The 56,336-nt window shown below is 66.2% G+C and carries 55 protein-coding genes (2 of these 55 cut by a window edge); 8 read left to right on the top strand and 47 right to left on the bottom strand.

Annotation, left to right across the window (positions count from 1 at the left end; all coding sequences use genetic code 11):
• Positions 1–500, bottom strand: partial view of an exonuclease SbcCD subunit D gene (locus J2X98_RS12915; RefSeq protein ID WP_307308713.1) — the 5' portion only. It extends 679 nt beyond the left edge of the window; only the first 500 of its 1,179 coding nucleotides appear in the window; it begins with the start codon at positions 498–500; its stop codon lies beyond the left edge, outside the window.
• A gap of 56 nt (positions 501–556) precedes the next feature.
• Positions 557–1,555, bottom strand: a complete 999-nt coding sequence (locus J2X98_RS12910; protein WP_307308711.1) for an MIP/aquaporin family protein — start codon at positions 1,553–1,555, stop codon at positions 557–559.
• A 171-nt stretch (positions 1,556–1,726) separates the two neighbouring features.
• Between J2X98_RS12910 and J2X98_RS12905 the strand changes: the two genes are divergently transcribed.
• Complete coding sequence (locus J2X98_RS12905) at positions 1,727–2,812, top strand: ADP-ribosylglycohydrolase family protein (protein WP_307308709.1); 1,086 nt, start codon at positions 1,727–1,729, stop codon at positions 2,810–2,812.
• On the opposite strand, the gene J2X98_RS12900 is transcribed toward J2X98_RS12905, so the two are convergent.
• Together J2X98_RS12900 and J2X98_RS12895 are read right to left on the bottom strand one after the other, a co-directional pair.
• Positions 2,793–3,272, bottom strand: coding sequence for a DUF4395 domain-containing protein (locus J2X98_RS12900; RefSeq protein ID WP_141942030.1), 480 nt, complete (start codon positions 3,270–3,272; stop codon positions 2,793–2,795). The genes J2X98_RS12905 and J2X98_RS12900 overlap by 20 nt on opposite strands.
• An 81-nt stretch (positions 3,273–3,353) precedes the next feature.
• Positions 3,354–4,415 carry an exonuclease domain-containing protein gene (locus J2X98_RS12895; protein WP_307308706.1) on the bottom strand — a complete coding sequence of 354 codons (1,062 nt, stop codon included), beginning with the start codon at positions 4,413–4,415 and terminating at the stop codon, positions 3,354–3,356.
• Positions 4,416–4,497: 82 nt separating this feature from the next.
• On the opposite strand from J2X98_RS12895, the gene J2X98_RS12890 reads away from it, so the two are divergent.
• The gene (locus tag J2X98_RS12890; protein ID WP_141946406.1) at positions 4,498–5,286 is read left to right on the top strand and encodes a VTT domain-containing protein; all 789 of its coding nucleotides are present in this window, start codon (positions 4,498–4,500) and stop codon (positions 5,284–5,286) included.
• 88 nt (positions 5,287–5,374) lie between these two features.
• Here J2X98_RS12890 and rdgB read toward each other — a convergent pair whose 3' ends face one another.
• From rdgB to clpS, 6 genes are all read right to left on the bottom strand, one after another.
• Positions 5,375–6,022 (bottom strand): RdgB/HAM1 family non-canonical purine NTP pyrophosphatase, encoded by a 648-nt coding sequence (gene rdgB / locus J2X98_RS12885; protein WP_307308702.1) that lies wholly within the window; start codon positions 6,020–6,022, stop codon positions 5,375–5,377.
• Positions 6,019–6,777, bottom strand: coding sequence for a ribonuclease PH (rph, locus tag J2X98_RS12880; RefSeq protein ID WP_141942034.1), 759 nt, complete (start codon positions 6,775–6,777; stop codon positions 6,019–6,021). The genes rdgB and rph overlap by 4 nt, the downstream gene beginning before the upstream one ends.
• A gap of 91 nt (positions 6,778–6,868) precedes the next feature.
• Positions 6,869–7,666 (bottom strand): MBL fold metallo-hydrolase, encoded by a 798-nt coding sequence (locus J2X98_RS12875; protein ID WP_141942036.1) that lies wholly within the window; start codon positions 7,664–7,666, stop codon positions 6,869–6,871.
• Entirely contained in the window at positions 7,663–8,694 is a 1,032-nt protein-coding gene (murI, locus tag J2X98_RS12870) for a glutamate racemase (protein ID WP_373460883.1), read from the bottom strand. The genes J2X98_RS12875 and murI overlap by 4 nt, the downstream gene beginning before the upstream one ends.
• A gap of 105 nt (positions 8,695–8,799) precedes the next feature.
• Positions 8,800–9,366 (bottom strand): DUF2017 domain-containing protein, encoded by a 567-nt coding sequence (locus tag J2X98_RS12865; protein ID WP_307308697.1) that lies wholly within the window; start codon positions 9,364–9,366, stop codon positions 8,800–8,802.
• The gene (gene clpS, locus J2X98_RS12860) at positions 9,359–9,742 is read right to left on the bottom strand and encodes an ATP-dependent Clp protease adapter ClpS (RefSeq protein WP_141942039.1); all 384 of its coding nucleotides are present in this window, start codon (positions 9,740–9,742) and stop codon (positions 9,359–9,361) included. The genes J2X98_RS12865 and clpS overlap by 8 nt, the downstream gene beginning before the upstream one ends.
• A 96-nt stretch (positions 9,743–9,838) precedes the next feature.
• Here clpS and J2X98_RS12855 point away from each other — a divergent pair, with 96 nt between their 5' ends.
• Positions 9,839–11,167, top strand: a complete 1,329-nt coding sequence (locus J2X98_RS12855; RefSeq protein ID WP_141942041.1) for a nicotinate phosphoribosyltransferase — start codon at positions 9,839–9,841, stop codon at positions 11,165–11,167.
• Positions 11,167–11,796 carry an isochorismatase family protein gene (locus tag J2X98_RS12850; protein ID WP_307308692.1) on the top strand — a complete coding sequence of 210 codons (630 nt, stop codon included), beginning with the start codon at positions 11,167–11,169 and terminating at the stop codon, positions 11,794–11,796. The genes J2X98_RS12855 and J2X98_RS12850 overlap by 1 nt, the downstream gene beginning before the upstream one ends.
• A gap of 4 nt (positions 11,797–11,800) precedes the next feature.
• Here the strand turns inward: J2X98_RS12850 and J2X98_RS12845 are convergent, their stop codons facing one another.
• From J2X98_RS12845 to J2X98_RS12825, 5 genes are all read right to left on the bottom strand, one after another.
• On the bottom strand, positions 11,801–13,582 hold the full coding sequence (locus J2X98_RS12845; protein WP_141942045.1) for a DEAD/DEAH box helicase: 1,782 nt from the start codon (positions 13,580–13,582) through the stop codon (positions 11,801–11,803).
• The gene (locus J2X98_RS12840) at positions 13,582–13,920 is read right to left on the bottom strand and encodes a DUF3039 domain-containing protein (RefSeq protein WP_141942047.1); all 339 of its coding nucleotides are present in this window, start codon (positions 13,918–13,920) and stop codon (positions 13,582–13,584) included. The genes J2X98_RS12845 and J2X98_RS12840 overlap by 1 nt, the downstream gene beginning before the upstream one ends.
• Positions 13,921–14,029: 109 nt before the next feature.
• Entirely contained in the window at positions 14,030–14,809 is a 780-nt protein-coding gene (nagB, locus tag J2X98_RS12835; protein WP_307308683.1) for a glucosamine-6-phosphate deaminase, read from the bottom strand.
• Positions 14,810–14,830: 21 nt separating this feature from the next.
• Positions 14,831–16,402, bottom strand: coding sequence for a transporter (locus J2X98_RS12830; RefSeq protein WP_307308680.1), 1,572 nt, complete (start codon positions 16,400–16,402; stop codon positions 14,831–14,833).
• On the bottom strand, positions 16,384–17,178 hold the full coding sequence (locus J2X98_RS12825) for an ABC transporter ATP-binding protein (RefSeq protein WP_307308677.1): 795 nt from the start codon (positions 17,176–17,178) through the stop codon (positions 16,384–16,386). Before J2X98_RS12825 ends, J2X98_RS12830 begins: the two co-directional genes overlap by 19 nt.
• 51 nt (positions 17,179–17,229) lie before the next feature.
• On the opposite strand from J2X98_RS12825, the gene J2X98_RS12820 reads away from it, so the two are divergent.
• Positions 17,230–19,104: a Na+/H+ antiporter gene (locus J2X98_RS12820; RefSeq protein WP_141942055.1), complete on the top strand. Its 1,875-nt coding sequence runs from the start codon at positions 17,230–17,232 to the stop codon at positions 19,102–19,104.
• Positions 19,105–19,116: 12 nt separating this feature from the next.
• On the opposite strand, the gene J2X98_RS12815 is transcribed toward J2X98_RS12820, so the two are convergent.
• From J2X98_RS12815 to J2X98_RS12800, 4 genes are read right to left on the bottom strand one after another with little or no spacing between them, the layout of a single operon-like run.
• Positions 19,117–19,395 carry a DUF3253 domain-containing protein gene (locus J2X98_RS12815; RefSeq protein WP_307308672.1) on the bottom strand — a complete coding sequence of 93 codons (279 nt, stop codon included), beginning with the start codon at positions 19,393–19,395 and terminating at the stop codon, positions 19,117–19,119.
• Positions 19,396–19,409: 14 nt separating this feature from the next.
• Positions 19,410–20,507, bottom strand: coding sequence for an NADH:flavin oxidoreductase/NADH oxidase (locus tag J2X98_RS12810; RefSeq protein WP_307308669.1), 1,098 nt, complete (start codon positions 20,505–20,507; stop codon positions 19,410–19,412).
• On the bottom strand, positions 20,507–21,499 hold the full coding sequence (locus tag J2X98_RS12805) for a tetratricopeptide repeat protein (protein ID WP_307308666.1): 993 nt from the start codon (positions 21,497–21,499) through the stop codon (positions 20,507–20,509). Before J2X98_RS12805 ends, J2X98_RS12810 begins: the two co-directional genes overlap by 1 nt.
• Before the next feature lie 52 nt (positions 21,500–21,551).
• The gene (locus J2X98_RS12800; protein WP_373460882.1) at positions 21,552–23,297 is read right to left on the bottom strand and encodes a hypothetical protein; all 1,746 of its coding nucleotides are present in this window, start codon (positions 23,295–23,297) and stop codon (positions 21,552–21,554) included.
• A gap of 207 nt (positions 23,298–23,504) precedes the next feature.
• Between J2X98_RS12800 and J2X98_RS12795 the strand changes: the two genes are divergently transcribed.
• Positions 23,505–24,821, top strand: a complete 1,317-nt coding sequence (locus tag J2X98_RS12795) for an AI-2E family transporter (RefSeq protein WP_141942063.1) — start codon at positions 23,505–23,507, stop codon at positions 24,819–24,821.
• A gap of 65 nt (positions 24,822–24,886) precedes the next feature.
• Here J2X98_RS12795 and J2X98_RS12790 read toward each other — a convergent pair whose 3' ends face one another.
• Positions 24,887–25,684, bottom strand: a complete 798-nt coding sequence (locus tag J2X98_RS12790) for an alpha/beta hydrolase (RefSeq protein WP_307308662.1) — start codon at positions 25,682–25,684, stop codon at positions 24,887–24,889.
• A gap of 44 nt (positions 25,685–25,728) precedes the next feature.
• Entirely contained in the window at positions 25,729–26,082 is a 354-nt protein-coding gene (locus J2X98_RS12785) for an ATP/GTP-binding protein (RefSeq protein WP_141942067.1), read from the bottom strand.
• A 117-nt stretch (positions 26,083–26,199) separates the two neighbouring features.
• Here J2X98_RS12785 and nucS point away from each other — a divergent pair, with 117 nt between their 5' ends.
• The gene (gene nucS, locus J2X98_RS12780; protein WP_141942069.1) at positions 26,200–26,895 is read left to right on the top strand and encodes an endonuclease NucS; all 696 of its coding nucleotides are present in this window, start codon (positions 26,200–26,202) and stop codon (positions 26,893–26,895) included.
• A 302-nt stretch (positions 26,896–27,197) separates the two neighbouring features.
• A complete protein-coding gene (locus J2X98_RS12775) occupies positions 27,198–27,401 on the top strand; it encodes a cold-shock protein (RefSeq protein WP_011692441.1) in 204 nt (67 codons plus the stop codon).
• 153 nt (positions 27,402–27,554) lie between these two features.
• On the opposite strand, the gene J2X98_RS12770 is transcribed toward J2X98_RS12775, so the two are convergent.
• The 26 genes from J2X98_RS12770 to argS form a co-directional block, all read right to left on the bottom strand.
• Positions 27,555–30,200, bottom strand: coding sequence for a bifunctional lysylphosphatidylglycerol flippase/synthetase MprF (locus tag J2X98_RS12770; protein ID WP_444964470.1), 2,646 nt, complete (start codon positions 30,198–30,200; stop codon positions 27,555–27,557).
• Positions 30,182–31,510 carry an alpha/beta hydrolase gene (locus J2X98_RS12765; protein ID WP_307308656.1) on the bottom strand — a complete coding sequence of 443 codons (1,329 nt, stop codon included), beginning with the start codon at positions 31,508–31,510 and terminating at the stop codon, positions 30,182–30,184. The genes J2X98_RS12770 and J2X98_RS12765 overlap by 19 nt, the downstream gene beginning before the upstream one ends.
• 4 nt (positions 31,511–31,514) lie before the next feature.
• Complete coding sequence (locus J2X98_RS12760) at positions 31,515–31,946, bottom strand: DUF2550 domain-containing protein (RefSeq protein ID WP_141942076.1); 432 nt, start codon at positions 31,944–31,946, stop codon at positions 31,515–31,517.
• Between the two features lie 10 nt (positions 31,947–31,956).
• A complete protein-coding gene (locus tag J2X98_RS12755) occupies positions 31,957–32,241 on the bottom strand; it encodes a F0F1 ATP synthase subunit epsilon (protein WP_018760117.1) in 285 nt (94 codons plus the stop codon).
• Between the two features lies 1 nt (position 32,242).
• A complete protein-coding gene (atpD, locus tag J2X98_RS12750; RefSeq protein ID WP_141942078.1) occupies positions 32,243–33,697 on the bottom strand; it encodes a F0F1 ATP synthase subunit beta in 1,455 nt (484 codons plus the stop codon).
• Positions 33,698–33,782: 85 nt separating this feature from the next.
• Positions 33,783–34,673 carry a F0F1 ATP synthase subunit gamma gene (locus J2X98_RS12745; RefSeq protein ID WP_141942080.1) on the bottom strand — a complete coding sequence of 297 codons (891 nt, stop codon included), beginning with the start codon at positions 34,671–34,673 and terminating at the stop codon, positions 33,783–33,785.
• 73 nt (positions 34,674–34,746) lie between these two features.
• Positions 34,747–36,384, bottom strand: coding sequence for a F0F1 ATP synthase subunit alpha (gene atpA / locus J2X98_RS12740; protein WP_141942082.1), 1,638 nt, complete (start codon positions 36,382–36,384; stop codon positions 34,747–34,749).
• Between the two features lie 78 nt (positions 36,385–36,462).
• The gene (locus J2X98_RS12735) at positions 36,463–37,290 is read right to left on the bottom strand and encodes a F0F1 ATP synthase subunit delta (RefSeq protein ID WP_141942084.1); all 828 of its coding nucleotides are present in this window, start codon (positions 37,288–37,290) and stop codon (positions 36,463–36,465) included.
• Positions 37,290–37,841, bottom strand: coding sequence for a F0F1 ATP synthase subunit B (locus J2X98_RS12730; RefSeq protein ID WP_141160057.1), 552 nt, complete (start codon positions 37,839–37,841; stop codon positions 37,290–37,292). The genes J2X98_RS12735 and J2X98_RS12730 overlap by 1 nt, the downstream gene beginning before the upstream one ends.
• Positions 37,842–37,895: 54 nt before the next feature.
• Positions 37,896–38,114: an ATP synthase F0 subunit C gene (gene atpE / locus J2X98_RS12725; RefSeq protein WP_003804776.1), complete on the bottom strand. Its 219-nt coding sequence runs from the start codon at positions 38,112–38,114 to the stop codon at positions 37,896–37,898.
• 110 nt (positions 38,115–38,224) lie between these two features.
• A complete protein-coding gene (gene atpB, locus J2X98_RS12720) occupies positions 38,225–39,025 on the bottom strand; it encodes a F0F1 ATP synthase subunit A (RefSeq protein ID WP_110541036.1) in 801 nt (266 codons plus the stop codon).
• A gap of 81 nt (positions 39,026–39,106) precedes the next feature.
• Positions 39,107–39,445, bottom strand: coding sequence for an AtpZ/AtpI family protein (locus J2X98_RS12715; protein ID WP_307308646.1), 339 nt, complete (start codon positions 39,443–39,445; stop codon positions 39,107–39,109).
• Entirely contained in the window at positions 39,438–39,920 is a 483-nt protein-coding gene (locus tag J2X98_RS12710) for a hypothetical protein (protein ID WP_307308644.1), read from the bottom strand. The genes J2X98_RS12715 and J2X98_RS12710 overlap by 8 nt, the downstream gene beginning before the upstream one ends.
• A 99-nt stretch (positions 39,921–40,019) precedes the next feature.
• Positions 40,020–41,045, bottom strand: coding sequence for an MraY family glycosyltransferase (locus J2X98_RS12705; protein ID WP_141942090.1), 1,026 nt, complete (start codon positions 41,043–41,045; stop codon positions 40,020–40,022).
• A complete protein-coding gene (locus tag J2X98_RS12700) occupies positions 41,042–42,910 on the bottom strand; it encodes a polysaccharide biosynthesis protein (RefSeq protein ID WP_141942092.1) in 1,869 nt (622 codons plus the stop codon). Before J2X98_RS12700 ends, J2X98_RS12705 begins: the two co-directional genes overlap by 4 nt.
• A 99-nt stretch (positions 42,911–43,009) precedes the next feature.
• Complete coding sequence (locus tag J2X98_RS12695) at positions 43,010–43,972, bottom strand: glycosyltransferase (protein ID WP_307308639.1); 963 nt, start codon at positions 43,970–43,972, stop codon at positions 43,010–43,012.
• 6 nt (positions 43,973–43,978) lie between these two features.
• Positions 43,979–44,890, bottom strand: coding sequence for a glycosyltransferase (locus J2X98_RS12690; RefSeq protein ID WP_307308636.1), 912 nt, complete (start codon positions 44,888–44,890; stop codon positions 43,979–43,981).
• A 1-nt stretch (position 44,891) separates the two neighbouring features.
• A complete protein-coding gene (locus J2X98_RS12685) occupies positions 44,892–45,653 on the bottom strand; it encodes an L-threonylcarbamoyladenylate synthase (protein ID WP_307308632.1) in 762 nt (253 codons plus the stop codon).
• Complete coding sequence (gene prmC, locus J2X98_RS12680) at positions 45,650–46,549, bottom strand: peptide chain release factor N(5)-glutamine methyltransferase (RefSeq protein WP_307308629.1); 900 nt, start codon at positions 46,547–46,549, stop codon at positions 45,650–45,652. Before prmC ends, J2X98_RS12685 begins: the two co-directional genes overlap by 4 nt.
• Positions 46,550–46,563: 14 nt before the next feature.
• Positions 46,564–47,637, bottom strand: a complete 1,074-nt coding sequence (prfA, locus tag J2X98_RS12675) for a peptide chain release factor 1 (RefSeq protein ID WP_141942101.1) — start codon at positions 47,635–47,637, stop codon at positions 46,564–46,566.
• 230 nt (positions 47,638–47,867) lie between these two features.
• Positions 47,868–50,000, bottom strand: a complete 2,133-nt coding sequence (gene rho, locus J2X98_RS12670) for a transcription termination factor Rho (RefSeq protein WP_307308625.1) — start codon at positions 49,998–50,000, stop codon at positions 47,868–47,870.
• Positions 50,001–50,296: 296 nt separating this feature from the next.
• Positions 50,297–51,271: a homoserine kinase gene (gene thrB / locus J2X98_RS12665; RefSeq protein WP_307308624.1), complete on the bottom strand. Its 975-nt coding sequence runs from the start codon at positions 51,269–51,271 to the stop codon at positions 50,297–50,299.
• Between the two features lie 2 nt (positions 51,272–51,273).
• Positions 51,274–52,380, bottom strand: a complete 1,107-nt coding sequence (thrC, locus tag J2X98_RS12660) for a threonine synthase (protein WP_141942107.1) — start codon at positions 52,378–52,380, stop codon at positions 51,274–51,276.
• Complete coding sequence (locus J2X98_RS12655; protein ID WP_141942109.1) at positions 52,381–53,697, bottom strand: homoserine dehydrogenase; 1,317 nt, start codon at positions 53,695–53,697, stop codon at positions 52,381–52,383.
• Positions 53,698–55,167: a diaminopimelate decarboxylase gene (lysA, locus tag J2X98_RS12650; protein WP_307308617.1), complete on the bottom strand. Its 1,470-nt coding sequence runs from the start codon at positions 55,165–55,167 to the stop codon at positions 53,698–53,700.
• A gap of 5 nt (positions 55,168–55,172) precedes the next feature.
• Positions 55,173–56,336, bottom strand: partial view of an arginine--tRNA ligase gene (gene argS, locus J2X98_RS12645; protein ID WP_307308614.1) — the 3' portion only. Its footprint extends 501 nt past the window's final position; 1,164 of the gene's 1,665 nt are visible here — the last part of the coding sequence; the start codon falls outside the window, past its right edge — the gene reads right to left on this strand; the stop codon is at positions 55,173–55,175.

Genomic DNA, 56,336 nt, shown 5'->3' with positions numbered 1-56,336 from the left:
TCCCGGATCAGGCCGGTGGCCGCACGGGTGACCTCAAAATGGCTGGCTGATTCCGTCCCCAGCTGTTCAGCCACGAGCCTCGGCTCCAGCCACGGAATACCGTAAAGCGCCAGCACGGCGTCCGTTCCGTCGGAGTCAGTTCCGAGCGGCAGCAGAAGCGGTTTGTCCAGGTCCTCGAGCCGGGTGCGCAGGTGCACTCCCCCGCGCTCCAGCAACCGGGACGCAAATCCGAGCCTGATGGCGGAGTCGTGGTTTCCGCTGGTGAGGACCACTTTTGCCCCCGCAGCAGTGAGCCTGACAAGCGCGTCATCAAGGAGGTGGACAACGTCCACGCCGGGCAGCGCACGGTCATAGACGTCACCGGCGATCAGGACAACGTCGATGCCGTCCCGCTCAACCGCTGCCACCAGCTGGTCAATGAAAGCACGCTGGGCGTCCAGCATGCCGACGCCGTGGAAGGAACGGCCCAGGTGCCAGTCGGAGGTGTGAAGTAACCGCATATCCCTAAGCTATCGGCAGGCACTGACACTGCGGAAAACGGCCGCGGCCTGGGCCGTCAGGATCGTTTGCGGTCGAAGAATTCCTGGGCCTCGCTGACGCCGCGGGACTTCTCCTGCTTGGCTGCCACAACCGGCACAACCCCGTCCGGACCGGCAGCAACCGCGCCACTGCCGTCCATTTCCCTGGTGACGTGGCCGTTGGCGCCGTCCGCCACCCCGCCGTCAGCGTCAATGTCATCCCCGGCCGCTTCGTCGCTGGTGGATTCTTCCCCGTCGGACGCCTGGCCCGTGACGGGCGCAGGGGATTCAGCCACGGCTGGAATCCTGAACACCAGCCCCGCAATGGCTCCGCCGGCCAGCGGCGCCACCAGGAAAACCCACAGCTGCTCCACGGCCCAGCCGGAGCTGAAGATGGCGGAGGCCACGGCCCGGGCGGGGTTGAACGGCAGGTTCCCCACCGACTGGCCCACCTGCAGCAGCGCCGCGAAGGACAGGCCGACCGCCACGGGCGCCACAGTACGGCTGTCACCTCCGCGGCCACCGGCGCCCAGGAAGACTGCCACGATGATCGCGGCCCCCAGCAGTTCCAGCAGAACGACGGCGGCAACGGGCGCCTGGATGAGGGAATGCTCCCCAAATCCCGCGGCCACGGTATCAAAGGCAGTGCGGCTGTCCGTGATGCCGGGCAGGGTGCGCAGGATCCCGAACAGGGCAAGGGCCCCCACCAGCGCACCCACCACCTGGGCGGCGGCGTATGCTGCCGCTGCGCCTGCGCGGATCCGTCCGGCCAGGAGGTGCCCGAGGGTGATGGCCGGATTGAAGTGGCCACCGGAAATGTGCCCGAAGGCGAGCATTGCCGCGGTGATGGCCAGCCCCGCAGCGAGGGCCGCGGGAACAGGGCTGGACTGCGGAATGCTGAACAGCGGCACGCCCAATCCGGCAACCGCCAGGAAAAGGCTGCCGAAGGCCTCGGCCACGAGTCGGGGCATGAGGGCGGGGGCAGGAGCTGTGCCGCCGGGCTGCAGTGTGTCGCGTTCGGAGACAGGGGTGCTCATGTTCAAACCTTTACATGTGGGAAGCAGGTGGCCGCCGGTATACCGGCCAGGGCAACCCGGACAGTATCCCAGCCCAGGCTGTGCGTTTGCTGGAGGGCACCCGGCCACCGCTCCTCCCCGTCCAAGCGAGGCCCCGCGCGGCTGCTGTGCGCCGGACGGTAAATTTACCCCATGAGCATTGACCACGGCATACCTGCGCCCGCCCTCAAATCCCGGATTCACGGCTGCCTGCTGGGCGGCGCGCTGGGAGATGCACTGGGTTACGCCGTGGAGTTCGACTCAATCGACGACATCCGCCAGCGTTTCGGGCCTCAGGGCCTGACCGGACTTGAACAGCTTTCCGGCCCGCGCCACTTTTCGGACGATACGCAGCTGACCCTCTACACGGTCGACGGACTGGTGGAGGCACTGGAGTGGGCCAACGCTGGAGTGGGGGCGGACGTCAACGCCTGCCTTTGGCTGGCCTACCTGCGGTGGCTGGCAACCCAGGGTGAAGACGCCGGGGCCTCAGCGCCCGTACCCCAGCCACGCTGGATCGACGGAAACGAGGTCCTCCGGCAGCGGCGGCATCCGGAAAAGGACTGCATCAGCGGGCTGGCCACCGGCGAAATGGGAACATCCGCGCGTCCCGTCAACCCCGCGGCAAAAGGCCCCGGGACAGTGATGCGCTCCGCACCGTTCGGGCTGGTTCCACACATCGCGCCCGACGCCGTCTACAAGCTGAGTGCCGATGCCGCCGCGCTGACCCACGGGCATCCGGCCGCGCACCAAAGTGCCGGGATCTTCAGCCTGCTGATCCACCGGTTGGTCTCCGGCGACGGACTGCGGGACGCCGCCGCCGCGGTCTGCGCGCACGCCGCGGCCCTTCCGGCCGTGGCCCCCGAGCTGCCCGGACGGCTGGGGGCCGCCCTCAGCCTCGCGGAGAAGGGCGTTGTTGCCCCAGGGGAACTGGTCCAGGTGCTGGGCGGAGGCTGGTTGGCGGAGGAGGCTCTCGCCGTCGCCCTCTATGCCGTCCTTGCCACTCTTCCCGCCGACGATGCCGGGACCCGGCCGGAATGGCATTTCCGGAACGCCCTGGCGGCGGCGGTGAACCACAGCGGCGGCAGCGACACGGCGGCCTCCCTGGCAGGAAACATTCTTGGCGCCCTGTACGGGGAGGACTGCCTGCCCGCGCCGTGGCTCGATGTGCTGGAAGCACCGGAGGTGATCCGCGGCATGGCGGATCAATTGGTAAAGGTTACGACCGGCGAAGGCTGATGTTGTTGCAGGCCTCGCAGACGTCCTCGGGGATCACCCCGCGGCGCTGCAGGAACCCGAAAATCGTGCAGCCGAGGCAGAACCCGGCGAAAGCCTCCAGCGACGCCGCGATGACCAGGACGCCCAGGAGCGCCCAGGCCGCCGGAGCCGCACCGGCAGTGAACAGGAGAAGGGCTGCCGTGGAGACCGCAGCGCCGATGCCCTGGGCGAAGCGCTTGGGCGGACCGGCCACCAGCTTGGCCTTCCCCAGCCGCGGCGTGATCACTTTGACCGAGAGCAGGGCCAGGGGCGAGATACGCGGGCCGAAGAGGAGCCGCAGCCAGAACCCGGCGGCGATGGCCAGCAGTCCCCACCCTGAACCTGCAATGGCGGTGACGACGGCGAGCAGCACCACGAGCGCTGCGGTGACGCGGGCAGCGTATTCATTGACGGGATTGGGGAACGCGAAAACGGAGGACATGACGCAAGGCTAGGAGCGCGGCGCCCGGGAGCCAAGCTTTGTTGCGCCGCATGACTGTATGCACGCCCAGCGCGGGACGGCTCAAGCGCTGACGGGAGGCGCCAGGACGCCGTTCCAGGGTGCGCCGGCATCGGCCGTCGGAGCCTGCGGAACATCCCCGCCCACCATCTGCAGGAACTCACCCTCGGAGAGTACCTCGATGGCCTGTCCCCGCTCATGGAGTTCCAGGACGCGGCGCGCCTTGCCGGTGAGCCTTCCCGAGCGCAGGTCGGAGGCTACGAACCCGTCCCCCACCACAAGGACGGTGGTACGGCCAGTAACCCGGCTTTCCGTCCGCGCGCCGCACCGGGCGGACCGCAGCTTCGCCTCGGGGCGGGCAATGGACAGTTGCCCCGTGAACACCACCGTCTGCGCGTACAGGGGGTGGCTGGGCTCGGCATCCATGTTGGGCTCCGGGTTCAGCCCTTCCTCAGGCCAGCCGGACTGGAACCGGCGGACCAGCTCAGCTCCGTTGCCGGACCCGCCTGACATGGCAGCCAGGCTGGGCTTGGACAGGTCCCCCGTGGCCGGGTCGAAGGCCGGCTGGCGCGGGATGGCAAGACCCAGCGAAAGATAGAGCTCTGCAATGCTGTTGGCACCGTTGCGGGCGGCGATATCGATGAGGATGCCGGCGCACGCACGCGCATCTTCGGCGGCATCATGGTGGTTGACCAGCGGCACGCCGGCTTCCTCGGCCGCGAACGGAAGCGAGTTGGAGACCAGCGAGTAGCAGCGCCTCGACAGCATGACCGTGCAGACGTAATCGTAGGCCGGACCGGGGAGGCCGGACACTTCAAGTGCGGAGCGGATCACGCCCAGGTCGAAGGCGGCATTGTGGGCCACCAGGACGTCCTCTCCAATGAAGGCACCGATTTCCGGAAACAGATCGCCGAACCTCGGCTGCCCTGCAACGTCGTCCGGGGTAATCCGGTGGATCCGCACATTGTGGTGGTCGAAGTGGTCGTAGTTGGCCGGCGGGCGCATCAGCCAGGAGGCTTCCGCCACTATTTTCCCGTTCCTCACCTTCGTCAGTCCCACGGAGCAGGGGGAGCCGCGGAAGCCGTTGGCTGTTTCAAAGTCGATCGCCGTAAAGTCCAAACCCACGGCCCCTACCTTACCGCCGCCACCGCCCCAACCCGGGAGGCACAGGCCCGTCAAGTACCCTTGAGGGGTGAACTTTCCTGTGATGAATGACCTCGCTGTGTCCATGCTCGGCGCGGGACCGGTCCAGCCGAAAATGGCTTCGTTCCTGCCCGACTGGCTGAACCCCCAGGTCTTCCTGGCTGATCCCGCGCTCGCCCCGTGGGTGGTCCTGCTGGTGTGCGGGATCATCTTCGCCGAAACCGGCCTGCTGGTGGGGTTCTTCCTGCCGGGCGACTCCATGCTGTTCACCGCAGGCCTGCTGGTGGCCACTGACACCATCAAGTTCAACATCTGGCTCCTGGCACTGCTGGTTGCGGTCTCCGCCATCATCGGCAACCAGGCCGGCTACCTCATCGGATCCAAGGCGGGGCCGGCGATCTTCAACAGACCCAACTCAAAGCTGTTCAAGCGGGAGAACGTTGAAAATGCCCACGCCTTCTTCGAGAAGCACGGCGGCAAGGCCCTGATTCTGGCCCGCTTCGTACCCATCATCCGCACCTTTGTGCCCGTGATCGTCGGCGTCGCGCAGATGAGCAAGCGGAAGTTCTTCATCTACAACGTCATCGGCGCGCTGCTGTGGGGTGCCGGCGTGACCCTCCTCGGCTACCTGCTCGGCGACAAGGTTCCCTGGGTCCGCGACAACCTTGACATCATTTTCATCGCCATCGTGCTGCTCTCCGTGATCCCCATCGGCATCGAACTCCTGCGCGGCCTGTCCGCCCGGCGCCAGGCACAAACCTTCGGCACCGATACCGTTGATGAGTTCATCGAGGAACACGAGCCGGAAGAGGAGCAGAAGACGCACCGCAACCTGCACGGCCGCCCGGAGTAGCGCTTCCCCCCGGGCACACCGCCAAAGAAGGTGCGCACCCCGCTGGATGTTTCCAGCCGGGTGCGCACCTTTTTTGCGGCACCTGTGCCTAGCCTGCAGCCTCCAGGGCTGCCACGATGGAGGGCAGGAGCGCCCGGAAAGCCTTGCCCCGGTGGCTGATGGCGTTCTTTTCCTCGGCGGACAGTTCGGCGCAGCTTCGGTCCTCGCCCGAAGGCTGCAGGACCGGATCGTAGCCAAAGCCCCCTGCGCCCCGCGGTTCGCGGAGGAGGATGCCTTCCAGCTGCCCGTACTCCACAACCCCGCGTCCCGGGCCCTCCGCGTCCGCCGGCATGGCCAGGGCCGCGGCGCACACGAACGCCGCACCCCGGTGCTCATCCGGGACGTCGGACAGCTGGTTCAGCAGGAGTTCGAGATTGGCAGCATCATCACCGTGCCGCCCCGCCCACCGCGCCGAGAAGATCCCGGGAGCGCCGCCCATGACATCCACGGCCAGCCCTGAGTCGTCCGCGATTGCCACCAGGCCCGTAGCGCCGGCCACTGCCCGCGCCTTCAGCAGGGAATTCTCGGCGAAGGTGACGCCGGTCTCCAGGACGTCCGGCGCACCCGCCGCAGCTGCGTCCACCACCTGGGTGTCGACGTCGAGCCCTGGTACCTGTCCGCGCAGCAGTTCACGGAGCTCGCGAAGTTTGCCCTTGTTGTGGGTGGCGAGCACCAGGCGGGGACCAGCACTGCTCACAGCGTGTCCGCCAGGGTCTCGCGCTGGATGGCGGCGAGCTGGGCGGTGCCCAGCAGTGCCAGGTCCAGGAGTTGGTTCAGCTCATCCCGGTCGAACGGTGCGCCCTCGGCGGTACCCTGCACCTCCACGAACTTCCCGGCCCCCGTGACCACCACGTTCATGTCGGTTTCGGCCCGGACGTCCTCGACGTAGGGCAGGTCGAGCATGGGAACGCCGTCGATGATGCCCACGGATACCGCGGCGATGGTGTCCAGCAGAGGCTGGGCGTTCCTGGCGATGAGCTTGTTGTCGCGGGCGAACCGGATGGAGTCCGCCAGCGCCACGTAGGCGCCGGTGATGGCCGCGGTCCGCGTACCGCCGTCGGCCTGGAGGACGTCGCAGTCCAGCACGATGGTGTTTTCGCCCAGGGCCTTGGTGTCAATGATGGAACGCAGGGAGCGTCCGATCAGCCGCGAGATCTCGTGGGTGCGGCCGCCGATCTTCCCCTTGACGGACTCCCGGTCGGACCTGGTGTTGGTAGCGCGGGGCAGCATGGCGTACTCCGCCGTGACCCAGCCGCGGCCCTCACCCTTGAGCCAGCGCGGGACGCCGGCGGTCAGCGAGGCCGTGCACAGCACCCTGGTGTTGCCGAACTCGATCAGTGCCGACCCCTCAGCCTGGTTGGACCATCCGCGGGTGATGCTGATGGGCCGGAGCTGGTCGGGGGCACGGCCGTCGGCGCGCACAATGGGCACTGCTGTTGCTTCAGATGTCATGCCTTTAGCTTATCCAGTGCCAATGCCGCGGGTGCCCGCCACGGGATTCAGCGGCACAGCCGGGAGCAGCCGGGCCCGGATCCGGATCCGGCTAGATGGTGTAGTGCACCCCCGCCACGGCAACGGCGACGTCACCCGGGAACACCGGCCGCGCTTCGGCCATGACGGTGGTCTGGGACGTCCACACCGGGATGTGGGTCAGCAGGAGCCGCCGGGCATTGGCTGCGGCCGCGGCCTCCCCCGCCCGCTTGCCGGTCAGGTGGACGTCGTTGATGCCGTCGTCGCGGCCTTCCTCGAAGGCAGCCTCGCACAGGAACAGGTCGGCATCCCTGGCTGCTTCCTCAAGCCCGGCGCAGGAATCGGTATCGCCCGAATAGGTGAGGACCCGGGACACGGGGACACCATCCTTGTCCGGCTCCACCACCTCCACCCGCAGGGCGTAGGCCTCCTCGATGGGGTGGTTGACAGCGAACGGGGTGATGGTGAACGGGCCCACGGTCACGGGTTTGCGCTCGGCCCAGTTGGTGAAGTCGAACTCTTCGTGCATCCCGGGGTCCAGGTCCAGGCCGTACGCCGTGGCCATGCGGTCAGCTGTGGCAGCGGGGCCCCAGACGGGAATCCGGCCGCGGCCCCAGCCGCCGGGCTTCCAGCGGATGGCAACATGAAGCCCGCACAAATCCATGCAGTGGTCCGGGTGCAGGTGGGTCAGGAAGATGGCGTCGATGTCTTCCAGGTCCGTATACCGCTGGATGGCTCCGAGGGCACCGCTGCCGAGGTCCATCACCACCTTCCAGGTCCGCTCGCCATCGTTGGCGGTCAGGAGGTAGCACGACGCCGGGGAGCCGGGCCCGGGAAACGAGCCCGTGCATCCCACGATGGTCAGCTTCACCGGGTGGGCCCTCCGCCGCGTCCCGCCTCGGCGAATCCGCCTCCGACGAAGTTGGAGATGCGCGGGCGGTTGCGGGCGCTCTGGGCTGCCGCGATCATTTCGGGGGTGATCCGGGCGAGGCTGCCGGTGGGGTATTGCGCGGCCACATGGTCCACGTGGCGGACGGACAATACTTCCGGACCCAGGAACCGCCGGGCCAGTGCCTCGAATTGTGCGGCGTCGCCGGTGGCCACGAAGTGGTGCTCCGGCGGCGCCTCTGAGGTCCGCTGCAGGTTGTGGGTGGCCAGGGCGCGGTACACGTCCTTGGCGGTTTCCTCCGCGCTGGAGACCAGGGTGACATCAGCGCCCATGACATAGGAGATCACGCCGGTCAGCAACGGGTAGTGGGTGCAGCCCAGGACCACGGTGTCCACGGCGGCGGCCTTCAGCGGGGCAAGGTATTCCTCCGCGATGGCCAGCAACTCCGGCCCCGTAGTGATGCCGGCTTCCACGTAGCTGACGAATTCCGGGCACGCCACCGAAGTGATGTCCAGGTCCGGAGCGGCCGCGAACGTGTCTTCGTACGCACGTGATCCCACCGTTGCCGAGGTTCCGATGACGCCGACTTTCCCGCTGCGGGTTGCTGCGACGGCGCGCCGGACGGCGGGCTGGATGACCTCGATGACCGGGATGCCGTACTTGGCGGTGTAGCGCTCACGGGCGTCCCGCAGGACAGCGGCCGACGCCGAGTTGCAGGCGATGGTGAGCAGCTTGACGCCGGAATCCACGAGTTCGTCCATCACGCCCAGCGCGTTGGCCCGCACCTCCGCAATGGGCAGCGGCCCGTAGGGGCCGTGGGCGGTGTCCCCCACATAGAGAATGGACTCGTTGGGAAGCTGGTCGATGATGGACCTGGCCACGGTGAGCCCGCCAACGCCGGAGTCGAAGACGCCGATGGGCCGGGCTTCCGGGGCTGCGGCAGGAAGGTCGCTTGCGGCAGGCCCGGGCTGTGTTTCCGCCGGCAGTTCCGCGCTCGAGGCTGTTCTCATGATTATTCGAGGATAGGTGGTCCCGGAAGCCTCAGCCATCATCTTGTGTCCGGGAACTCGTGTCTGCTGCGTCACAGCGGACGGCCTCCCCCTGGCCGCCGCAGCTCACCGGCGGGATTCCATGGACTGCAGCATGGCCTGTACCAGGGATTCCTGCAACCAGGTGGTGAAGTTGTAGACGAGCGCCAGGTAGCTCTCAACATCCTCCGCCTGGGACCAGTCCTGCATGCGGTGCACGTGCTCGGCGTCCGCTTCATCCCTGATGTCCAGCCGCTCCGCCAGCACCAGGCGCACATCGTTCAGTGCCATGGACCAGTGCTTTGCCCCATCGGCCGTCAGCACGATTTCGTCCTTGTCGAGGTCCAGTGCGGCCGCGCGCAGGGCGCCGATCTTTGTTTCCCTGAGCGAGCGTTCGGTGAGCTGGCGGAACTCAAGGGAGGCTTCGCCGTCGTTCTTCACCACGTTGGGCAGCAGTCTCTTGACCGCACGGTCGGTTGGCTCGGCCACATCCATGTCCAGGCCGATCAGGGCGGCCAACGGGTCCTGCCCCGTGCGGTCCTCGGGCTGGAGCATGGAGATGACGTCATTGATCAGGCTGCGGAGCAGATCGCGTTCAGCCGGTTCGAGGAAACCGGTAATGCCTTTGAGTCCGTACTTGAATGCCTTAGCCACGCTTCCCCTTACCCTGGCCCGGACCGCCGGACTTTCCTGACTTGCCGCCGGGGCCCCCGCTGGCCTTTTCCACAGTGGCCCAGAGTCCAAACCCGTGCATGGCCACCGCGTGGCGCTCCACCTGTTCCTTGCTGCCCGAGGCGACGATGGAGCGGCCCTTCTTATGGACTTCCATCATCAGCTTGTTCGCCTTGGTCTCGGAGTAGCCGAAGTAGCTTTGGAACACATAGCTGACGTAGCTCATGAGATTGACGGGATCGTTCCAGATCACCAGGTTCCAGGGGATGTCCGGAGCGGTCAGGGAGTCGGTGGACTCTGCCGTGCCGGTCCGGACGCCCTCCTGTGTATCAGGGCCGGGCGCAACGCTTATGGTCATCTGTACATTCTATGAGGATGAAGGGCCCACGCCGGCGAGGGCCCCGCGGCGAAGCGAAGCGAGACGTGGGAGCCGGTGGGGACTAGAGTGATTTTCGTGAGCACCTCCGCCGGCTGGGACCATCCCCGCACGTCCTTTTACACAGACCACTACGAGCTGACCATGCTGCAGGCGTCCCTCCACTCGGGGGCGGCGCACCGCAGATCTGTGTTTGAGGCTTTCGCACGGCGCCTTCCCGACGGCCGGCGCTACGGGATCGTGGCCGGCACGGGGCGTCTCCTGGAGGGGATTGCAAACTTCCGCTTCGGCGAGGCGGAACTGGAGTTCCTGGAACGTACCAAGGTGGTCAACCGCGAAACCCTGGAGTACCTGGCCAGCTACCGGTTCGCAGGCGACATCTGGGGCTATGCCGAGGGCGAGGCCTACTTCCCCAACTCCCCGATCCTGGTCGTGGAGGGCACCTTCGCCGAAGCCTGCATGCTGGAGACCTACCTGCTGTCCGTGCTTAACCACGACACCGCCATTGCCTCCGCTGCGTCCCGCATGGTCAGCGCTGCCGGCGGCCGGCCCTGCATCGAGATGGGCTCGCGGCGCACCCATGAGGAAGCCGCCACAGCCTCGGCCAGGGCGGCCATCATTGCCGGCTTTGACAGCACCTCGAACCTGGAGGCGGGCATCCGCTACGGCGTGAAGACCGTAGGAACAGCTGCCCACTCCTTCACGCTGCTGCACGACACCGAGCGGGAGGCCTTCGAGGCCCAGATTGCTTCACTGGGTGAGGGCACGTCCCTGCTGGTGGATACGTACGACGTCGAGAAGGCCGTCCGGACGGCCGTTGAGCTGGCAGGGCCCCGGCTTGGCGCCGTCCGGCTGGACTCAGGCGACCTGGTGGCCCAGGCGCAGTGGGTGCGCCGGCTCTTGGACGACCTGGGGAACGAGCACACCAGGATCGTGGTCACCTCCGACCTGGATGAATATGCAATCGCGGCCCTGCAGTCAGCCCCGGTGGACTCCTACGGCGTGGGCACGTCGCTGGTGACAGGCTCCGGTGCGCCCACGGCCAGCATGGTCTACAAGCTGGTCAGCCGGGCGGACAACGACGGCAACTTCGTTCCCGTGGCCAAGGCGGCCAAGAACAAGGTCAGCGTGGGCGGCCGGAAGTATGCGCTGCGGAAACTGGACGAACGCGGCACCGCCACTGCGGAGGTGGTAGGCGTGGGCCACCGGCCGGAGGACGACGGCAACGACCGTCCGCTGCTGCAGCAGTTCATGAAGAACGGCGAGCTGCTGCCCGGCTGGACCGGGCACGAGGGCGTGCTCCGCGCGCGGCAGCGCCATGCGGACTCCATGGCGGAACTGCCGCCCGTGGTTAACCGCCTGCAGCGAGGGGACGCCGCAATCCCTACGATCTACGAGGAGCACTGATGGCCCGCGCATTGATCATCGTGGACGTCCAGAACGATTTCTGCGAGGGCGGCTCGCTCGCCGTTCCCGGCGGGGCGGCCGTGGCCGGCGTCATCAGCGAGTACCTGGACGCCCACCACAACGACTTCGACCACGTGGTAGCGACCCAGGACTGGCACATCGATCCCGGCAGCCACTTCTCCGACACGCCCGATTACAGGGACAGCTGGCCGCGGCACTGCGTGGCCGGCACCCGCGGAGCCGAGCTCCACCCGGACCTGGACACCGAATACATCGACGCGTACTTCCGGAAGGGCCAGTTCGCGGCCGCATACTCAGGCTTCGAAGGCCTGCTGGCCCCCGAAGACGCCGTGCCCACCGGGGAGCGCCAGCCCGGACTGCCCGGCGGTGCCGGCGCGCCTGAGTCCGACGAGGATGCCATCGGCCTTGACGACTGGCTCCAAAGCCACGACGTGGAGGACGTGGTGGTGGTCGGCATCGCCACCGACTACTGCGTGAAGGCAACCGCCCTCGATGCCGTCCAGGCCGGCTACGGGGTGACCGTGGTCCGCTCGTTGACCGCGGGAATCGCCGAGGACCTGGAAGACACCGTCGCCGAGCTGGAACTCGGCGGGGCGGACGTCGCCTGAGCCGCTACTTGCGGCCCACGAACCAGTCCTGAAGCTTGCGCAGCCGTGACTTCAGCTGCTCCTCGTTGGCCTGTGCCACGGGAGGGCCGCCGCAAACTGTGCGGAGCTTGGTGTGCACCACGCCGTGCGGCGTGCCGGTCCTGGCAGCCCAGGCGGCCACATTCTTGGCCAGCTCATTGCGAAGGTCCATCAGCATCCGGTGGTCCGGAACGGCGGGGACCTGGCTTTCTGCAGCCGCGGGCGCCTTCCGGTTCTTGCGGTTCAGCTGTTCGTGCTGACGCTGGCGCAGCAGCGTGCCCACCTGCTCGGCATCCAGCAGGCCCGGGATGCCCAGGAAGTCCATTTCGTCGTCGGACCCAACTTCACCGCCGGTGCCGAACTCGCCGCCGTCGAACAGGACCCTGTCAAAGGAAGCCTGCGAATCCAATGCCTCGAATTTGCCCTTGGTGAGGCTGTCCGAGGCTTTGTCCTCGCGGTTGGCCTCCTCCATCAGTGAATCTTCCGGGTTAAAAAGGCCGTCGCCGTCCTCTTTTTCCGGCCGGTCCAGAGCATGGTCCCGCTCCATTTCCATGGAGTTGGCCAGCGCCATCAACTGGGGCACGGAGGGCAGGAAGACCGACGCCGTCTCGCCCCTTTTGCGGGCACGCACAAAGCGTCCCACGGCCTGGGCGAAAAAGAGCGGGGTGGAGGTGGAGGTGGCGTAGACGCCCACGGACAGCCGGGGCACGTCCACGCCCTCGGACACCATGCGGACAGCCACCATCCAGCGCTTGTCGCCGGCGGAAAATTCCTCGATCTTGCTCGACGCCTTGGCGTCATCGGACAGGATGACCGTGGGTGACTCGCCCGTAATCCTCTTCAACTGCCCCGCGTAGGCCCGCGCATCCTCGTGGTCGGTGGCGATCACCAGGCCGCCCGCGTCCGGAACCGTGCGGCGGACCTCGCTGAGCCGTTTGTCGGCACCGGCCAGGACCGCGGGGATCCACTCCCCCGCCGGGTTCAGCGCAGTCCGCCAGGCGTGGCTGGTGATGTCCTTGGTGACAGCGGCTTCGCCCAGGGAGGCGGCCATTTCCTCGCCGGCGCTGGTGCGCCAGCGCATCTGGCCGGAGTAGGCCATGAACATTACGGGCCGCACCACATGGTCGCGGAGGGCGTTGCCGTAGCCGTAGGTGTAGTCGGCCTTGGAACGCCGGATGCCGTCGCGGTCCTCGGCGTACTCCACGAACGGGATGGGTGAGGTGTCTGAACGGAACGGGGTACCGGTGAGGGACAGCCGTCGCACCGCGGGATCGAACGCCTCGCGCAGGCCGTCGCCCCAGGACAGGGCTTCGCCGCCGTGGTGGATCTCGTCCAGGATCACCAGGGTGCGGGCTGCCTCGGTCTTGGCCCGGTGCAGCAGCGGCTTGCTGGCCACCTGGGCGTAGGTGACCGCGACGCCGATGAAACCGCGGCCGTGCTGGCCGTCGGAGTTCTTGAAGTTGGGGTCGATGGCGATTCCCACCTTGGCGGCCGCGTCCGCCCACTGCCGTTTCAGGTGGTCCGTTGGTGCCACGATGGTCACCCGGTTGACGGCACCGGAGTCGATCAGCGTGGACGCGATCCGGAGCGCGAAGGTAGTTTTACCGGCGCCGGGGGTGGCCACCGCGAGGAAGTCGCGGGGGCTGTTCTTCAGGTAGAGGTCAAGGGCTTCCTGCTGCCAGGCACGCAGTTTCGGGGCGGTTCCCCAGGCTGCGCGTTCCGGGTACGCCGGAGGCAGGGTGGGGCCGCCAAAGAGCGTCTCCGTCACTATTTGCTGTTGCCCGAGTCCCCCGGACCCTTCCCGCCGTCGTTGCCCGGCCGGAGGCCTTCATAGACTTCCTTGCATTCGGGGCACACCGGGAACTTCTGGGGATCCCGGCCCGGGGTCCAGACCTTGCCGCACAGGGCAATGACGGGTTCCCCGGTCATCGCGGACTCCATGATCTTTTCCTTGCGCACATAGTGGGCAAAGCGCTCCCGGTCGCCCGGTTCCACCTCCTGGCGCAGTTCCTCGCGCTCAATGGTGGCCGTGGACGTTCCAGCTCCGGAAAGCTCGCGCATCGGGTCGTTTTCGAGAGGGTCCGTCATGCTAGTCATGGCATCCATCTTAGCCGTTCCCCCGGCGGCGCGTCCGACGGCGGCGCGCCCGTTGCCGGAGTACGCCACCGGCCGCCGTCGTACCATTTTGCCCCGGTGGGGCACGTCCGGAAGGCTGCTACAACCCCTGCCATGCGGGCTTGTTCTCATAGGTATGACGGTAGAAATCGGCCAGTTTCAGGCCTGATGCGGCAGCCTCGTCCAGCAGGACGGTGGCGTGCGGATGGAACTGCAGCACAGACGCCGGGCAGATCGCAGCCACCGGACCCTCCACGAAATCGCGGACTGCCTGCGCTTTCTGCGCCCCCGTGGCGAGCAGGATCACGTGGCGGGCTCCCATGATGGTGCCCAGGCCCTGGGTAATGACGTGGTGCGGCACCTCGGACAGGCTGTTGAAGAACCTGGCATTGTCCCGGCGTGTCTGTTCCACCAGGCTCTTGATCCGCGTCCGCGAAGCGAAGGACGAGCCCGGTTCATTGAACCCGATGTGCCCGTCAGTGCCCAAGCCCAGCAGTTGCAGGTCAACGCCCCCGGCAGCGGCAATTGCCTGCTCATAGGCTTCGCAGGCAGCGGGGATGTCGTCCACCCTTCCGTCCGGACCGTGGACGTTCTCCGGTGCAATGTTCACCCGGTTGGTGAACTCCCGGCGGACCACCTCACGGTAGGACTCAGGATGGCCCGCAGGCAGGCCCACGTATTCATCCAGCGCGAATGCCGAGGCCCTGCTGAAATCAAGGCCTTGTTCGTGCCGGGCCGCAAGCTCGTCATAGACGGGAAGCGGTGAGGACCCCGTGGCCAGGCCAAGGACAGCCTCCGGCTTGCGCCGGAGGAGTTGTTCGATGGCGTCGGCCGCGAGTCTTCCAATCTGCCTTCTGCCGCCGAGGATCACGATTTCCATGTTGTCCCTTCCGTGGAGCCGTCAGCGGTTGACGTTTACCTGTGCCAGGAGCTCCGGCCCCCGCGCGTCAAGCCATTTGCCGCCCAGCCGGACACCGGCCAGGAAGAGGGCCAGGCCCAGGACGATGCCCGCGGCAAGGTTGAGCCAGCCGAACAGTACGTTTCCCTTGATGGCGTGTGCCGCCAGCAGCACGCCTTCGGGCAGCACCAGGACCATCAGGACCATCATTCCCACGAACTGCACGGCCATGGTTTGCCCCACGTTGCCCGGCGGCTTCTTGAAGGGGCTGTCACCCGGCAGCGGGACCGTGACCGTGTACCGGGCCGACACCACCGAGGACAATCCCAGCCCGGTGAAGAGAATCCCCAGGCTCAGCCCCAGTTGTCCGGGCAGCGCGGCCCAGTTCCGGGTGAAGGCCGCATAACCGATGGAGAACACCAGGACCACCGGCAGGGCGAAGGCCGTGCATGCCAGCGCCCTGCCCAGCCTGTCGGCCACGCCGCGGACCCCGGTGGCCAAATGCAGCGCAAACGCGGTGTTGTCGTAGGAGACGTCGGCTGAGATGGACCAGGCCAGGATGAAAGCGGACACGGGGGCCAGGAAGGCCAGGCTGCCGTAGCTTCCGGTCTGCGTCCCCTGGAACCCCAGCACCACCGGGAGCAAGGGGATGACCACCAGGGACCCGGAGTAGCGGGGGTCCCGGATCCAGTATGTGAGCGACCTCGCCATTACGGCACCGGCCGGGGTGGCTGGAAGCACGCCGAACAGTCCCAGCCTGCCGCCGCGGCGCTTCCCGGCTCCGGCGTACGGCGGAGTGACCAGCGCCCGCTCAAGCAGCAGTTTCCAGCACCACGCCAGGAGTCCCAGGACCGCCACCGACACCAGCAGCTTCACCGCTGCCTCCGCGGGCCGGCCGGATGCGACGTCGCCGCCGAGTGCCCAGGGCGCCCCCAGCGGCGTCCACGCAAGGGTACGGGCGAACTCCGGCAGGAATCCCGCGGACGCGGAAACGCTGCGGCCAACCCCTGCAACGATGGGCCCCAGCAGGACCAGGGGCACCATGAAGGCAATGGCGCTGATGTCCTTGAAACGCCGGGAGGCAGCCAGGCTTGCCGTCGCGGTGGTAACCACCTTGGCCAGCACGACGCAGGTCATCACCCCAAGGCAGGCGCCCACCAGGGCGGCGAGCGCCGGAAGCACATCACGGGACCAGGTCACCACGGTGGCCAGGGCAACGAGCGTGGTGGCCACCCCGGGGATTCCGATCAGGCCGCCCAGGGCAAGGCCGGTGAGCATTTGCCTCATGGGGATGGCAAAGGTGCTGAAGCGGGACGGGTCCAGCGTCATGTCCGTGGCGGAGGCCACCACCGGAATCACGCCCCATCCGATCAGCGCGGCGGAACCGCCCAGGACCACAGCTGTATGGGCGGTTTCGGCCCCTGCGTTCCTGAGCAGGACAAGGACGATGATGAGGGTTGACACCACCCCCAGTGCGTACAGCCCGGCGATGGCCATGCCTACCAGCTGCCATGGGCTGCGCCGCAGGCCATTGCGCAGCAGCGCGAGCTTGAGCCTCAGAAGGTGCGCAACCATTCCAGCCCCTCCGTGTGGCTGTGGCCGCCGACAAGCTGCACGAACAGCTCTTCCAGGGAGGCCCCGGCCCGGACCTGGTCCACTGTTCCCGCAGCCAGGAGCCGGCCGCGGGCCACCACCGCGACGTGGTCGCACATGCGCTGCACCAGGTCCATGACGTGGCTGGAGACGATCACTGTTCCGCCGGAGGCGACGTACCGGTCAAGGATGGAGCGGATGTTCGTTGCCGACACGGGGTCCACGGCTTCGAACGGCTCGTCCAGGACCAGGAGCCGTGGGGCGTGGATCAATGCGGAGGCCAGGGCGATCTTCTTGGTCATGCCGGCCGAGTAGTCCACCACCAGCGTTCCCGCATCTTCGGTGAGGTCCATGGCCGCCAGCAACTCCCCCACGCGTGCGGCCACCACGGCCCTGTCCATGCCGCGGAGCAGCCCTGCATAGGTAATCAGCTGCTCACCCGTCAGCCGGTCGAACAGCCGGACGCCGTCGGGCAGGATCCCCATGAGGCGTTTGGCTTGCAGCGGGTGCTGCCACACATCTACGCCGTGCACCACCGCGGTGCCGAAATCCGGACGCAGGAGGCCTGTGGCCATGGACAACGTGGTGGTCTTGCCTGCACCGTTGGGGCCGACGATGCCGAAGAAGGACCCGGCCGGCACTTCCAGGCTGATGCCGTCCACGGCGATCTTCCCACCGAACCGCTTGGCCAGCCCACGGAGGGAAAGGGCCGCCATGGGCCCGGAATTCGATGCCTGGTCAGGTATCGGAGCAGTCATGGTGCCAGCCTAGTCCGCGGACCAGCGCCGCGGGGGTGCGAAACTAACGTCATGGACATCGCGTTGGGCCTGCTGGTCATCGTTGCTGTGGTGTGCGCCGGCAGCGCGCTGGGCCGCAAACTCAATATCCCGGTTCCCCTGCTGCTGGTCCTGGCCGGAGTAGCGGGATCGTTCCTGCCGTTCATTCCCCCGGTGGAGCTGAATCCGGAACTGGTCCTGGTCGGTCTCCTGCCTCCGCTGCTTTACGCAGCCGCGTTCCGGACATCGCTGTTCGACTTCAAGGCCAACCGCCGCTCCATTGGGCTGCTGTCCGTGGGGTACGTCATTTTTGGCACCCTGGGCGTGGGCGCGGTGGTCTGGTGGCTGTTCCCCGAGATCCCGCTTGCTGCGGCCATCGCCCTGGGTGCGGTGGTGGCACCGCCGGACGCGGTGGCCGCGACGGCCATCGCACGGAAAGTAGGCATGCCCCGCCGTATCGTCAACATCCTGGAAGGCGAATCGCTGGTCAACGACGCCACCGCGCTTGTATGTCTTCGGGCAGCGGTGGCGGCCATTGCGGGCTCCGTCTCCGTGCTGGATGTTGCCGGCGGCTTCGTGCTGGCGGCCGGCGGCGGCCTGGTGGTGGGTCTCGCGGCCGCGTACGTCCTCACCGAAATCCGCAAGCGGGTCAGCAACGTGGCCATCAACACCTCGACGTCCCTCATGGCGCCTTTCGTTGCCTTCCTCCCCGCCGAGGCGATACACGCATCCGGGGTGCTCGCCGTCGTCGTCACCGGCCTGGTGATGGGCACCAAGGCGCCGTCGATGCCCAACGGCGCTGCCAGGCAAAGCGCACGGAGCAACTGGGACACCGTGCAGTTCCTGCTGGAAAATGCCGTCTTCCTGCTTATTGGCCTGCAGGTACGGACCATCGTGGACAGCGTCCAGGACGATTCCCTGGGCGCCGGGCGGGTTTGGCTTGGCTGCGCCGTCATCCTGGTGGCGGTGCTGCTGCTGCGCCCGGTCTGGGTCTTTCCCGCCACCTACCTGCCCCGCCTGATTCCCGCCGTTCGGCGGGCGGACCCGGCACCGCCCTGGGAGATGCCCGCCATCGTGTCCTGGGCCGGCATGCGCGGCGTGGTCACCCTGGCCGCCGCCCTGACGCTGCCCGGAGACCTGGAGCACCGCAACGTGCTGGTCCTGGCAGCCATGGTGGTGGTCGGCGGCACGCTGGTGCTGCAGGGGTTCACCCTGCCCGCACTCGTCAGGGCCCTGCGGGTGCCGGGACCGGACAGGCGCGAGGACGCGCTGAACCAGGCTTCCCTGATGCAGCGGGCCACCGCAGCAGGGATCGAACGGCTGGAGCAGCTGCGCCGCGAGAGTGATCCGCCGGAGGTGATGGACATGCTCCGGCGGCGGACCCATGAGCGGGGGCTGGCGGCGTGGGAGCGGCTGGGCAGGCCGGCGGCTGAGGCGGCCACCCCCAGCCAGCGCTACGCACAGCTGCGGATGGCCATGCTGGAGGCCGAAAGGGACAAGGTCCTGGAACTCAGGCGGGGCGGGGACTTCGCGCATGAAGTCCTCAGTGAAGTCCTGGAGCGCCTCGATGTCGAAGAGTCGATGCTCGACGCCTCCTTCAACGAGGTCGCCGCTGCCGACGGTGGCGGGGGCGAGGGGTTGTCCCAGCCGGGCGGCGTTTGCGACCACCTGACCGCTGCCATGCCGTCCCCGGTCCCCGGTGACCCGTACTGCGCGGAGTGTGAGCGGGAGGGTACCACTCCGGTTCACCTGCGGATGTGCCTGGCCTGTGGAAACGTGGGGTGCTGCGACTCCTCCGCCGGGCGGCACGCCAGCCGCCATTACAAGGAGACGGGGCACCCTGTCATGCGCAGCGTGGAGCCCGGGGAAGACTGGCGCTGGTGCTACGTGGACGATCTCCTGGGCTGACAGCCGCCGGCCTCAGGGCGCTTTGCGGATCCGGATGGGGCCCTTGGCCGTGACAGGGTCCACCACGGAACCGCCCTGGGTGATGTGGACTTTGCCCGCGTCAACCAGGCGCCGCGCAGCTTTCCGGGCCGGCTCCATGAGGTGCCGCCATTCATCCCCGCCCACGGCCCTGGCCGCATCGGACGGGCAAATGGTGGACGTGGACGCCCTTGCTGCCAGCAGCTCCAGGATTTTCGCTTCCAGCTGCCGGCCAACACCGTCCTGCGGATCCGTTCCGCCGGGGCCTGTCATCGTGGACTTCCGCGTCAGAAGGTACGCCGCGGGACGGCGCGTTCGTACTGGGGCGGCCAGGAAATGTCATAGCCCAGTTCAAAGGCGGCGCGGAGCCACCAGTGGGGGTCACGCAGGGCCGCGCGCGCGATGAAGACGCCGTCAGCCTGTCCGGTGGCAATGGCGTGCTCAGCCTGGCCGGGAGTGGTCACCAGGCCCACCGTCCCGGTGGCAACTCCGGCTTCTTCCCGGATGGCGGCCGAGAACCCGGTCTGGTAGCCCAGACCCGGTTTGATCTGCTGGTGCGCCACCGCCCCGCCGCTGGAGACGTCCACCAGGTCCACCCCGTGCGCCGCAGCCTCCCTCGACAACCGGACCGAGGCCGCCTGGTCCACGCCGCCGGACGCCCAGTCGGTGGCCGAGATCCGGAGCAGCAAGGGCATGGAATCGGGAATCACGGCGCGGACGGCGTCAACCACGGCCAGCATCAGCCGGTTCCGTCCGGTCTCGTCCCCGCCCCACTCATCGTCACGCTGGTTGATCAGCGGACTCTGGAACTGGTGCAGGAGGTAGCCATGTGCCCCGTGGATTTCCATGGTGTCAAAGCCGGCGTCCACTGCCCGCACAGCTGCGGCGGCGAAGTCAGCGATGACGCCGTGGATCTGTTCCACTGTCATGGCGGCGGGGGCCGCGTAGCCTTCAAATGAGGTGGTGGATGGTCCAAGAGTGTCCCACCCGCCCTCGGATGGGGGAACGCTGCCGCTCTTGCCGGAGAACGGCCAGTACGTCGATGCCTTCCGGCCCGCGTGGGCCAACTGCACACCGATTTTTGTTCCGGCAGTTCCATTGCGGTGGACGAAGGAAATAATCCGTTCCCAGGCTTCGGCCTGTTCGTCGTTGTACAGGCCTGCGTCCCTGGGACTGATACGGCCCTCGGCGTTCACCGCCGCGGCCTCCGTGAGGATCATCGCCGCGCCGCCCACGGCGAAGCCGCCCAGGTGCACCAGGTGCCAGTCGTCCGGGACCCCGGGGGCGGCGTCGGGATCGCAGCTGTACTGGCACATGGGTGAGACCCATCCCCGGTGCTGCAGCTCCATGGACCGCAGCGTCAGCGGCTGGAAGAGGGCCGGCACTAGAACAGCACCCGCGCAAGCGCCTGGCGCGCCTTGGCGACGCGGTCGTCCCCGGCTCCAACGACATCGAACAGTTCCAGCAGGCGGACCCGGGCGGCCTCACGCTCCGGGCCGAAGTTCCGGCCTATGAACGCCACCAGGCGGTTCAGGGCGTCCTCCACGTGGCCGCCTGCCACATCAAGGTCCGCCACCCCGAACTGCGCTTCAATGTTGTCCGGCTCGTTGGCCGCCAGTGCCCGGAGGGCTTCGCTGTCCTGGGCGGAGACGGCCTGCAGCCGGCCCATCAGTTCCACCTGGGCCAGCCCTGCCTTGGCTTCATGGTCAGCCGGCATTTCCTTCAGCGCCTGGCGGTAGGCATCTGCCGCTGCGGCATAGTCCCCGGCTTCGATTGCGTCGTAAGCGGCCTGGTGCAGCGGCGGCAGCGGTGCAGGTTCCTGTTCCGTGCCGTCCCCTGCGTCCAGGCTGCCGGTAACGCCGTTGGCAGCGGCCACCTTGAGGAGTTCGTCGAAGAGGCCGCGCACCTGCTGTTCCTCCGCAGCACCCTGGAACAGGGGCACCGGCTGTCCCTTGATCACGGCGACAGCGGTGGGGACGGCCTGCACCTGGAAGGCCTGGGCAAGCTGCGGGAACGCTTCAATGTCCGCTGCACCCAGGACCAGGCGGCCGCCGTAGGAGGCAACCACGCGGTCCAGGGTTTCGAGCATCCTGCCGGACTCCGGGGAGTAGGGGGCCCACAGGGCGAACACCACCGGGACCTGCGCGGACAGCTCCACCAACTGCTGGAAGTTGGCTTCGGTGACATTGACCTTGAGCTCAGGACCGGCGGCGGCGCCCGGCTGCGCTCCCTGGCCTGCGCCTCCGACAGGAGCGGACGGGGCTGCGGCACCGGAGGGAGTTGCGGTGCGCTTCAGCGAAGAAAGGTCGACGGCGCCGCGCAGGTTAAGCGGGTTGGCAGCGGCAGGAGGGACTGGGCGGGAAGCTGGCGAACTCATGTTTCCCACTCTAGCCACTCCGGCCGCCGCCGGTGGTAATGCAGTCGGGGCCCTACTTGAAGCTGGCCCCGACCAGGCCGCGGGTGGCGGCAACGAGCTTCATGGGGTCCGTGGATCCGGCCGGCGGCACGTAGACCGCCATGGATTCGGCAAAGCTCAGGACCATGCCCGTAGTGGTTTCCTTGCCGCCGGCGAGGGCGGCGGCATCGTCACCGATGCTGAGTTTGTCGCCGGCTGCCTTGGGGGTGCCTTCAAAGCCGAAGTTGATCCGGCCTAGGACCAGGGCACCGCCGTCCGAGGTGCGGAACACCACGGTGCTCTCTGGAACCACCTTGTGCGTGAAGGAGAAGTTTCCGTTGTCTCCGGACTTCACCACTTCCGCCTGGTAGGACAGGGTATCGGCGATGTACGGCGAAGACTGGCCCTCGACGAGCTTGTCCTTGAACGGTGAGTCTGCGGACGTCAGCCGGTCGGCGAGCCCGGACATGGCTTCCTCGCCGCTGTAGAGCAGCCCGGTCTTGTCGGACGGCGCCACCGTTTGGGTACCGCCGCGGCTGATCGTGGGGAATGTAGTGCCTGGCTGCAGCGGGGTGGTTTCCATCAGCTTGTAGTTCTCGCGCGGCGACTGCTGGACCAGGGTCAGGATTTGCGGGACCACGTTGCCGTCTCCCTGGGTTACCGCCAGCACGGAGCGCGGCCATGAGCGGTCGCTGGTGACAACGGTGGTCAGGAGCTTGGTGGAGCGGACCGGCATTCGAGCCGCGTAGGAAGCCACCTGGGAGCGGATCTTGTAGTTTTGCGTGCGCACCTCCAGCTCCGGGCCGGCTACGCGGTCCCCGAGCTTCGCGGCGTCCTTGGCTGCGTCGCCGGCATCGGTGGCACTGGAGACCTGTTCCAGGATCCGGCGGAACTGGGCATCCAGCAGCACCGGCGACCCGGTGGATTCCTTGGCTGCCGAGGTGCTGCCGGAGGGCTGGGGGCTGGGCGTGGCCGCCTGTGCAGCAACGACCGGGCCGGCAAGCACTGCTGCTGCCACGCCGGCTGCCACCATGGTGATCCTGGAGGACGACGATGGCGACTGCCCGTTGGGGCCGTTGTTCCCCGAGCCGGTGTCATGGGAACCAGCGGTATGGGTTTCGGGGCCTTGGGGGGCCGCCTTCCGGGCCCACGGGGCCGGAAGGCGGCCGCCGCCCTGCCCGTTCTTCCCGCGTGTGTGGAGCAGTGCCAGCGCGATGCCGCCGATGATCAGCAGGCCGCCCAGGACCATCAGCGGAACAGCCCAGGGCGTGGACGTGTCGTTGGGGAACGTCATGGACACCGAGGCAGGCGCCGGCTTGGTTCCGTCGGCGGCAAGCAGGAGGCTCCAGTCTCCGTCCGCGGGCGGCGTCCACGTGTATTCGAGTTCGCCACTGGCGTTCTCATTGGATACCCACAGGTCCGAACCGGCGGGGTTGGGGGCGGTTGCGTCGCCGTCCGCGTGGTCAACCGTGAGGGACTTTTCGTCCTCGGAAACCCCCGTGATGGTGTTGTGGGCGGTCTTGCCCACCCAGGCGCTGACATCATCAGGCCGGCCGGTGGCCAGCATGAAATTGCCGTCGCCCTGGACGGTGATCTTGACGGGCCCGTCATGCAGGGTGCGCAGCTTCTGGTCGATGACGGTCACGGGTGCGGCTGCGGAATCAGCCGGCAGTGATGCCGTGAACGTCTCGGAAGGAGCCCAGATGGTTCTCTGGCCGATACCGGCCAAAAGTGTCAGGAGGCCGAGCAGCACGAGTGCGGCTGCAGTCTTTAAACGCAAGGGAAACACCTATCATCAGCGGGGGTTTACCTTCAATAGTAACCTTTTTGTTACCAGGGGCCCCCTCCGCGCCTCCCGGAACGGACGTTTGCTGGACGCCCCGATGCGCTTCCGGCTCTTCATGACAAGCCTGCTGATAGTGTTTGCGATGATCATCACACCGGCCCGCCCAAGCGGCGCCACGCACGGAACAGGCCCCCAAAACCAGTGACTGACAAGACGGATCCGTCCATGGCGGCAGCCGGAGATCCCGGGGAAGCCCAGCGCCCCGTCCCGGCTGCCATACCTCCCCTGGGCATGGCAGCGGCACACCGGAGGGGCACTGCTGCGGCCGCGCTCGGCCAGGTGGTCCGGCGGCTGCGCCAGCCGCTGCCCGGAGCCCAGCCGAGGCTCCGCTTCGAGATGCCGCCGGAGTTCACCGGACAGACGCCGGAAGCAGACCACGAAGGGGAAGAGGAGCCGCAGTTCGGGCACCCGGGGCCGCGCATGTCGCCCCAGCATCCGCTGTACATGGGCTTCATGGGAACAGTGGGCGTGGGACTGGCGCTGCTGGTGTACTGGATCGGCTCACACACGACGCAGCTGCTGCTGTGGATCGTCGCGGCGCTGTTCATAGCGCTGGGGCTCGAACCCGTGGTGGGCTGGCTCGAAAACCGGAAGATTCCCCGGCCGGCCGGCATCCTGGTCTCAGTGGCCGTCCTCATGGGCGCCGTCGTGGGTTTCTTTGCCACCCTCATTCCCACGATCGTTGAGCAGGTGTCCGAGATCGTGCGGCAGGCGCCCGACTGGGTGCACAACTTCATGGATTCCGAGCTCTTCCGCAGCCTCGATGACCAGTTCGGACTCCGCGACCGCATCACCGAAGAAGTGAATAAGTTCGTCAACGACCCCGCCGCGATGGGCGGCATTTTCGGGGGTGTGGTGGGTTTCGGATCAACGGTGGCCAACGGCCTCTTCGGCGCCCTGATCGTTTTGGTGCTGAGCCTGTATTTCCTGGCAGCCCTGCCGGCCATGAAAAAGTGGGGCTACCGCCTCGCCCCGCGTTCCCGGCGGAAGCGGGTGGCAGCCCTCTCCGAGGAGATTACGCGGTCCGTCGGAAACTACGTGATCGGCCAGGCCTGCGTGGCCCTGCTCAACGCCACCTTCGCCTTTGTGGTGATGTCCATCGTCGGCGTTCCCTTCGCCCTGCTCCTGGCGTTTGTGGTGGTCCTGCTGGCATTCATCCCCCTGGTGGGCGGCATGATCGCAGGCATCGTGGTAACCCTCGTGTCCCTCACCGAGGGCTGGCAGGTGGCCGCCGTCTACGCCATCTGCTACTTCGCCTACCTGCAGTTCGAGGCGTACTTCATTTCACCGCGCATCATGCAGAAGGCCGTCGCCGTTCCCGGTGCGGTGGCGGTGATCTCCGTGATTGCCGGCGGCAGCCTGCTGGGCGTGCTCGGCGCCCTGATCGCCATTCCCACCGCAGCCGCAGTCCTGCTCCTGGTCCGCGAAATCTACATCGTGCGGCAGGACCAGCACTAGCAGCTTTGAGCAGGGGCCGCTTCCCGGTGGCATGGCTTCCGGGCGGTCCTAAGGGCGGCCACCCTTTAGGCAGAGGCGGTCGCCGTCGGGCCGTCCCATTCCTGCGGCAGCTCCGCGCCTGACTGCCCGGGGCTGACCTGCGCCACGATGTCATTGAGGACCCGCGCGGCGTACTTCTCCCCCACCCACAGGTGCTTTGCCCCGGCCACGCCCACCACGCGGGCCTGGGGCACCAGGCTGAACCGTTGCGCCGCCTCGGCGGGCTGCAGGAAATCATCGTGCTCCGGAACCAGGACCAGAAGCGGCTTGCCCGATTCCGCCCACAGCTGCAGGTGCTTGTCCGTGGCACGGTGCAGCGGCGGGGACAGCAACACGGCGCCATCAATCTGCGGGGCAACCGGTTCAACAGCGCCATACATCAGGGCCAGCTCGGTCCCGAACGACCAGCCGACCAGCCAGCGGTTGGGCAGGCCCCGTTCCACGGCGAAGCGGACCGCAGCCTCAACGTCCCGGCGTTCGCCGATTCCTTCCTCGAAGCCGCCGCTGCTGGTGCCGCGGGCGGACGCCGTGCCCCTGGTGTTGAAGCGCAGGACCGCGATCCCCGCCAGCGCCGGCAGGCGATAGGAAGCCTTGCGGTAGACGTGGGAATCCATGAAACCGCCGTGCGTCGGAAGTGGATGCAGCGTGATCAGCGTGGCCCGTACCGGCCCGGATTCGGGAAGGGCCAACTCCCCCACCAGCGTGTGGCCGTCCGCCGTGTGCAGCTCGATGTTCTCGCGCCTGGCGGGCAGGACAGTGGAGGCACGGATGGGAGCGGGGCCCGCGGATTGGGTGAACTGGTACGACGCCGGATCAAAAGTCATGCCTGCCAGCTTAGCGACAGCGGAGGTTCTTCTGCCCGCGCGGGTCAGCGGTAGCGGTAGCTGCGCGTCAACCAGCAGTTGGTATGCCAGTGCCGGCGTTCGGCCAGGCCGGCGGCTGCGCCAAAGAGGTGGTCGTCCTTCCACACCACCAGGTGCGCGACGCCGGGCAGCACGGCCGTGGAGCACTCGGGGCAGATGTAGGTCTTCTCGGCGTTCCTGGCAGTCATGGTCCGGACCATCCACTCGCCGTCCGGGGCGCTTTCGCGGCGGACGATACCCGCCCGCGCACGCTCGAGGTCAAGCTCAGGCACGTCCCCGCTCCCCTTGCGTCCCGCACCCCTGCCGGAAGCAGGTCCCTTTCCGGAGACTGGACGGCGGGGACGGTTGGAACGCGGCATGTAACCATTCTGCCCCAGCTGCGCGACTGCCCGCCCCGCTCCCTGGTCCGCCTTGCCGCCCGCCGTCGTGCCGCCGTCGGACGTTCCCGGCCGGGCCCACGCGGTAGTCTGTACGGCGTGCGACTTGTCATAGCCCATTGCTCCGTTGATTACGTTGGCCGGCTCAAAGCCCATCTCCCCCTCGCCACCCGGCTGCTGCTGGTCAAGGCGGACGGCTCCGTGCTGGTCCACTCCGACGGCGGTTCCTACAAACCCCTGAACTGGATGAGCCCGCCGGCCAGGCTCAGGGTCTCGTCCCCTGACGAGGTGGACCTGGAACTTGGCGTGGTGGAGCAGTGGACAGTGCAGTCTGCCAAGACAGATGACCGGCTCATCATCAACATCCATGAAAAGATCAGCGAATCCTCCCACGACCTCGGCGTGGACCCCGGGCTGATCAAGGACGGCGTGGAGGCGGACCTGCAGCGCCTGCTCGCCGAGCAGATTGAAACGCTGGGCCAGGGCTACTCCCTGATCAGGCGCGAGTACTTCACCGCCATCGGCCCCGTTGACATCCTGGCCCGGGACGCCGACGGCGCCACGGTGGCCATCGAACTCAAGCGCAGGGGCGACATCGACGGCGTGGAGCAGCTCACGCGGTACCTGGAACTGCTCAACCGCGACCCCCTGCTGGCACCCGTCCGCGGCATTTTTGCGGCCCAGCAGATCAAACCGCAGGCAAAGGTCCTCGCCAACGACCGCGGAATCGACTGCGTCACGCTGGACTACGACGCCATGCGCGGGGTGGACGACAGCGAATCACGGCTCTTCTAGATTTCAACTGTTGCTCCAGGCACCAAATTGCCCCTTTCGCCGGAGCCGTGCGGTCACCTGTTTTTTACCTAATTTTTATCCTTTTTGTTGTGCGGGCCGTTGACCTGCGGGAACGGGCATGAAATTCTTATCTCAGTCTTTGTGTAGGTGTTTTTCATGCTCGCAAGACATGTTGCGAGCGCGAAGCTCCTGCAGCGCCGGTCCCCTAGGGGGCCACGGCAAACCAGGATTCTTCTCGCGGAGTGACCAAGGGCGGCACGAGGTGTGCCGGTCTTAAAAAGTTCCACAATGAGGAGAAATAAATGGCACAGGGAACCGTGAAGTGGTTCAACGCTGAAAAGGGCTTCGGCTTCATCACCCCGGACGACTCCGATGGCGATGTCTTCGTTCACTACTCCGAGATCCAGACCGGCGGCTTCAAGACCCTCGACGAGAACCAGCGCGTTCAGTTCGAAATCGGCCAGGGCGCAAAGGGCCCGCAGGCCACCGGCGTCACTCTGGTCTAGTTACCCGCCGGCCGCTTCAGGCGGCTGTCACAACAAATGGTCCCCGGCAAATTTGCCGGGGACCATTTGTTTATTCCCAATTTCGCAAATGGAATGCGACTTTATTGATTCCCCCGCTTTAGCACCCACGGTTCACAGCCGCTGTTGAGGCGGTCAGGTGACCAATTTTCCGACCAGCCGGGCACCCTGCGCCAGGGACAGACCGGGCAGATAAGCCCGGGTAAGTGCCCTGCCGATGGCCGGCAGATGCAGCGGGTCCTGGTAGTAAAGGTAGAGGGCGCGGTATTCGGGTTTGAACCGGGACTTGAAGGCCGCCAGGGACCGGAAGCCGTACACCGGCTCAAGTGCGCGGCCCACCAGGTCCAGGATCCGCACCAGATTCTGCGCGCCCTCATCGGTGGCCCCTGGATCTTCGTTCGCCTCGCTTTCGGCCGCACCGTCCTGGGCGCCCGGCTGCCCGCCGCCTGCCGGTGCTGCTGACCCTGCAGGGTTCTCCTGGTCGGTGTCCGGACGGGTTGCCAGCGGAGAGCCCGACAGCGAGATCACGTCAACCGAATCCCGCAACTCCAGCACGGCCGAGGCGATCAGGAACTCCATCACGCCCGGAAACCCCTCGCTGCCGCGGCGCATGACGTCCAGCGTCCTGCTCACCAGCCGGCCGTCGTCGTACACGGGCAGCCAGCTGGTCACTCCGTGGACAGCGCCGTTCCCGTCGACGGCCAGGCAGCAAAGGACTTCCTCGTCGTCGAGCTCGTCCACGCCGCCCAGCGTAAAGCCCATTTCCGGAACAGACTTGCCGGCCGCCCATTCCTCGGACACCTCGTTGAGCCGCAACCGGAGCGCCGCAGGGAGCGAGTGGTACGAGCCCCAGACGGCATGCACCCCCAGCTTCGCGGCACGGTTCAGGGCGGTCCGGACGTTCTGCCATTCCTTTCCCTTGAACTCCAGCTCGTTCAGCGCCAGGCGCGTCTCCTGCGCAACGGCCACCCGGGAAAAGCCGCGTTCCCGCAGCATTGGCCACATGGTGTCGTCGCAGGAATACAGCGCGGGTATCAGGGCCTGGCCGCGGCAGTAGTCCAGGAAGCCTTCCGTGACCTGCTGCTCCGCTCTTCGGTCGCCGATGGCGCCGCCCAGGGTCAACGCCACCGTCCCGTGCTGCTGGAAAGGCATGGCACCGGCACCGTCCGGGCTGAACCAGTAGGTGTTCGGCTCCCACAGCGCCATCCAGGACAGCGGGCCCCCGCCCTGATGGAGTAGTTCGCGCGCGCGGTCCCGGTCCTGCCGGCCGAAGTTCAGGCCGTGGTTCCGGCCCACCAGCACCCACCACACAGCCACCAGGGCCACAAGCCAGAACACCGGACCGGAATAGGCGAACAGTATGGCCTCGGCGCTGGCCTGGTCCGGAAAGACCCTGCGGAATTGCTGTGGAATCGGCACCGGAACGTACTGCCGCGCCAATTCGGCGAACAGGCCCAGCAGCCCGCCGTCGCGGGCCAGTCCCCCGGATAAGAACCAGGCCACGGTATAGGAACCGGCGAGGACCAGCCATGTCCCGCAGACCACGGCCGCCAGTACGCGGCGGGCACCCGGGCGGGTCTGTACGCGGAACTGCCGCCGGTTGAGCCACAAGATGACGGCCAGCAACAGCGGGACCACCACCAGCGGAAGCACGTGGGCGAAAGCAGAGGACAGCGGGGTTGAATGTGTGCCCTGGAGCCGCGACGGGACGAGGGCGAACAGGGTAAGGTACACGGCCGCCAGGGCCGTGACTACCAACTGGATGGTCAAGGCGATGTTGAGGGCGAGCCGGCGGCCGCGGCGCATGCCGTCCGCGCAGATCAGCAGCAGGATGACAGGTACCACCGCCAGGGCCAGGCCAAACGGTCCTGCGAAACCTGCCCTTCCTGTTTCCAGACATGAGGCGTCAACTGTTGCCCCGCAGTTGAACACCAGCTGGCTGAGCGTCGGCATCGGACTCAGCACGACGTCCCGCAGCAATGCCAGCGGACCGGTTGGCGCACGGGTGATGCCGGTCAGGATGGGACCCACAGCGAACACGGCAACGGTGAGCGCAAGCAGGTTCCTGGTCTCCCGGCCCGTGGACCGGTGGCGGTGCAGCCGCCCCTGGTCCCCCTGGATCCACCAGCCCGCAAGGAGACCCAGAAGGGCGCCGATGAGGCCAATGACCGTTTCGGCATGCCCCACGTACAGGACCAGGAGGAGCGAGATGGTGAGCACCGCGGTGCGCAGACGGCGCTGCCACAGCAGGGTGATCCGGGCGCTGGCGGCCAGGCCCGCCGTCAGCACCGGCGCGTAGGGGCCGATCAGGTTGTCGTCGGCCATGGTGTCCAGCCAGCCGTCCCCCACATAGGCGGCCAGCTGGGTCACCAGCAGGAACACAGTGACGGACGCGAACTGGCCGCCGAAGAACAGCCCGATGGCGGCGCGGAGGCCCAGCTTGCGCTCCGCCAGCCCCAGCAGCAGGACCATCATCAGCGACGCCGTGATGTAGGCGAGCGGGTTGGTGGCGAAGAAGAGACTGGTGAACAAAGACCACCACTGGCCGCCGCGCATCCCCGGGCCGCTGACGGACGCCAGCCCGAGCAGGTGCTCCGGCGGTCCGTCAAGGAAGCTTCCGGTCAGGGCGGCGGCACCGAGGAAAGTGGCAACCACGCTCAGGGTAAAGGGCATGGCCGTCAACGTGCGCAGTATCTGGCGGACTGCGGGGCGTCCGACGGCGGTCCACATCAGGGCAACGGTCCGGTCCGGATTTTTACTGGTCACCACGTGAGCCCCCATTGGGTGCCAAGGAACTGCAGAGCATCGGTAAAGCGTTTGGAGGAGGTGTCCCAGGAGTGCCCGGTATGCTCCACAACGTGTGCCTGCACCGTGAACCCGGCGTCCTGGGCGGCAGCGGCAAGTGTCCGTAGATTCGCCACGAACTCCGGATCGTTCTGGCCTGCGGTCAGGTACATGCCGTGGGAGTCGAAGCGTTGGTGTTTCATGATCTCCAGCGGAGTCTGCTTGGTGAATTCGTTGGGGTTTCCGGGAAAGGCTGCGTCAATGGTCTTTTGCCGCTCCTTGGCAATGGCAGGTTCCGCTTCGCTGGAAAATCCCAGGACGTCGGCGTAGATGTGCGGATGCCTGGTCCCCATCTGTACGGCGCAGGTACCGCCGAAGGAGAACCCGCCGATGGCCCAGTGGCTGTGGTTGGTGTCCACTGCCAGGGTCGAACTGATCCAGTGCGGCACGTCCTGCGACAGGTACGTGTCCGCTTTGGCAATGCGGCTGTCCATGCACATGGTGTTGGCGGACTGGGAGCCGTTGGGGTCGGGGATCACCACGACCGGCGATACTCCACCATGCGTGGCGGCAAAGGAATCCATGTGGCCGCGGAGTGCGCCGCCGGTGAGCCAGTCAGCCGGGCCGCCGGGCTGCCCGGCCACCAGCACCAGCACCGGCAGTGCGGGCCGGTTAGCCGCAAAGTATGCCGGCGGAAGATAGATGTAGGCGTCCCTCGCGTTCATGCCGGACAGCGTCCCGGGAATCGCGGACTTCCGAAGGGCTCCCCCGGCCGGCAACTCCCCCTGCGCCTTCCAGCCCTGGAGCGGTACGCCGTCAGGTTGCCCGGTGTGGCGCATGAGGTTTTGCTCAAGTGCCGGTATCCGGGCCAAAGCCGTACCGAGCAGATCGCTGACGGTCCTGTTGAGCCCGAAGTAGGCGTTGATCTGGATGGTTGAGAGCAGTATCACCAGGACAACGGCGAGGAAGCCTGTCCCGTAGTGGATCCAGCTTGACCTCGGCACCCTGAGGATACCCAGGATGACGGCAGCGACGGCCGGCACGAACCACAGCAAAACAGGGTCCGGGATGTCGGCCGGAAAGACCGCGAGCACGTTGATCATCACCCAGTGGACTGTGGCCACCAGGACGAAGGCTGCCGCCACAGCGATGAATACCCGGATTGCCCAGGCCCGGATGCGCAGTAGCGCGCCTTCGGAAGCACGCCGGGGTGGAACCAGGAGGTAGGCCGCACCGCCCACTCCCAAGACCAGGGCGGCTGCGTACAGCGGACCGTCCGTGAGCCGGATGTCTAGTAACCAATCCACGTGGCTAGCGCCACGTCCCTACGCCAATGACCGGGCCCGCTTCCAGCCAGGAGGACAGGCCCGTGTAGGCATCGAACTTCATGGCAAGGCGCACGTCCTGCCCTTCGTACCTTAGTTCGACGATGACGACGTCGGGCTGGACTTTCACGGCTTCTGCTTCAGTAGGCTTCCGGCGGCCCAGGAGTTCCAGGGAGCTCCGCTTGAACGTGTACTTGGGGCGCACACTCAGGGAGATCAGCCTGAACCACTCGAGATCATTGTCCTGATAACGACAAACCCCCATCTGCCAGCTGTTGTCAGCCATGCAAATGGAGGCGTCCACCGTGCCGAGGGCACGCCGCAGGTTGAAGCGGCGCACCCCCGAAAGGCACAGTGCAGAAATCAGCAATCCGAACGCGACTGCCAGTGCGATGAACGAAATACCCGGTGCGTCCATCAAGGTCGTGCTAGCGGATCCCAGCGGTAGCCGAGCCGCCCAGCTGGGCGTTGTCAGCAACGATCACCACGCGGTTGTTGTCAACGGAGAAGAACCCACCGTCAACATCCACCGCGATGCGGTCCCCGGACACCGGCTGGATGGCCAGTTCACCTTCGGCCAGGATCGCCAGCAGGGGCGAGTGGCCGGGCAGGATTCCGATTTCACCATCGCTGGTGCGGGCCTTGACCATCTTGGCCGCTCCGGACCACACGAAGTGGTCCGCTGCGACAATCTCAACCTCAAGCTCAGCCATATTACTTGGTCTGTTCCTGGATCTTGGCCCACTGGCGCTCAACGTCATCGAGGCCACCGACGTTGAAGAACGCCTGCTCCGCGATGTGGTCGAGGTCGCCGTCGCAGATGGCGGTGAAGCCTTCCACGGTGTCCTTGATGGAAACCGTCGAACCCTCCACGCCGGTGAACTGCTTGGCGGTGTAGGTGTTCTGCGACAGGAACTGCTGGATGCGGCGCGCACGCGACACCACGATCTTGTCTTCCTCGGAAAGCTCATCGACACCAAGGATGGCGATGATGTCCTGGAGTTCCTTGTTCTTCTGCAGGATCTGCTTCACACGGACAGCCGTGTTGTAGTGGTCCTTGCCGATGTACTGGGGATCCAGGATTCGGGACGTGGACGTCAGCGGGTCCACGGCCGGGTACAGGCCACGGGAAGCAATTTCACGGGAAAGTTCCGTGGTCGCGTCCAGGTGTGCGAAGGTCGTTGCCGGAGCCGGGTCGGTGTAGTCATCCGCGGGAACGTAGATGGCCTGCATCGAGGTGATGGAGTGGCCCTTGGTGGACGTGATGCGCTCCTGCAGGAGGCCCATCTCGTCGGCAAGGTTGGGCTGGTAGCCCACGGCCGACGGCATGCGGCCCAGCAGGGTCGACACCTCGGAACCGGCCTGGGTGAAGCGGAAGATGTTGTCGATGAAGAGCAGCACGTCCTGGTTCTGGACATCGCGGAAGTACTCCGCCATGGTCAGTGCGGACAGTGCCACGCGCAGGCGCGTTCCCGGCGGCTCATCCATCTGGCCGAAGACAAGGGCGGTGTCCTTGAGGACGCCTGCCTCTTCCATTTCAACCCAGAGGTCGTTTCCTTCACGGGTACGCTCGCCAACACCGGCGAACACGGAGGTGCCACCGAAGTTGCGGGCAACACGGGTGATCATTTCCTGGATCAGAACGGTCTTGCCCACGCCGGCACCGCCGAAGAGGCCGATCTTTCCACCCTTGATGTACGGGGTGAGGAGGTCGATGACCTTGATACCGGTTTCCAGCATCTCGGTGGAGCCTTCGAGCGAGGCGAAACTTGGGGCCTTGCGGTGGATCGGCCAGCGTTCGCTGATGTCCAGTTCCGACTCCGCAACGTCCAGGGGCTGGCCCAGCACGTTGAAGATGTGGCCCTTGACTCCGTCGCCGACGGGCACGGAGATGGGGGCGCCGCTGTCCACCACGGAGGTGCCCCGGACGAGGCCGTCGGTTGCCTGCAGGGAGATGGCGCGCACGAGGTTGTCGCCCAGGTGCTGGGAGGTCTCGAACGTGATGGTCTTGGTCTCACCGTTGAGAGTGATCTCGGTGGTGAGGGCGTTGTAGATCGACGGGATTGCGTCAGCCGGGAATTCGACGTCGACAACCGGGCCGATTACGCGCGCAATACGGCCGGTTGCACCGGACGTTGCGGCTACGTGTTCGGTAGCAGTGGCAGTCATCTCTCTCACTTCATTCAGTAGATGGCGTGGGGTTAAGTTTATCTGTGGTGGTGGTGCTGGTTACGCGGAACCGGGGCGGTGCAGGCTAGGACGCGAGGGCGTCGGCACCGGCAACAATCTCGGAGAGTTCCTGCGTAATTTCGGCCTGGCGGGCCGTGTTGCGCAGACGCGTGTACTTCTTGATCAGGTCCGTTGCGTTGTCGCCTGCGGACTTCATCGCCCGCTGGCGGGCTGCGAGCTCGGAAGCTGCTGCCTGCAACATGGCTGCGAAGATACGGGATTCGATGTACCGCGGCAGCAGGGCGTCAAGGACACGCTCGGCTTCCGGTTCGAACTCATACAGCGGCAGGAGATCCGATTCAGATTCAGCCTGCTCTTCCACTACTTCAAGCGGGAGCAGGCGGATGACCGTCGGCTCCTGGGTGACCATGGACTTGAAGCGGGTGTAGACGACATGTATCTCGTCCACGCCGCCGTCTTCGAAGTCGGTCGCGAATTCTGCCAGCAACGCTGCGCCAATTTCACGGGCAGTAGCGAACTCGGGTGCGTCGGTTCCTCCGGTCCAGACCCGCGCGTACTCGCGGTTCCGGAAATCGAAGTAGGCCTGGGCCTTGCGGCCCACGACGTAGGTCTTGACTTCCTTGCCTTCGGCGCGGAGCAGCTCGTTGAGACCTTCCGCCTGCTTGAGGACGCTGGCCGAGTAGGAACCTGCCAGGCCGCGGTCCGAGGTGATTACCAGGACGGCGGCACGGCGGATCTGCTCCGGCTCAGTGATCAGCGGGTGGTCGATTTCGCTTTGGCTGGCGACAGCAGAAACGGCGCGCGTGATCGCGTTCGCGTAAGGCAGTGAAGCTGCTACGCGCGCACGGGCCTTCCCGATGCGCGAGGTAGCGATCAGTTCCATCGCCTTGAAGATCTTGCGCATCGACGTGGTCGAGCTGATCTTCTGGCGGTAGACCCGGATCTGGGCTCCCATACTTATCCTTTCCTAACATTCCGTCGCCGGGTGTGCCGTGCCTTTGCGGCCCGGCACACCCGGCGGTGCGGAACTAGCGCTTCTGCTTGACGATCTTTTCCTGGTCGACTTCGCCCTCGGAGATAGCGTCGTGCTCCTCGTGGCCGGCGCCTACCAGGTGGTTGTCACCCTGGCCGAAGAAACCCTTCTTGAAGTCCACGATCGAGGACTTCAGGGCAGCCACGGTGTCGTCGTCCAGCACGTTGGTCTGTGCCAGCGTGGTCAGGATCGAGGACTTGTGGCGCAGGTGCTCCAGGAACTCGGCCTCGAACCGGCTGATGTCCTCCACCGGAACGTCGTCCAGGTAGCCGTTAGTGCCGGCCCAGATGGAAACAACCTGGTCCTCGACCGGGAACGGTGAGTACTGGCCCTGCTTCAGCAGTTCCATCAGGCGGGCACCACGGGTCAGCTGCTGGCGGGATGCCGCATCCAGGTCGGATGCGAACATGGCGAACGCCTGCATGTCGCGGTACTGGGCCAGGTCCAGCTTCAAAGTACCGGAGACCTTCTTCATGGACTTCACCTGGGCGGCACCGCCCACGCGGGACACCGAGACGCCAACGTCGACAGCGGGACGCTGGTTGGCGTTGAAGAGGTCCGACTGGAGGAAGATCTGGCCATCGGTGATGGAGATGACGTTGGTCGGGATGTAGGCGGACACGTCGTTCGCCTTGGTCTCGATCAGCGGCAGGCCGGTCATGGAACCCGCACCGAGTTCGTCGGAGAGCTTCGCACAACGCTCCAGCAGGCGGGAGTGCAGGTAGAAGACGTCGCCCGGGTAGGCTTCGCGTCCCGGCGGGCGGCGGAGCAGCAGGGACACTGCACGGTAGGCCTCGGCCTGCTTGGACAGGTCATCGAACACGATGAGGACGTGCTTGCCGCCGTACATCCAGTGCTGGCCGATGGCCGACCCGGCGTACGGTGCCAGGTACTTGAAGCCTGCGGGGTCGGACGCGGGAGATGCCACGATGGTGGTGTACTCCAGCGCGCCGTTGTCCTCGAGGGTCTGCCGGATGGCGGCAATCGTGGACGCCTTCTGGCCGATGGCGACGTAGATGCAGCGGACCTGCTTGGTGACATCGCCGGAAGCCCAGTTGGCCTTCTGGTTGATGATGGTGTCGATCGCGATAGCGGACTTGCCGGTCTGGCGGTCGCCAATGATGAGCTGGCGCTGGCCGCGTCCGATCGGGATCATCGCGTCGATGGCCTTCAGGCCGGTCTGCATCGGCTCATGCACCGACTTGCGCTGGGTCACGCCCGGAGCCTGCAGCTCCAGTGCACGAGTGGTCTCGGCCTTGATCTCGCCGAGGTCGTCGATGGGCACGCCCAGCGGGTCAACGACGCGGCCAAGGAAGGCGTCGCCAACGGGAACGGACAGAACCTGTCCGGTCCGGTGGACTTCCTGGCCTTCCTCGATGCCGGTGAAGTCGCCGAGGACGATCACGCCGATTTCGCGGACGTCCAGGTTCTGGGCCAGGCCCAGGGTGCCGTCCTCGAAACGCAGCAGCTCGTTCGCCATGACCGAGGGAAGGCCCTCAACACGGGCGATGCCGTCACTAGCGGTGGTTACGCGGCCGACCTCTACGCGCTCTGCGTTCCCGGGTTCGTAGGACGCCGCGAACTCGTTCAGCGCATTACGGACGTCGTCGGCGTTGATGGTCAATTCGGCCATCTGCAGTCCCTGCTCTCCTGTTTGTGATCACCGCAAACGGTGACCGGGGTTTCTATCAGTTTTGGTGTGCTTGTCCGGCTAGCCGGCCAGCTGGCGTTGCAGTTCGCCCAGCCGGGTGATGACAGAAGCGTCGAGCACTTCGTCACCCACCTGGACGCGGATTCCGCCAATGAGCGACGGGTCAACGTTGATGTTGACCTTCAAATCCCGCCCGTACAGGGCATTCAGGCCCGCCTTGAGGCGTGCCAGTTGCGTCTGCGACAAAGGACGGGTCACGCTGACCGTTGCAATCCAGCGCTGCTGCCGCTTGGCCGCCAGTTCGGCGAACCGCTCCACAAGCCGGGTGGGCTTGATGCCGCGCGGCTGGGTGACTGCCTGCGTGATGAGGACTTTGGCTTCCTCACTGACACCGGGCACCAGCTTGCCGGCAAGGACAGCCTTGGCTGCGGCGCTTGCCTGCGGTTCGGACAGAGCACGTTGTACCTCGTGGCTGGAGGCAACAGCCTGGTTGAAGGAAAACAGATCGTTTTCCAGCTCCTCCAGGCCAGTGATTCCGGAGGCAGAAACGGCCGACTTGTTTTCAGCAACGGAAATGACCACCGTTGCGGCAAGAGTCTCGAGTGCATCGCCGATGTCGCGCGCCGATGCCCAGCGTGAGCTGGCCAGTCCACCCGCGATTTCAGCAGCATCAGCGGAGACTTTTCCGCCAACCAGCTGCCTGACCAGCGCAGACTTTTCGTCGCCGCTGCGGGAGGGGTCAGTCAGGGCACGGCGCAAGCCAGCCGAGCTGTCCAGCATTCCCAGAATTCCGAAGAGTTCCTTTGCCAGCTGCAGCGACGCCGTGGGAAGCTTCGCTTCCAAAGCGGCCAGTGCTGTTGCCAGCGATTCGCTCGATACGCCTGCCATTACTTAGCTGCACCTGCGTTCTGGGACTCCAGATCTGCCAGGAAACGGTCAACGACCCGTGCTGCGCGTGCATCGTCGTCGAGGGACTCGCCCACGATGCGGCCCGCGAGGGTGGTGGCCAGGGTGCCTACCTCGGAGCGCAGGGACACAACGGCCGCCTGGCGCTCGGATTCGATCTGTGCGTGGGCCTGCGCGGTGATGCGGGCAGACTCGGCTGCCGCCTTCTCCTTGAGATCCGCGAGGATCTGGGCACCTTCGGCGCGGGCTTCCTCACGGATGCGGTTGGCTTCGGTGCGGGCGTCGGTCAGCTGCTGCTTGTACTCTTCGAGTGCAGCAGACGCCTCAGCCTGGGCCTTTTCAGCCTTGGCGATGCCGCCTTCGATGGCCTCGGCACGCTCTGCGAAGGTCTTCTCGAACATCGGGACAACATACTTGACCACGATGAAGAAGAGGATGGCAAAGCCCACGAAGACAACCAGCATTTCCCAGCCATTGGGAACAAGGGGGTTGACGTCGCCTTCAGCGGCGGCTGAGATGATCAGCTGATGCATATTTCACCCGTCCTTATCTACTCGGTTCTGAATGTTCGCTGAAGTTCTGAAGGTTTACTTGAGAACGAAAGCGAAGACCAGACCCAGGATGGCGAGTGCTTCGGTCAGCGCCAGGCCCAGGAATGCGATCGGCTGCAGGACGCGCTGGGCTTCCGGCTGGCGTGCAACGCCGTTGATGTAGGCAGCGAACACGAGACCCACACCGATACCACCGCCGATAGCCGAGAGGCCATAGCCGATGAGGTTGAGGGAGCCGTTGATGGAGCCTTCCATTTTTTTTCCTTTCAAGATGCCGCCTGTGCGGCAGGTTGTTTGGGTTGCTTCATCCCCGCGAGGGGAAGACTGTGGTGTGCCGGCGGCGCGTCGCGCCCCCGGCGGGGTGCCTAGTGGCTGTCGGCGTGCAGCGCACCTTCGATGTAGATCGCAGTCAGCAGCGTGAAGACGTAAGCCTGCAGGACCATGATCAGGGCTTCGAGCATGTACATTGCGATGGCACCGGCCAGGACCAGGACCGACGTTCCCTTCAGCAGAAAGTTCTCCTGCATGATGAGGTACTCGATGCCGGAACCGGCGATCATGACAATCAGGTGGCCGGCGAGCATGGTCGCGAACAGACGCAGGCTGTGCGTGACGGGCCGGACAACGAAGTTGGAGATGATCTCAATCGGAATGACGATGGGCAGGATGTACCACGGCACGCCCGAGGGGACGGTTGCGAGCTTGAAGTAGCGCAGGCCGTTCTTCTTCACGCCGATGGCGATCCAGGTGACGTAGACGAGGCCGGCCAACACGTACGCTCCACCCACATGCGAGAACGTGGGGAGCTGGAACACCGGGATGGCGCCGTAGATGTTGTTGACCAGGATGAAGAAGAACAGGCTGAAAAGCAGCGGGACGTACTTGATGAAGTCCCTGCCGCCGATGATGTCCTTGGCAATGCCGTTGCGGACAAAGCCGTAAGCGGCTTCGCCGGCGAACTGGAGCTTGCCGGGTACCAGCTGCTGCTTGCGTGCGGCGAGCACGAAGAAGACTGCGATAAAGACGACAGAGAGGAGGACCAGCAGCATCTGCTTGGAGAATCCTTCTGCGGCACCCCACGGCAGGATTGCCGGCAAATGCATTTCGTTAATTCCAGGAGGAGTGAACTCTCCTGAATCTTGGGCCGGGAGCGCAAGCGCGATCAACGCGTTTCCTCTCTGCAGTGTCCATCATTGGGCGTTGGGCGGGGTCCGGCAGCCTGACAGCCTGCTGTTCCCCCTGTGAAATTATTTGGCATTATCTTTTCCGTCCTGGGACGGTGCGCTGGAAGCATGGCGCTCATCAGCAGTTTTGCGGGAACTGGTAAGGCCATGCATGTGGGAAAGGTAGAAACCTCCGACGGCTCCAAGCAGAGCGCCTGCGAGCACAATCCAGCGCGTTCCCCACAGATAATCCAGTCCCCACCCTATCAAACTCCAGACGATGATTCCGCCAATGATGTAGCTGAACACGGCCATTCCGGCGTTGTAGCCGCCATCGGTGGAGGGGTCGGAAGCGGCGGATGAAGCGCCGTTTGTGCCGCGTTTGCCATGGGGGGCGCCGGCGGCTTTCTTCGGATCACGCATCAGCTGCACCCTTGTCTTCCGGGTCGTTGTAGATCTGGAGGCGGGCCCTGCTGAAGCCGTGGATTTCGGCGGCCTGCCAGAGGACGACGGCTACCACGGCGCCAATGATGAACCAGCGGCCGTGAAGCCATTCCGGAGCGCCAATGACGAACAGGACCACAGCGAAGCCAACTACTTTGATGAAGTAGGTGGCCACAAACACGCCAATCGCACCCGAGGGATTGCTGCGGCCAACGAAGTGCCCGATCAGCAGGCTTATTCCAAAGAACAGCATCACCAGGAGGCCGCCGAGGACACTCGATACGGCCCCGGTGGCTCCGTTGAGGAGGCCGGCAGGGATGGCGCACAGCGCAAGGCCGGCACCAGCGGCAATCGAACTGCGCTTGAGCAGGTTCAGCCAGAGGGAGGCGGTGGGACCGGAAGCGCCAACGTGTCCATTGCCGGAAGCAGGTCCGGACTCGGCGTTGGAGGTCATTCGATCCCAATCGTCGGCACCACATGGCGAATCGCCAGGAGGCAGGGGGTGGAGTGGCAGCTTGGGCTGCCCCTAAATTCTACACGAGATAGAACATGGCTAGGTCACCGGCAGGCGCGTGACCCTGGACCTGCGGCGGCGCCGGCGGATCAGGTCCGGGCTCGCCAGGTACAAGGCAAGGATCAGCACGCCCACCGTGACGCACAGGACCACCACCGGCAACGATGCGGTGGCGGCAACGAAGCCAAGAATGATGACCGCCACCGTGCAGAGCGTCACCGCACCGGCCGATTGCAGATGCGAGAAGCCAACGTCCGTCAGCCGCTGGTAGACGTGCTCCCGGTGGGACGCGTACCAGCGCTCCCCCGCCTTGATCCGCCGCAGCAGCGTGTAGCCGGTGTCGGCGGCGTACACCAGGATCGGCGACAGGACATACTCGACGTAGACGCCGCTGAGGAAGCCGGCCACCGCCAGGGCTGCGATCGAAGCGCCCAGCAGGTAGCTGCCCACGTCCCCAAGGAAGACGGAGCCCCGGCCAAGGTTCCACGGCAGGAAACCGAGGAAGGACATCGCCAGCACCGTGCCGCCGGCAGTCAGCCATGGCTGTTCCGACAACGTTCCCGCCACAGCGTAGGCAACCCCTGCAGTAGCCCCGTGGAGCCCTGAAATGCCATTGACACCGTCCATGAAGTTGGCGATGTTGACGTAGGCCGCAATGGCAACTGCGGCGAGCGGCAGCCACCAGAAGGACTGCCCTGTCAGCACGATCAGCGCTGCGGAGCCCGCTGCCCCGATGCCCAGCTGGGCGCCGGCGCGGCCGCTGATGGACAGGCCGCGCAGGTCCTCCACCCAGCCGACCACGGCGCAGGCGGCGATGATGCCGAGCACCACCGCGGAAATGGAGCGGTCAACCGTGACGACTCCCAGCAGCACCGCTGCCGCATAACCGATGACGGTGGCCAGCGCAGCCGCCACACCCATGCCGCGGATGGTGGCTTTGACATGCGATGAGCGCGCGGACGGGATATCCACGACGCCCATCCGTACGAGCCACGGTTTTACTGCGAAGGGAAGCAGGAGACTGGCCAGCAGTGTCGTGGCGGCGACCAGGACCAACGGCATCATGACGCCACCCTGACCGGACCCGCGTCGTCGGCCTCGTCATCCGGAATATCGCCAATACTGGCGCCCTGTTCCGCCTCGCAGCGGGCCAGCCAGACGTTGAGGTCCAGTTTGTCCGGATCCTGCTCGGTTGCCTTGGTGTGGGAGATTTTCGGATGCAGGGGACGCTCGTCCAGCTCCCCCGCGCCCACCAGCACTTCATGCAGTTTCTCGCCGGGCCGCAGCCCCGTATAGATGATCTCCACATCCTTGCCGGACATGGCGATCATCCGCTGTGCCACGTCCAGGATGCGCACGGGTTCACCCATGTCCAGGATCAGGACGTCGCCGCCCGCGCCGATGGCACCGGCCTGGATGACCAGCTGGCAGGCCTCCGGGATTGTCATGAAAAAGCGGGTGACGTCCGGGTCGGTGACCGTCACCGGACCCCCCACGCGGATCTGCTCGGTAAAGAGGGGAAGCATCGACCCCCGGCTGCCCATAACGTTGCCGAACCGGACGGAGACGAACTTCCGCTGGGTCTGGCCAGCCATCCAGGCGGTGAGCTTTTCGGCTACCCGCTTGGAGTGGCCAAGCGCTGTGGTGGGGTTCGCGGCCTTGTCCGTGGAGATGTTGACGAAGTGTGAAACACCGGCATGCTGGGCGGCGCGCAGTACGTTCAGCGTGCCGCAGACGTTGGTCTTCCAGGCTTCCACAGGATACTGCTGCAGCAGTGGCGCGTGTTTGAGCGCTGCCGCGTGGAACACCACCTCGGGGCGCCGGTCAGCAAAAATTGCCTGCAGCGCTTCCCCGTCGCGGATGTTGGCGAGGACAGTGTCGCGCCCGGCCAGCAGGCCGCGGCCGGTGATGGAAATTTGGGTTTGTTGCAGGCCGGTTTCGTCGTGGTCCAGCATGATCAGTTCGGCGGGGCTGAACTGTACGATCTGGCGGCAGAGCTCGGAGCCGATCGATCCGCCCGCCCCCGTGACCAGGACCCGCTTCCCGGTGATGTAGCCCGCAATCTCATCGACTTTGATGTCAACCGGACGGCGCCCAATCAGGTCTTCAACGGCTACATCCCGGAAGTCAGAAAACCCGGCCGGAGTCCCGCTGCCGAGCATGTCCCGCAGCGGGGGCAGCACCAGGACGCGGACATTCAGGCCGGCCACGGCATCGGAAATGCGCCGTACCAGGCCGGCTTCGACGTTGGCGAAAGCGAGGACCAGGACCTTGGCCCGGGTGCGCCGGATGATGGCCGGCAGGTCGTCTCCCCGGCCCTGCACCTGCACTCCGGAAAGCCGGAGGTGCTTCTTGGTTGGGTCGTCGTCGATCAGTCCGACGGGGAAGTAAGGCGAGTCGGGGTCCTGCAGCATCCTGGTCACCAGCGAGTTGCCGAGGAACCCTGCGCCGTAAACAAGGGTGTTCTGTGCGCCGTCCGCTGGCCGGGTCCGGCTTTCCACATAGAGGCGCTTGGCGTACCTGGTGGCGGCCATGAAAAGGCAGGCGAACGGGAAGGCGATAAGGCCCACGCTGCGGCCAATGTTGATGGCCTCGTACAGCACCAGCAGGCTGGCCGTGATGGAAGCGGCCACGATAACGGTGACGATTACCAGTGCCCGGGCCTCCTGGAAGCTGCCAAACGGGTAGCGGCCGCGGTAGAGAGCCAGGGAGTAGCCGGCGAGCATTTGCACGACGACGGCGATGGCGGCCACGGCGAATGCGCCCGCGAACTGTTCGACCCGGATGCCCATCTCGTAGCGCAGCAGCAACGCCAGGACGATGGCCACGACCCACGACATGGAGTCCAGGAAGAGCTGGATCCAGATCCAGAGGGCGGGCTTCTCGTCCCGTACAGCGGCAGGTGCGCGCGTTTCAGATTTTGTACTCAACAGAAGATGCAACCGACTTCCACTACCACGGCGGCCAGCGCCTGTTTCAAAAATCCCCGCCGCAAAAACCGTCGGACGGCGTCGGGGCCTAGAACGATACTAAACTCTTTGGCTGCCGCTTCCCGGATGCGCCGGCAGCGGCGGCATGGGTTTCCATCCCGTGTCGGCCAGGATCGCGCGCGATTCACGCCACCCCTGCCACAGTGCACCGGTGCCTTTGAGCGTCCGCTCCACGAGCATCAGCCGGACCATTTCCTTCAGGAACGTCAGGGCAGTCCCGGCCGCGAAACCGGCCCGGTTGTACTTGCCGTAGGCCTTCAGGTAGTGCGCCACGTGCCCGCGGTTGCGCATTACATAACGGCGGCTCAGGTCAGACGAGTCGTTGAGGTGGCGCAGCCCCAAATCAACCTGCCGCTGCGCACGGACCTTCCTGATCACGAAAGCGTTGACGTACACCACCGGAGTGCGCTGCGCGGCCAGCCAGCCGTAAATCAGGTCATCCCAGGTGATGAAGAAGCGCGGGTCCGGCAGCCCGATGTCCCGGACCACCGAGGCCTTGACCAGCATGCCCTCGAAGTTGCCCACATTGGTGCGGAATACGTCTGAATGCTTGAACACGTCGCGCGAGACCGGCAGGAAGATGCCCAGCGCCTCGACGAAGTGATGCTGCCAGAAGAACGGTTTGCCGTTGGCGTCGTACCGGCGGCCGATCATGCAGGAGTAGTCCGCGGTGAACTTGTCCAGTGCTTCAACGGCGCCGGGAAGGACTTCGACGTCGTCGTCCATCAGCCACAGCCATTCGGCGCCCGACTCGAGCGCCAGCTCCACGCCGCGCGAGAAGCCACCGGCCCCGCCGGCATTCCGGTCCAGCCGCTCGTACTGGATCCGCGGGCCCTGGCCGCTGATGGCGTCCGCCACGACCCCCGCCGTGTGGTCGGTACTGGCATTGTCCACCACGAGGATGTGCGTCGGCGGGGTGTTCAGCCGGGCAAAGGAGTCCAGCAGGTTGCGCAGGAAATCTGCGCGGTTGTAGGTGACGACGACGGCGTACAGGTTCTCCACGCGGGCCTAGTTCCTGCCGGACATCAGTTCCGCGGGGGAGCCGAAGCCCTTGCCGCGGAAGCCGGTTGAGTAGGCGCCAAACCAGTGGGCCAGGCCCCGTAAGTCGCCGCTCTTCAGGAAGAAGTAGGGGAAGCCGACGATGTCTGCGCTGAACCAGCGCAGGTTCCGGTATTTGCGGGTCAAATAGCCCCGGTTGCGGAAGTAGCAGTAGCGCTTGAACTCCCCTTCGGGAATGACGGGAGTGATGAAGCCGCCAAAGATGGGCTTCATTTCCGTCCAGGTGGCGGGGTGCCGGACGGCCACCGTGGCGAGTGTCCCGTACTTGAGGCCGGCCTTTTTCACCCGGGAAAGGAAGTCCACTTCATCCCCGCGGATGAAGAACTTGACGTCCGGAATGCCGATTTTGTAAAAGACTTCGGTCCGGATCAGCGCACCGTTGAAAAAGTGGACCATGTCCGGAAGGTAGCCCATAGGTGCAAGGCGGGAGCGGTCGTTGGTCAGGAGTCCGTTGATGCGGAAATTGAAGGACAGCCGGTTGGGGTCCGCCGTAGCCGCCACCAGCGGGCTGATGATGTCCAACTGGTGCTCCTCCGCGGCCTGGAGCAGTTCGGCCAGGCAGGTGGCATCCTCCGGATGGCCGTCGTCGTCCATCAGCCAGATCCACTCCGCGCCGCTGGCCATGGCCGCCAGGATCGCGTAGGCAAAACCCCCGGCACCGCCCAGGTTGGCCTCGGAGCGGAGGTAGTTGATGTTCTCCGCTCCCCCGGACGTGACCACGTCGCGGGCCGGGACCGTACCGGAATCCACCAGGGCGATGGAATGGATCGGCGCTGTTTGCGTGGCCAGGCCCTTCAGGAGCAGGGCCAGTTCTTCGTGGCGGTCGAAGGTTACGGCAGCAACGGCGACTTTGGGCTGCACGTCAGTTTCCCGCAACTCTGTCAGCGTCGCTGACGGCGGTGCTGCCTGCGCTGGTTGCCTCAGGGTCCGTCCCCGGTGCCGGTTCCTCGGACGCCGTGGGGACCTCACCCAAGCCAAGGACGCCGGGAACGTGCTCGCGCAGCCGCTCCAGGCTGACTGCACCGTCGCGGACTACGCGCAGGACGGGACCGGTGGCATCCACGATGGTTGACGGGACCCCGGCTTCGCCCTCCAGCGGCCGGGGGCCGCCTTCCAGGTAGACCTCCACCGAGTCGGCGAGCTGCTCGCGTGCCGCCGCGGCAGTCTGGGCCGGGGCCTGGCCGGTGCGGTTGGCGGAGGAGACGGCAAGTGGTCCCGTCAGGGTCAGCAGCTCCAGGGCCACCTCGTCGGCGGGCATGCGCAGCGCAACTGTCCCCTTGGTTTCGCCAAGGTCCCAGTCGAGCGACGGCTGCGCGTGCAGGATCAGGGTCAGGCCGCCGGGCCAGAAGGCTTCGGCCAGTTTGCGGGCGTCAGCCGAAACCTCGGTGGCAAGGCCGTCCAGGGCATTGATGCGCGGAATCAGGACGGGCGGCGGCATGGTGCGGCTGCGTCCCTTGGAAACCAGCAGCATGGTGACGGCCTGCGGCGAGAACGCGTCCGCGCCGATCCCATAAACCGTGTCCGTGGGGAGCACGACGCACTTATTCTCGCTGATGGCGCGCTGGGCGTGTTCCAGGCCCCGGGCCCGCTCGTCGTCGATGCTGCAGTCATAAGTTGTGGTCACTGGCCCATTCTTTCATTCCGTGCGGACTCCTCAACGAGCACGGCGCTGGTGGCGCGTTCCCTGCCGTTGAGGTCCAAGTGAGTGGTGATGGCTGTCCAGGGTCCGGTCCTTGCAAGCATGGCCGCAATCCAGCCGGCCTGGACTTCTGCGTGTTCCATGACGAAGTAGCCCCCAGGGCGCAGCAGGCGGGCCGCTGAGGCCGCTGCCGCCGTCGGAAGGTCCATGCCGTCCGCTCCCCCGCCGTACAAAGCCTCGGGTGGATCGTGCAGCGCTACTTCGGGTTCATTGGGGATGGCTTCGGCGGGGATGTAGGGCGGGTTGGAAACCACGACGTCGACAGTTCCGTTGAGTTCCGGAAAGGCGTCCCGCAGGTCCCCAAGGATGAGGTGCACGCCCAGAGGGTCAAGGTTTTTCGCTGCCCAGGCGTGCGCGAACGGACTGAACTCCACGGCGTGCACCTCCGCCCCGGGCACCTCGGTGGCGAGGGACCCGGCAATGGCACCGGAGCCCGTGCCGAGGTCCACGATGCGCGGGCCGTCCACGCCCCGGACGTGGTCGATGGCCAGCTGGACCACGGATTCCGTCTCGGGACGGGGAATGAAGACCCCGGGCCCCACCGCCAGTTCCAGATAGCGGAAATGCGCCACTCCGGTGATGTGCTGCAGTGGAATACGGCGGGCCCGTTCGGCCACGAGCCCGGCATACCCCTCGGGCTCCGGGGTATCACCGAGCATGAGGGAGCGCAGCCGGCCCAGTCCGACATTCAGGAGGTGGTCTGCCAGCAGCTCGGCATCGGCCCGCGGGCTGGGCACGCCGGCCTCGGCAAGGAGGGCGGCAGCCTCGCGGACCGCTGCAGCGAGGGTCCGTGCGGGGGCTGCGTGCTTGGGCTCGGTCATGGTGGACGTTCCGGTCAGTCGCCGATGGCGTCCAGCCGGGCCTGCTCGTCCATCTCGATCGCGGACTGGATGACGGGCTCCAGGTCACCGTTCATGACCTGGTCCAGGTTGTAGGCCTTGTATCCGGTGCGGTGGTCCGCGATCCGGTTTTCCGGGTAATTGTAGGTGCGGATGCGCTCCGAGCGGTCCATGGTGCGGATCTGCGACTTGCGCTGTTCCGAGTTGGCGGCGTCGATCTGTTCCTGCTGGTGTGCCAGGATGCGGGCACGCAGGACGCGCATGCCGGCCTCACGGTTCTGCAGCTGGGACTTCTCGTTCTGCATGGCCACCACGATGCCGGTGGGAAGGTGGGTGATGCGGACCGCGGAGTCCGTAGTGTTCACCGACTGGCCGCCCGGGCCCGAGGACCGGTACACGTCGATCTTGAGGTCGTTCTGGTTGATCTCGAGCTCTTCCGGCTCGTCAACCTCGGGCAGGACGAGCACGCCGGCGGCGGAGGTGTGGATGCGGCCCTGGGACTCGGTCACAGGCACGCGCTGGACGCGGTGCACGCCGCCTTCGAACTTGAGCCGGGCGTATACGCCCTCGGCGGGGTCGTTTGAGTTGCCCTTGACGGCCATCTGGACGTCCTTGTACCCGCCAAGATCCGATTCGGTGGCGGAAATGATCTCGGTCTTCCAGCCGCGGGACTCGGCGTAGCGGGTGTACATGCGCAGCAGGTCGCCGGCGAACAGGGCAGCCTCGTCGCCGCCTTCGCCACCCTTGACTTCAAGGATCACATTGCGGGCATCATCCGGATCGCGGGGAATCAGCAGGCGGCGCAGCTTGGCCGCAGCGACCTCGAGCGAAGCTTCCAGTTCGGGCACCTCGGCAGCGAACTCGGGATCCTCGGCAGCCATTTCCTTGGCGGCAGCAAGATCATCCCGCAGCCCTTCCCACTTGTGGTACGCGTCAACAATGCCGTTGAGCTGAGCCGACCGCCGTCCGAGCTTCCTGGCAAGCCGCTGGTCGGCGTAAACAGCAGGATCGCCCAGCTGTGCCTGGATGGAGTCATGCTCATCAAGCAGGCCCTGTACGGACTCAAACATCTATAAACCTCTTTCGACTTGTACAAGTCTAGTAATGCCACAAGCAGGGCGCGAAGCAGGACGGTAACCAACGGAAGCCGCGCGGATTTTCCGCCCCGGGAGTGGCATCGGGCCTGCCGAAGCGTGGCGGCTCACGTCCGTCAGGACTGAGCCGGCACGCGAAGGGGCGGGGGCGGAAAATCCGCGCGGCACCCAGCCGCACGAAAATTCCACACCCGCCCCGAACTCAGCTACTTGTCGTTATCCGACTTCGCACCGAGCGTCGTCTTCTGGACCTGCATGAGGAACTCGACGTTGCTCTGGGTTTCCCTGATCTTGTTGGTGAGCAGTTCAAGGCTTTGCTGGGTCTCGAGTCCCGAGAGGACGCGGCGCAGCTTCCACATGATCTTGACTTCCTCGGGCGAGAGCAGGTTTTCCTCGCGGCGGGTGCCTGATGCGTTGACGTCCACGGCCGGGAAGATCCGCTTGTCTGCCAGCTGGCGGGACAGGCGCAGTTCCATGTTGCCGGTGCCCTTGAACTCTTCGAAGATGACCTCGTCCATCTTGGAGCCGGTCTCAACGAGGGCGGTGGCCAGGATGGTGAGTGAGCCGCCGTTCTCGATGTTGCGGGCGGCGCCGAAGAAGCGCTTGGGCGGGTACAGGGCTGCGGAGTCCACGCCACCGGACAGGATGCGGCCGGAGGCCGGTGCTGCCAGGTTGTAGGCGCGTCCCAGGCGGGTCATGGAGTCCAGGAGCACCACAACGTCCATGCCCATTTCCACGAGGCGCTTGGCGCGCTCGATGGAGAGCTCGGCCACGGTGGTGTGGTCGTCGGCGGGACGGTCGAAGGTGGAGGCAATGACCTCGCCCTTGACTGTGCGCTGCATGTCTGTCACTTCTTCAGGACGTTCGTCAACCAGCACCATCATGAGGTGGACCTCAGGGTTGTTGGTGGTGATGGCGTTGGCGATGGACTGCAGGATGAGCGTCTTTCCGGCCTTGGGCGGGGAGACGATCAGGCCACGCTGGCCCTTGCCGATCGGGGCGACGAGGTCGATGACGCGGGGACCGATCTTCTTGGGGTCGGTCTCCAGGCGCAGGCGCTCGGACGGGTACAGCGGAACGAGCTTGGCGAACTCGACGCGGTCCTTCAGTTCCTCGGGCGTCTTGCCGTTCACGGACGTGACGCGGACCAGGGCGTTGAACTTCTGGCGGTTGGACTGCTGGTTGCGGTCCTCGCCCTCCCGTGGTGCGCGGATGGCGCCAACCACGGCGTCACCCTTGCGCAGGTTGTACTTCTTGACCTGGGCCAGGGAGACGTAGACGTCGTTGGGGCCGGGCAGGTAGCCGGAGGTGCGGATGAACGCGTAGTTCTCCAGGACATCCAGGATGCCCGCCACCGGCAGCAGGACGTCGTCTTCGGTGATTTCGACGTCGTCCACGTCCGGGCCCTGGTTGCGGCCGCGGCGGCGGTCGTTGCGGTCGCGGAAGCGGTCGTTGCGGGAGTTGTCCCGGTCCTGGCCGCCGGAGCGGTCGTTCCGGTCATTGCGGTCCCGGCGGTTCCGGCGGTTGCGGCGGCTGCCGCCGTCGGTGTCATCGCCATCGCGGTTGTCCCGGCTGCCTTCGCGCTGGCCTGCCTCGCGGCTGCCCTGGTTGTCACGTCCGCCGTCGGAGTCGCGGGTGTTGTCACGGCCGCGGGTGCGTCCGCCTTCGCGGCGTTCGGTGCGCTGGCCGGCGTCGGACGGCTCCGCTGCGGGCGCTTCAGCGCGCTGCTCGCGCGGTTCCCCGGCGGGCTGCTCTGCCGGGGTTTCCACGGGGGTTTCCTGGACGGGGGCGGCAGCAGCTTCGCTGCGGCGGCGGTTGCGGGTACGGGGCTGACGGCGTTCGGGGGCACCTTCAGTTGCCTCGGTGGTTTCGGCAGGAGCGGCCGACGGCGCCTCGACAGTTGCAGCGGCAGGCGCGGCGACAGTGTCCACAACGGGGGCTTCGGCTGCCGGGGCAACCACGCCGTCACTGACGGCGCGGCGGCTGCGTCCGCGCCCGCGGGCACGGGTGCCTTCTGCGGCAGCGGCCTCTGCGGCAGGAGCCTCGGGAGCGGAAGCCGGTGCAGCGGCAGCCGGAGCCACGACGCTTTCCGGAGCCTTTTCAGCGGACTTCGCGGGGGCCTTGGCGGTGAGGGTACCGGCGCGGTGGGCGGAGATGGCCGAGACCAGGTCCCCCTTCCGCATGCGGGAACCGCCGGAGATACCGAGCTGGCTGGCAAGGGCCTGCAGCTGGGCGAGCTTCAGGCCGGCGAGGCCGCTGCTCTTGGCGGGTGCGGCCATTGGTTCGGCAGCAGAAGTTGTGTGTTCCACAGCTGGCGACAGCTCAGTGGTTTCGGTCACGAAGGATCCTTCCCCCTCGACGGCGCCCAGACTGGGAGCTGGGCGCGATGATTTGATCTGGGCCGCAGTTCAGATCTGCAGCCGGGATTTTTCGGCCTTGCCGGTTGGATTTCGGCCAGCAGGGCCGGATACTGATTCACCTTGCGCTGCGCCCAATGACGCAACGCCGGGCTGACGGTTCAGGGGCAGTTGGATGCTGCAGATTCCTGCGACAGACCAAGCAGGTGGCACCGGAATACATTCACAGTCGTAGATCAAATAGCAACTGAATGCAGGAGCAGATCAGATAGGCGGAATTACCGCCGGTGCAAGTCCACCTTAGCACCTTCGACGTCCACTGCGAGCTTCAGCACGCGCCAGCCTGTTTCCGGCGTGTTCCTGGCAGTGAAGGCCTCGATGAAGGCCAGGGCATTGGCGGCCTGGGCCTCCCCGTTGGCCAGCACCAGGACGGTCGGGCCGGCGCCGGATACCACGGCCGCGTAACCGGCGTTGCGCAGCGCGGCGATGAGCGCTGCACTGGGCCGCATGGCCTCTGCGCGGTAGCTCTGGTGGAGGTAGTCCTCCGTGCCGGGCAACAAAAATTCGGGCTTCTGCGTCAACGCATGGATCAGCAGGGCAGCCCTTCCCGAATTCATAGCGGCGGCGTGGTGTGCCACCGATGCGGGCAACAGCGCGCGCGCGGCTTCGGTGGAGAGTTCAAAGTCGGGTACCGCCACGATGGGGATGACCGACCCGGCGACGGTGGCGCTGGTGCTGCTGTACTGCTCACTGTCCTGCCATGACAGCGCCAGTCCGCCGAAAATCGCAGGTGCGACGTTGTCCGGGTGCCCTTCCAGTTCGCTGGTCAGCTGGAGGATCCAGTCCTTTCCGCGCTGGCTCCGGGCAGGCACCATGGCATTGGCTGCGGAGACGGCGGCCACCACGGCGGAGGCGGAGGAGCCCAACCCCCGGCCGTGCGGGTTCACGTTCACGGCGGTCACTTTCAGGCCGCCGTGGCGGTAGCCCAGCCGCTCGAAGGCTGCGTCCATGGCGCGGACCACCAGGTGGCTGGCATCGCGCGGCAGCGTGTCCGCGCCCTCGCCGCTGAGCTCGAACACGAGTTCGTCCGTGTCCAGGCTTTCCACCGTGAGGGTGTCATGCAGCGCCAACGCGAGTCCCAGGCTGTCATACCCGGGACCGAGGTTGGCTGTGGTGGCGGGGACGCGGACGGTGACGCGCTGGCCCGGCTCGATGAGTTGCAGTCCGACGGCGGCCTGCGAGGTGGTGTCCAAGGCTATTTTTCTTCCAGTCCCAGCTCAGCGGCAACGGTGACCACGTCGTTGGGGACCTTGACCGGCTTGACGTCGCTGCCGTCCTCGGTGCGCAGGGCCCACTGGGGGTCCTTGAGTCCGTGTCCGGTGACGGTGATGACGATGGTTTTCCCGCTGGGAACCTCGCCGGCCGCATGCTTCTTGAGCAGGCCCGCCACGCCGGCTGCGGAACCGGGCTCTACGAAGACCCCTTCCTTCGATGACAGCCAGCGGTGGGCGCTCAGGATCTCTTCGTCGGTGACGGCGTCGATGAGCCCGCCGGACTCATCACGTGCACCAACTGCGCCGTCCCAGGAAGCGGGGTTTCCGATCCGGATGGCGGTGGCGATGGTGTCCGGCTCGGTGATCGGATGGCCGGCCACGAAGGGCGCGGCGCCGGCAGCCTGGAAGCCCCACATTGCGGGCGTCCTGGTGGACACGGCGGGCAGGGTGCCGGCCGTGTCCGACTCGAACGGCGCGGAGTACTCCTTATAGCCCTTCCAGTAGGCGGTGATGTTGCCCGCATTGCCGACCGGCAGGACGTGGATGTCCGGAGCGTCTCCCAGGGCGTCGACTACTTCGAACGCGCCGGTCTTCTGGCCCTGGATGCGGGCAGGATTGACGGAGTTAACGAGGAAGACGGGGTAGGACTCCCCCAGCTTGCGGGCGATGTCCAGGCAGTTGTCGAAGTTGCCGTCCACCTGCAGCAGCGTTGCGCCGTGGGCGATGGCCTGGCTGAGCTTGCCCATGGAGATCTTGCCTTCAGGGACCAGGACGGCGCACTTCAGGCCCGCGGCGGTTGCGTACGCGGCTGCGGAAGCGGAAGTGTTTCCGGTGGACGCGCAGACCACGGCCTTGGCGCCGGAGGCGACTGCCGCCGTCATGGCCATGGTCATGCCGCGGTCCTTGAAGGACCCGGTGGGGTTCATGCCCTCGACCTTCAGGTAGACCTCGGAGCCGGTGAGTTCGGAGAGCTTCTGTGCGTGCACCAGCGGGGTGCCGCCCTCGCCCAGGGTGATCACCCTGGTGGACTCCGTCACGGGCAGGCGGTCAGCGTATTCGCGGATGACACCGCGCCATTGGTGAGCCACTTAGACTCCTTCTACCCGAAGAACGGATGTAACTGAATTGATGACGTCAAGGCCTTTGACGGCCTCGACGGTGGCTGCAAGGGCAGCCTCTGACGCGCGGTGGGTAACGATCCGCAGTTCCGCTGACTCCACATTTGATGCGGCGTCGCGGTGGATGGTCTGCCGCATGATTTCGATGGACACGCCGTGCTCGGCAAAGAGGTGGGCGATCCGTGCCAGCACGCCGGGCTGGTCGGCGACGTCCAGTCCGATGTAGTAGCTGGTGGTGGCAGCCTCGATGGGCAGCGCCGGGACGTGGCCGGTGGTGGTCTCGGTGCGCTGCGGTCCGCCCAGGACCAGGCGGCGTGCCGCCGAAACGAGGTCACCCATCACGGCGGACGCGGTGGGGGTGCCGCCGGCGCCCTGGCCGTAGAACATCAGCTCGCCGGCGTTTTCAGCCTCGATGAACACGGCGTTGAAGGCGCCCCGGACGGCGGCCAGCGGGTGTTCGCGCGGCAGGAGCGTGGGATGGACGCGGACGGATACGCCTTCCTTGCCCTCGGCATCGGTGAGTTTCTCCGCGATGGCCAGCAGCTTGATCACAAAGCCGGCGTCCTTTGCCGCGGCAATGTCCGACGCAGTGACGGACGAAATGCCCTCGCAGTGGACGTTTTCCAGCGCGAACCGGGTGTGGAATGACAGCGACGCCAGGATGGCGGCCTTTGCCGCGGCGTCGTGCCCTTCGACGTCGGCGGTGGGGTCCGCTTCTGCGTAGCCGAGCCGCTGGGCTTCGGCGAGGGCGTCCGCGAACTGGGCGCCGGTGCTGTCCATCTGGTCAAGGATGAAGTTCGTGGTGCCGTTGACGATGCCCAGCACCCGGGTGATCCGGTCGCCGGAAAGGCTGTCACGGATGGGGCGGAGGATGGGGATGGCTCCGGCCACGGCGGCCTCGTAGGAGAGCTGGACGCCGGCCTTGTCTGCCTCTTCGTAGAGGGTTGGACCGTCCTGGGCAAGGAGGGCCTTGTTGCCGGTGACCACGCAGGCGCCATTGCGCAGCGCGGCGAGGATCAGCGTGCGGGCCGGCTCGATGCCACCCATCAGTTCAATCACCAAGTCCGCGTCCTTGACCAGGGTCTCGGCGTCTGTGGTGAAGAGTTCCTGCGGCAGTTCGACGTCGCGGTGGGCGTTGACGTTGCGCACGGCGATGCCGCTGAGCTGCAGGCGTGCCCCGGCACGGGCGGCAAGGGCGTCGGCGTCCTCGAGCAGGATCCGCGCAACCTGGGCCCCAACGTTGCCACAGCCCAGCAGGGCTACTTTCAGCGTTCGCAATTCCGTCATTCAGGCTCCCATGTCGCGGCTCAGCAAATCTTCTTCGGTTTCCCCGCGGACAATCAGCCGGGCAGATCCGTCGCGCACCGCGACAACGCCCGGCCGGGCCAGATAGTTGTAGTTGCTCGAGAGGGCCCAGCAGTAGGCGCCGGTTCCCGGGACAGCGAGCAGATCACCGGCTGCCACGTCCACGGGCAGATATACATCTCTAACAACTATGTCGCCGCTCTCGCAATGTTTGCCCACTACGCGGGACAGCTGCGGGGCGGCGGTGGAGGTGCGCGACGCCAGGACAGCCGAATAATCCGCGTCGTACAGCACCGGGCGGGCGTTGTCGCTCATGCCGCCGTCCACCGAAACATACCGGCGCGGATACGTAACGTTGTTGCCTCCGTCACCACCGGACGCAGCCGGAGCATCAACGCGGACGGTCTTGAGCGTGCCTACCTCGTACAGGGTGAAGGTGGTGCTGCCCACGATGGCACGGCCGGGTTCGATGGAGATGCGCGGCGCGTCGATGCCCAGCTCGGCGCAGGTGGAACGCACGACGGCGGCCATCGCCGTCGCGATTTCCGCTGCGGGGCGCGGGGTGTCCACGGGGGTGTAGGCAATGCCGTAGCCACCGCCGAGGTCCAGCTCCGGCAAGGTGATGGAATATTTTTCCTGCATGGCGGCCAGGAAGCGCAGGAGCTTCTCTGCGGCCAGCGCGAAGCCGTCCGGCTCGAAGATCTGGGAGCCGATGTGGCAGTGCAGGCCCAGCAGTTCGATGCCGGGATGGGCGGCTGCCGCTGCCACCGCTTCTTCGGCAGCGGAGACGCCCGCCTCGTCCGTTGTGTCGGCCGCCATGGAGAGGCCGAACTTCTGGTCCTCATGCGCCGTGGCAATGAATTCGTGCGTGTGCGCGTGGACGCCGGGGGTCAGCCGCAGCATGACTTTCGCCTCCACGCCGCGCGCCTGGGCAATGGCTCCGACGCGCGCGAGTTCGTCCAGGCTGTCCACCACGATCCGGCCAAGTCCCATGTCCAGCGCGCGGTTCAGTTCAGCGTCGGACTTGTTGTTGCCGTGCAGCGCCACCCGCTCCCCCGGCATGCCGGCGCGCGCTGCTACGGCAAGCTCCCCGCCCGATGCGGTGTCAAGGCGCAGCCCTTCCTCTTCCACCCACTTCACCACTGCGGTGCAGAGGAAGGATTTACCGGCGTAGTAGACGTCAACGCCGCCGCAAATATCGGCGAAGGCTGCGTCGAAGGAGTCCTTGAAGGCGCGGGCACGGGCACGGAAGTCGGCTTCGCTCATGACGAAAAGCGGGGTGCCGTACTGCCGCTGCAACTCGCTGACGGGAACACCATCGATGCTGAGTTCGCCCTCCCCGTTGCGCGCGACGTCCTTGGCCCACATCGGTTCGTGGAGCTTGTTCAGGTCATCCGGAACGGCGAGCCACTCCGGGGCAAGCGGGGAACCCTGTGCTGCTGTGTTCGTCATCGGTCCTACATCCGTTCTGGAGCCGAAACGCCCAGCAGGTCCAGGCCATTGGCCAGTACCTGGCTGGTGGCGTCGTTGAGCCAAAGCCGGGTGCGGTTGAGGTCGGTGACGGGTTCTTCACCCATCGGGGCGATCCGGCAGGCGTCGTACCAGCGGTGGTAGGCCCCCGCGATGGCTTCGAGGTGCCGTGCCACGCGGTGCGGTTCGCGCAGTTCCGCCGCCTTGGCCACGATGGAGGGGTAACTGCCCAGGTAGGACAGCAGCTCGTTTTCCGTGGCGTGGTCCAGCAGCGAGGCCTCGAAGCTGTCCCGGCCGTCCACCTGGCGTTCCACACCGGCGGCCACCGCGTTGCGCGCGGCACCACGGGAACGGGCATGGGCGTACTGCACGTAGAACACGGGGTTCTCGTTGCTGTGCTTCTTCAGCAGTTCAGGATCGAGGGTCAGCGGAGAGTCGGCCGGGAAGCGGGCCAGGGAATACCGGACGGCATCCTTGCCCAGCCACTCAATCAGGTCCTTGAGCTCGATGATGTTGCCCGCGCGCTTGGACAGTTTGGCTCCGTTGACGGAGACCAGCTGGCCGATCAGGACCTCGATGTTCACCTCGGGGTCGTCACCTGCGGCGGCGGCGATCGCCTTGAGCCGGTTGATGTAGCCGTGGTGGTCGGCGCCGAGCAGGTAGATCTTCTCCGTGAAACCGCGGTCCTTCTTGGACAGGTAGTAGGCCGCGTCTGCGGCAAAGTAGGTGGGTTCGCCGTTGGCCCGGATCATCACCCGGTCCTTGTCGTCGCCAAAGTCCGTGGTCCGAAGCCAGACAGCACCGCCGTCGTCGAACACGTGGCCCTGTTCGCGCAGGCGTGCCACGGCACTTTCGATGGCGCCGGCGTCGTGCAGTTCCTGCTCGGAGAAGAAGACGTCGAACTCCACGCCGAACTCCGCCAGCGTGGCTTTGATGTCCTTCATCTGGGCCTCGTACGCGGCAGCGCGGATGACCGGCAGTGCGGCCACTTCCGTCAGCTCGCGGATGTCCGGATGCGCCGAGAGGACCTCGTGGCCCAGGTCCGCGATGTACTGTCCCGGGTAACCGCCATCGGGCACGGGACGGCCGTGCAGGCGGGAGTATACGGAGGTGGCGAAGGTGTTCATCTGCGATCCGGCGTCGTTGATGTA

Source organism: Pseudarthrobacter enclensis (assembly GCF_030811655.1).
Lineage (GTDB): Bacteria > Actinomycetota > Actinomycetes > Actinomycetales > Micrococcaceae > Arthrobacter > Arthrobacter enclensis_A.
The sequence above is the reverse complement of the archived record's forward strand: the minus strand, read 5'-3'. Positions and strand labels throughout refer to the sequence as shown.

What these genes read in the sequence shown, in the direction of transcription:
- J2X98_RS12775 (WP_011692441.1), top strand. Translation starts at nt 27,198, where the DNA reads ATGGCACAGGGAACCGTGAAGTGGTTCAACGCTGAAAAGGGCTTCGGC.
- murI (WP_373460883.1), bottom strand. Translation starts at nt 8,694, where the DNA reads ATGAGAACAGCCTCGAGCGCGGAACTGCCGGCGGAAACACAGCCCGGG.
- J2X98_RS12730 (WP_141160057.1), bottom strand. Translation starts at nt 37,841, where the DNA reads ATGCATCAGCTGATCATCTCAGCCGCCGCTGAAGGCGACGTCAACCCC.
- J2X98_RS12840 (WP_141942047.1), bottom strand. Translation starts at nt 13,920, where the DNA reads ATGGATGCCATGACTAGCATGACGGACCCTCTCGAAAACGACCCGATG.
- J2X98_RS12890 (WP_141946406.1), top strand. Translation starts at nt 4,498, where the DNA reads ATGAATGACCTCGCTGTGTCCATGCTCGGCGCGGGACCGGTCCAGCCG.
- J2X98_RS12770 (WP_444964470.1), bottom strand. Translation starts at nt 30,200, where the DNA reads ATGGGGGCTCACGTGGTGACCAGTAAAAATCCGGACCGGACCGTTGCC.
- prmC (WP_307308629.1), bottom strand. Translation starts at nt 46,549, where the DNA reads ATGACCGAGCCCAAGCACGCAGCCCCCGCACGGACCCTCGCTGCAGCG.
- J2X98_RS12760 (WP_141942076.1), bottom strand. Translation starts at nt 31,946, where the DNA reads ATGGACGCACCGGGTATTTCGTTCATCGCACTGGCAGTCGCGTTCGGA.
- nagB (WP_307308683.1), bottom strand. Translation starts at nt 14,809, where the DNA reads ATGGAAATCGTGATCCTCGGCGGCAGAAGGCAGATTGGAAGACTCGCG.
- rph (WP_141942034.1), bottom strand. Translation starts at nt 6,777, where the DNA reads ATGACATCTGAAGCAACAGCAGTGCCCATTGTGCGCGCCGACGGCCGT.
- J2X98_RS12745 (WP_141942080.1), bottom strand. Translation starts at nt 34,673, where the DNA reads ATGGGAGCCCAGATCCGGGTCTACCGCCAGAAGATCAGCTCGACCACG.
- clpS (WP_141942039.1), bottom strand. Translation starts at nt 9,742, where the DNA reads ATGACCATAAGCGTTGCGCCCGGCCCTGATACACAGGAGGGCGTCCGG.
- J2X98_RS12655 (WP_141942109.1), bottom strand. Translation starts at nt 53,697, where the DNA reads ATGACGGAATTGCGAACGCTGAAAGTAGCCCTGCTGGGCTGTGGCAAC.
- J2X98_RS12815 (WP_307308672.1), bottom strand. Translation starts at nt 19,395, where the DNA reads ATGACAGGCCCCGGCGGAACGGATCCGCAGGACGGTGTTGGCCGGCAG.
- J2X98_RS12705 (WP_141942090.1), bottom strand. Translation starts at nt 41,045, where the DNA reads ATGATGCCGTTGGTCCTGGTCGCCGCCACGACACTGCTGGCCAGTCTC.
- J2X98_RS12715 (WP_307308646.1), bottom strand. Translation starts at nt 39,445, where the DNA reads ATGCGTGATCCGAAGAAAGCCGCCGGCGCCCCCCATGGCAAACGCGGC.
- prfA (WP_141942101.1), bottom strand. Translation starts at nt 47,637, where the DNA reads ATGTTTGAGTCCGTACAGGGCCTGCTTGATGAGCATGACTCCATCCAG.
- J2X98_RS12785 (WP_141942067.1), bottom strand. Translation starts at nt 26,082, where the DNA reads ATGCCGCGTTCCAACCGTCCCCGCCGTCCAGTCTCCGGAAAGGGACCT.
- J2X98_RS12805 (WP_307308666.1), bottom strand. Translation starts at nt 21,499, where the DNA reads ATGAGTTCGCCAGCTTCCCGCCCAGTCCCTCCTGCCGCTGCCAACCCG.
- J2X98_RS12905 (WP_307308709.1), top strand. Translation starts at nt 1,727, where the DNA reads ATGAGCATTGACCACGGCATACCTGCGCCCGCCCTCAAATCCCGGATT.
- J2X98_RS12850 (WP_307308692.1), top strand. Translation starts at nt 11,167, where the DNA reads ATGGCCCGCGCATTGATCATCGTGGACGTCCAGAACGATTTCTGCGAG.
- J2X98_RS12820 (WP_141942055.1), top strand. Translation starts at nt 17,230, where the DNA reads ATGGACATCGCGTTGGGCCTGCTGGTCATCGTTGCTGTGGTGTGCGCC.
- J2X98_RS12900 (WP_141942030.1), bottom strand. Translation starts at nt 3,272, where the DNA reads ATGTCCTCCGTTTTCGCGTTCCCCAATCCCGTCAATGAATACGCTGCC.
- atpD (WP_141942078.1), bottom strand. Translation starts at nt 33,697, where the DNA reads ATGACTGCCACTGCTACCGAACACGTAGCCGCAACGTCCGGTGCAACC.
- J2X98_RS12710 (WP_307308644.1), bottom strand. Translation starts at nt 39,920, where the DNA reads ATGACCTCCAACGCCGAGTCCGGACCTGCTTCCGGCAATGGACACGTT.
- atpA (WP_141942082.1), bottom strand. Translation starts at nt 36,384, where the DNA reads ATGGCCGAATTGACCATCAACGCCGACGACGTCCGTAATGCGCTGAAC.
- J2X98_RS12910 (WP_307308711.1), bottom strand. Translation starts at nt 1,555, where the DNA reads ATGAGCACCCCTGTCTCCGAACGCGACACACTGCAGCCCGGCGGCACA.
- J2X98_RS12735 (WP_141942084.1), bottom strand. Translation starts at nt 37,290, where the DNA reads ATGGCAGGCGTATCGAGCGAATCGCTGGCAACAGCACTGGCCGCTTTG.
- J2X98_RS12830 (WP_307308680.1), bottom strand. Translation starts at nt 16,402, where the DNA reads ATGGTTGCGCACCTTCTGAGGCTCAAGCTCGCGCTGCTGCGCAATGGC.
- lysA (WP_307308617.1), bottom strand. Translation starts at nt 55,167, where the DNA reads ATGACGAACACAGCAGCACAGGGTTCCCCGCTTGCCCCGGAGTGGCTC.
- J2X98_RS12825 (WP_307308677.1), bottom strand. Translation starts at nt 17,178, where the DNA reads ATGACTGCTCCGATACCTGACCAGGCATCGAATTCCGGGCCCATGGCG.
- J2X98_RS12755 (WP_018760117.1), bottom strand. Translation starts at nt 32,241, where the DNA reads ATGGCTGAGCTTGAGGTTGAGATTGTCGCAGCGGACCACTTCGTGTGG.
- J2X98_RS12790 (WP_307308662.1), bottom strand. Translation starts at nt 25,684, where the DNA reads ATGACTTTTGATCCGGCGTCGTACCAGTTCACCCAATCCGCGGGCCCC.
- atpE (WP_003804776.1), bottom strand. Translation starts at nt 38,114, where the DNA reads ATGGAAGGCTCCATCAACGGCTCCCTCAACCTCATCGGCTATGGCCTC.